Source organism: Exiguobacterium sp. SH0S1 (assembly GCF_004337165.1).
Taxonomy (GTDB): domain Bacteria; phylum Bacillota; class Bacilli; order Exiguobacteriales; family Exiguobacteriaceae; genus Exiguobacterium; species Exiguobacterium aurantiacum_A.
Genome location: NZ_SJVC01000005.1, coordinates 113,605 through 156,332, shown reverse-complemented (window position 1 = coordinate 156,332; position 42,728 = coordinate 113,605). Strand labels below are relative to the sequence as shown.

General features: G+C 52.5%; 49 protein-coding genes, 8 tRNA genes, 1 rRNA gene and 1 riboswitch (1 of these 59 running past the window's edge). Of the genes, 47 read left to right on the top strand and 11 right to left on the bottom strand.

Features of this window, described 5'->3' with window-relative positions:
* The first annotated feature begins 19 nt into the window (after positions 1–19).
* The 26 genes from rrf to EVJ20_RS12410 all read left to right on the top strand — a co-directional run bounded on the left by rrf (position 20) and on the right by EVJ20_RS12410 (position 19,704).
* Positions 20–135 (top strand): 5S ribosomal RNA (gene rrf / locus EVJ20_RS12535).
* A gap of 8 nt (positions 136–143) precedes the next feature.
* Positions 144–218: transfer RNA gene (locus tag EVJ20_RS12530), tRNA-Asn, on the top strand.
* Positions 219–222: 4 nt separating this feature from the next.
* Positions 223–297, top strand: a tRNA-Glu gene (locus EVJ20_RS12525).
* A gap of 4 nt (positions 298–301) precedes the next feature.
* Positions 302–377: transfer RNA gene (locus EVJ20_RS12520), tRNA-Val, on the top strand.
* A 27-nt stretch (positions 378–404) separates the two neighbouring features.
* A tRNA-Thr gene (locus EVJ20_RS12515) sits at positions 405–477 on the top strand.
* Positions 478–483: 6 nt separating this feature from the next.
* A tRNA-Tyr gene (locus EVJ20_RS12510) sits at positions 484–567 on the top strand.
* A gap of 5 nt (positions 568–572) precedes the next feature.
* Positions 573–648 (top strand) — tRNA-Lys (locus tag EVJ20_RS12505).
* Positions 649–656: 8 nt separating this feature from the next.
* A tRNA-Gly gene (locus EVJ20_RS12500) sits at positions 657–731 on the top strand.
* Positions 732–748: 17 nt separating this feature from the next.
* Positions 749–824, top strand: a tRNA-Ala gene (locus EVJ20_RS12495).
* Positions 825–1,026: 202 nt separating this feature from the next.
* Entirely contained in the window at positions 1,027–1,929 is a 903-nt protein-coding gene (rocF, locus tag EVJ20_RS12490) for an arginase (RefSeq protein WP_131508358.1), read from the top strand.
* A gap of 131 nt (positions 1,930–2,060) precedes the next feature.
* Positions 2,061–2,636 (top strand): RNA polymerase sigma factor SigW, encoded by a 576-nt coding sequence (sigW, locus tag EVJ20_RS12485; RefSeq protein WP_070329318.1) that lies wholly within the window; start codon positions 2,061–2,063, stop codon positions 2,634–2,636.
* On the top strand, positions 2,633–3,268 hold the full coding sequence (locus EVJ20_RS12480) for a polymer-forming cytoskeletal protein (RefSeq protein WP_131464882.1): 636 nt from the start codon (positions 2,633–2,635) through the stop codon (positions 3,266–3,268). The genes sigW and EVJ20_RS12480 overlap by 4 nt, the downstream gene beginning before the upstream one ends.
* Before the next feature lie 133 nt (positions 3,269–3,401).
* Positions 3,402–4,262, top strand: coding sequence for a diadenylate cyclase CdaA (cdaA, locus tag EVJ20_RS12475; RefSeq protein WP_016508862.1), 861 nt, complete (start codon positions 3,402–3,404; stop codon positions 4,260–4,262).
* Positions 4,263–5,543 carry a CdaR family protein gene (locus EVJ20_RS12470; RefSeq protein WP_070329316.1) on the top strand — a complete coding sequence of 427 codons (1,281 nt, stop codon included), beginning with the start codon at positions 4,263–4,265 and terminating at the stop codon, positions 5,541–5,543.
* Between the two features lie 35 nt (positions 5,544–5,578).
* Positions 5,579–6,937 (top strand): phosphoglucosamine mutase, encoded by a 1,359-nt coding sequence (gene glmM / locus EVJ20_RS12465; protein WP_131508355.1) that lies wholly within the window; start codon positions 5,579–5,581, stop codon positions 6,935–6,937.
* A gap of 358 nt (positions 6,938–7,295) precedes the next feature.
* Complete coding sequence (gene glmS / locus EVJ20_RS12460) at positions 7,296–9,092, top strand: glutamine--fructose-6-phosphate transaminase (isomerizing) (protein ID WP_131508353.1); 1,797 nt, start codon at positions 7,296–7,298, stop codon at positions 9,090–9,092.
* A gap of 218 nt (positions 9,093–9,310) precedes the next feature.
* On the top strand, positions 9,311–10,492 hold the full coding sequence (locus EVJ20_RS12455; protein ID WP_070329313.1) for an MFS transporter: 1,182 nt from the start codon (positions 9,311–9,313) through the stop codon (positions 10,490–10,492).
* 131 nt (positions 10,493–10,623) lie between these two features.
* Positions 10,624–11,202, top strand: a complete 579-nt coding sequence (locus EVJ20_RS12450) for a YdhK family protein (RefSeq protein WP_070329312.1) — start codon at positions 10,624–10,626, stop codon at positions 11,200–11,202.
* Between the two features lie 106 nt (positions 11,203–11,308).
* Complete coding sequence (locus tag EVJ20_RS12445; RefSeq protein ID WP_131508351.1) at positions 11,309–11,995, top strand: DUF975 family protein; 687 nt, start codon at positions 11,309–11,311, stop codon at positions 11,993–11,995.
* Between the two features lie 66 nt (positions 11,996–12,061).
* Positions 12,062–13,003 (top strand): NAD(P)/FAD-dependent oxidoreductase, encoded by a 942-nt coding sequence (locus EVJ20_RS12440; RefSeq protein WP_236636410.1) that lies wholly within the window; start codon positions 12,062–12,064, stop codon positions 13,001–13,003.
* A 63-nt stretch (positions 13,004–13,066) separates the two neighbouring features.
* A complete protein-coding gene (locus EVJ20_RS12435) occupies positions 13,067–13,570 on the top strand; it encodes a GNAT family N-acetyltransferase (RefSeq protein ID WP_131508347.1) in 504 nt (167 codons plus the stop codon).
* A 112-nt stretch (positions 13,571–13,682) separates the two neighbouring features.
* Entirely contained in the window at positions 13,683–14,126 is a 444-nt protein-coding gene (locus EVJ20_RS12430; RefSeq protein ID WP_070329310.1) for a MarR family winged helix-turn-helix transcriptional regulator, read from the top strand.
* A 3-nt stretch (positions 14,127–14,129) separates the two neighbouring features.
* A complete protein-coding gene (locus tag EVJ20_RS12425) occupies positions 14,130–16,781 on the top strand; it encodes an MMPL family transporter (protein WP_131508345.1) in 2,652 nt (883 codons plus the stop codon).
* Between the two features lie 180 nt (positions 16,782–16,961).
* Positions 16,962–18,419 (top strand): methyl-accepting chemotaxis protein, encoded by a 1,458-nt coding sequence (locus tag EVJ20_RS12420; protein WP_131490325.1) that lies wholly within the window; start codon positions 16,962–16,964, stop codon positions 18,417–18,419.
* Positions 18,420–18,520: 101 nt separating this feature from the next.
* Positions 18,521–18,805: a putative quinol monooxygenase gene (locus tag EVJ20_RS12415; protein ID WP_131508343.1), complete on the top strand. Its 285-nt coding sequence runs from the start codon at positions 18,521–18,523 to the stop codon at positions 18,803–18,805.
* A gap of 14 nt (positions 18,806–18,819) precedes the next feature.
* On the top strand, positions 18,820–19,704 hold the full coding sequence (locus EVJ20_RS12410) for a VOC family protein (RefSeq protein WP_131490324.1): 885 nt from the start codon (positions 18,820–18,822) through the stop codon (positions 19,702–19,704).
* 41 nt (positions 19,705–19,745) lie between these two features.
* On the opposite strand, the gene EVJ20_RS12405 is transcribed toward EVJ20_RS12410, so the two are convergent.
* A complete protein-coding gene (locus EVJ20_RS12405) occupies positions 19,746–21,548 on the bottom strand; it encodes an LTA synthase family protein (RefSeq protein ID WP_131508341.1) in 1,803 nt (600 codons plus the stop codon).
* A gap of 111 nt (positions 21,549–21,659) precedes the next feature.
* On the bottom strand, positions 21,660–22,058 hold the full coding sequence (locus EVJ20_RS12400; RefSeq protein WP_131508339.1) for a VOC family protein: 399 nt from the start codon (positions 22,056–22,058) through the stop codon (positions 21,660–21,662).
* Between the two features lie 93 nt (positions 22,059–22,151).
* On the opposite strand from EVJ20_RS12400, the gene EVJ20_RS12395 reads away from it, so the two are divergent.
* Entirely contained in the window at positions 22,152–22,655 is a 504-nt protein-coding gene (locus tag EVJ20_RS12395) for a YcxB family protein (RefSeq protein ID WP_070329303.1), read from the top strand.
* On the top strand, positions 22,637–23,116 hold the full coding sequence (locus EVJ20_RS12390; protein WP_084812999.1) for a GNAT family N-acetyltransferase: 480 nt from the start codon (positions 22,637–22,639) through the stop codon (positions 23,114–23,116). Before EVJ20_RS12395 ends, EVJ20_RS12390 begins: the two co-directional genes overlap by 19 nt.
* A gap of 34 nt (positions 23,117–23,150) precedes the next feature.
* On the opposite strand, the gene thiW is transcribed toward EVJ20_RS12390, so the two are convergent.
* Both thiW and EVJ20_RS12380 read right to left on the bottom strand, forming a co-directional pair.
* Complete coding sequence (thiW, locus tag EVJ20_RS12385) at positions 23,151–23,639, bottom strand: energy coupling factor transporter S component ThiW (protein ID WP_131457612.1); 489 nt, start codon at positions 23,637–23,639, stop codon at positions 23,151–23,153.
* Positions 23,640–23,702: 63 nt separating this feature from the next.
* Positions 23,703–23,801: riboswitch (TPP riboswitch) on the bottom strand.
* Positions 23,802–23,825: 24 nt separating this feature from the next.
* On the bottom strand, positions 23,826–24,146 hold the full coding sequence (locus tag EVJ20_RS12380; protein WP_131468444.1) for a hypothetical protein: 321 nt from the start codon (positions 24,144–24,146) through the stop codon (positions 23,826–23,828).
* Positions 24,147–24,190: 44 nt separating this feature from the next.
* On the opposite strand from EVJ20_RS12380, the gene EVJ20_RS12375 reads away from it, so the two are divergent.
* Positions 24,191–25,159, top strand: a complete 969-nt coding sequence (locus EVJ20_RS12375; protein WP_131490321.1) for an aminoglycoside phosphotransferase family protein — start codon at positions 24,191–24,193, stop codon at positions 25,157–25,159.
* On the opposite strand, the gene EVJ20_RS12370 is transcribed toward EVJ20_RS12375, so the two are convergent.
* Entirely contained in the window at positions 25,160–25,906 is a 747-nt protein-coding gene (locus EVJ20_RS12370) for a hypothetical protein (RefSeq protein ID WP_071398565.1), read from the bottom strand. It abuts the gene before it with no gap.
* 209 nt (positions 25,907–26,115) lie between these two features.
* Between EVJ20_RS12370 and EVJ20_RS12365 the strand changes: the two genes are divergently transcribed.
* The 7 genes from EVJ20_RS12365 (at position 26,116) to EVJ20_RS12335 (ending at position 32,150) form a co-directional block, all read left to right on the top strand.
* Positions 26,116–26,655: a DUF402 domain-containing protein gene (locus EVJ20_RS12365; RefSeq protein WP_131464850.1), complete on the top strand. Its 540-nt coding sequence runs from the start codon at positions 26,116–26,118 to the stop codon at positions 26,653–26,655.
* Positions 26,656–26,704: 49 nt separating this feature from the next.
* On the top strand, positions 26,705–27,832 hold the full coding sequence (locus EVJ20_RS12360; protein WP_131464848.1) for a tetratricopeptide repeat protein: 1,128 nt from the start codon (positions 26,705–26,707) through the stop codon (positions 27,830–27,832).
* Between the two features lie 146 nt (positions 27,833–27,978).
* A complete protein-coding gene (locus tag EVJ20_RS12355; RefSeq protein ID WP_131464846.1) occupies positions 27,979–28,413 on the top strand; it encodes a MarR family winged helix-turn-helix transcriptional regulator in 435 nt (144 codons plus the stop codon).
* 36 nt (positions 28,414–28,449) lie between these two features.
* Positions 28,450–29,445, top strand: a complete 996-nt coding sequence (locus EVJ20_RS12350) for a ring-cleaving dioxygenase (RefSeq protein WP_070329295.1) — start codon at positions 28,450–28,452, stop codon at positions 29,443–29,445.
* Positions 29,442–30,071 carry an NADPH-dependent FMN reductase gene (locus tag EVJ20_RS12345; RefSeq protein WP_131464844.1) on the top strand — a complete coding sequence of 210 codons (630 nt, stop codon included), beginning with the start codon at positions 29,442–29,444 and terminating at the stop codon, positions 30,069–30,071. Before EVJ20_RS12350 ends, EVJ20_RS12345 begins: the two co-directional genes overlap by 4 nt.
* A 132-nt stretch (positions 30,072–30,203) precedes the next feature.
* Positions 30,204–31,271 (top strand): saccharopine dehydrogenase family protein, encoded by a 1,068-nt coding sequence (locus tag EVJ20_RS12340; protein WP_071398559.1) that lies wholly within the window; start codon positions 30,204–30,206, stop codon positions 31,269–31,271.
* An 81-nt stretch (positions 31,272–31,352) separates the two neighbouring features.
* Positions 31,353–32,150 carry a GNAT family N-acetyltransferase gene (locus EVJ20_RS12335; protein WP_016508856.1) on the top strand — a complete coding sequence of 266 codons (798 nt, stop codon included), beginning with the start codon at positions 31,353–31,355 and terminating at the stop codon, positions 32,148–32,150.
* A gap of 31 nt (positions 32,151–32,181) precedes the next feature.
* Here EVJ20_RS12335 and EVJ20_RS12330 read toward each other — a convergent pair whose 3' ends face one another.
* Positions 32,182–32,967, bottom strand: coding sequence for an SDR family oxidoreductase (locus EVJ20_RS12330; RefSeq protein WP_070329291.1), 786 nt, complete (start codon positions 32,965–32,967; stop codon positions 32,182–32,184).
* Between the two features lie 88 nt (positions 32,968–33,055).
* Positions 33,056–33,370, bottom strand: a complete 315-nt coding sequence (locus tag EVJ20_RS12325) for a hypothetical protein (protein WP_070329290.1) — start codon at positions 33,368–33,370, stop codon at positions 33,056–33,058.
* 147 nt (positions 33,371–33,517) lie between these two features.
* Between EVJ20_RS12325 and EVJ20_RS12320 the strand changes: the two genes are divergently transcribed.
* The 4 genes from EVJ20_RS12320 to EVJ20_RS12305 all read left to right on the top strand — a co-directional run bounded on the left by EVJ20_RS12320 (position 33,518) and on the right by EVJ20_RS12305 (position 36,184).
* Positions 33,518–33,823, top strand: coding sequence for a hypothetical protein (locus EVJ20_RS12320; protein ID WP_071398556.1), 306 nt, complete (start codon positions 33,518–33,520; stop codon positions 33,821–33,823).
* A gap of 75 nt (positions 33,824–33,898) precedes the next feature.
* A complete protein-coding gene (locus tag EVJ20_RS12315) occupies positions 33,899–34,903 on the top strand; it encodes a S66 family peptidase (protein ID WP_131508362.1) in 1,005 nt (334 codons plus the stop codon).
* Positions 34,900–35,502, top strand: coding sequence for an NUDIX hydrolase (locus tag EVJ20_RS12310; protein WP_131508337.1), 603 nt, complete (start codon positions 34,900–34,902; stop codon positions 35,500–35,502). Before EVJ20_RS12315 ends, EVJ20_RS12310 begins: the two co-directional genes overlap by 4 nt.
* Positions 35,503–35,596: 94 nt before the next feature.
* On the top strand, positions 35,597–36,184 hold the full coding sequence (locus EVJ20_RS12305) for a GNAT family N-acetyltransferase (RefSeq protein WP_131508335.1): 588 nt from the start codon (positions 35,597–35,599) through the stop codon (positions 36,182–36,184).
* Here the strand turns inward: EVJ20_RS12305 and EVJ20_RS12300 are convergent.
* Positions 36,165–36,632 carry a GNAT family N-acetyltransferase gene (locus tag EVJ20_RS12300; RefSeq protein ID WP_131508333.1) on the bottom strand — a complete coding sequence of 156 codons (468 nt, stop codon included), beginning with the start codon at positions 36,630–36,632 and terminating at the stop codon, positions 36,165–36,167. The genes EVJ20_RS12305 and EVJ20_RS12300 overlap by 20 nt on opposite strands.
* Before the next feature lie 68 nt (positions 36,633–36,700).
* Here EVJ20_RS12300 and EVJ20_RS12295 point away from each other — a divergent pair, with 68 nt between their 5' ends.
* The 3 genes from EVJ20_RS12295 (at position 36,701) to EVJ20_RS12290 (ending at position 38,839) form a co-directional block, all read left to right on the top strand.
* Complete coding sequence (locus EVJ20_RS12295; protein WP_131508331.1) at positions 36,701–37,498, top strand: GNAT family N-acetyltransferase; 798 nt, start codon at positions 36,701–36,703, stop codon at positions 37,496–37,498.
* Between the two features lie 17 nt (positions 37,499–37,515).
* A complete protein-coding gene (locus EVJ20_RS15125; protein ID WP_161568113.1) occupies positions 37,516–37,686 on the top strand; it encodes a hypothetical protein in 171 nt (56 codons plus the stop codon).
* A gap of 166 nt (positions 37,687–37,852) precedes the next feature.
* A complete protein-coding gene (locus EVJ20_RS12290) occupies positions 37,853–38,839 on the top strand; it encodes a M23 family metallopeptidase (protein ID WP_070329284.1) in 987 nt (328 codons plus the stop codon).
* 62 nt (positions 38,840–38,901) lie between these two features.
* Here the strand turns inward: EVJ20_RS12290 and EVJ20_RS12285 are convergent, their stop codons facing one another.
* Positions 38,902–39,444, bottom strand: a complete 543-nt coding sequence (locus tag EVJ20_RS12285; RefSeq protein WP_070329283.1) for a TraR/DksA C4-type zinc finger protein — start codon at positions 39,442–39,444, stop codon at positions 38,902–38,904.
* A gap of 155 nt (positions 39,445–39,599) precedes the next feature.
* Between EVJ20_RS12285 and EVJ20_RS12280 the strand changes: the two genes are divergently transcribed.
* The 4 genes from EVJ20_RS12280 (at position 39,600) to EVJ20_RS12265 (ending at position 41,713) form a co-directional block, all read left to right on the top strand.
* On the top strand, positions 39,600–40,124 hold the full coding sequence (locus EVJ20_RS12280; RefSeq protein WP_071398548.1) for a GrpB family protein: 525 nt from the start codon (positions 39,600–39,602) through the stop codon (positions 40,122–40,124).
* A 55-nt stretch (positions 40,125–40,179) separates the two neighbouring features.
* Complete coding sequence (locus EVJ20_RS12275; RefSeq protein WP_131508329.1) at positions 40,180–40,494, top strand: hypothetical protein; 315 nt, start codon at positions 40,180–40,182, stop codon at positions 40,492–40,494.
* 120 nt (positions 40,495–40,614) lie between these two features.
* Positions 40,615–41,394 carry a CPBP family intramembrane glutamic endopeptidase gene (locus EVJ20_RS12270; protein ID WP_131508327.1) on the top strand — a complete coding sequence of 260 codons (780 nt, stop codon included), beginning with the start codon at positions 40,615–40,617 and terminating at the stop codon, positions 41,392–41,394.
* A 13-nt stretch (positions 41,395–41,407) separates the two neighbouring features.
* Complete coding sequence (locus EVJ20_RS12265; RefSeq protein ID WP_016508867.1) at positions 41,408–41,713, top strand: hypothetical protein; 306 nt, start codon at positions 41,408–41,410, stop codon at positions 41,711–41,713.
* Positions 41,714–41,738: 25 nt separating this feature from the next.
* Here the strand turns inward: EVJ20_RS12265 and EVJ20_RS12260 are convergent, their stop codons facing one another.
* On the bottom strand, positions 41,739–42,593 hold the full coding sequence (locus EVJ20_RS12260; protein WP_201740024.1) for a pirin family protein: 855 nt from the start codon (positions 42,591–42,593) through the stop codon (positions 41,739–41,741).
* 110 nt (positions 42,594–42,703) lie between these two features.
* Positions 42,704–42,728, bottom strand: the final stretch of a protein-coding gene (locus EVJ20_RS12255) for a hypothetical protein (protein ID WP_131508323.1). 1,199 nt of this gene lie beyond the right edge of the window; the window shows 25 of its 1,224 coding nt (coding positions 1,200–1,224); its start codon lies beyond the right edge, outside the window — the gene reads right to left on this strand; the stop codon is at positions 42,704–42,706.

Below are 42,728 nucleotides of genomic sequence, written 5' to 3'. Positions count from 1 at the left end.
TCAGGGAACAATTCCCTTGTCTGGTGGCGATAGCGAAGCGGCCACACCCGTTCCCATGCCGAACACGGAAGTTAAGCGCTTCAGCGCCGAAAGTAGTTGGGGGTCTCCCCCTGTGAGGATAGGACGTTGCCAGGCAAGATCGTTCCGCAATAGCTCAGTGGTAGAGCAACCGGCTGTTAACCGGTAGGTCGTAGGTTCAAATCCTACTTGCGGAGCCAATAAGGCCCGTTGGTCAAGCGGTTAAGACACCGCCCTTTCACGGCGGTAACACGGGTTCGATTCCCGTACGGGTCACCATTTTGGAGGATTAGCTCAGCTGGGAGAGCACCTGCCTTACAAGCAGGGGGTCGGCGGTTCGATCCCGTCATCCTCCACCATTTTAATTAACCAATCAAACCATATATGCCGGTGTAGCTCAGTTGGTAGAGCATCTGACTTGTAATCAGAGGGTCGAGGGTTCAAATCCTTTCGCCGGCACTCCTTGGGGGGGTAGCGAAGTGGCTAAACGCGGCGGACTGTAAATCCGCTCCCTCGGGTTCGGCGGTTCGAATCCGCCCCCCCCCACCAGGTTTGAGCCATTAGCTCAGTTGGTAGAGCATCTGACTTTTAATCAGAGGGTCGCAGGTTCGAGCCCTGCATGGCTCACCATTTTTTTCGCGGAAGTAGTTCAGTGGTAGAATACGACCTTGCCAAGGTCGGGGTCGCGGGTTCGAATCCCGTCTTCCGCTCCATATTTATTCCCTGTAACGGGGCCTTAGCTCAGCTGGGAGAGCGCCTGCCTTGCACGCAGGAGGTCAGCGGTTCGATCCCGCTAGGCTCCACCACTTGTTTTTTTTCTTAAGTTACTTACGACTTAAGTTTTTTTTTGCCTAAATCCATGAAACCATTCACTTAAGAGTACAGAGAAAGGCAGCCTGCCACCATTCAGGCTGCCTTTTTGCATGTTTATTCACCGGCGTGTTAAGTTGAACCACACATTTGGTAGCGTTTACAATGTAGGTATCAATCGCTCAAGGGGGAATGGCTATGCAATGGTCATATATTGAAGTACCACTCCGTTACGGACAGGGGAAACACGGAGTCGATCAAGGTCCAACTAAATTGCGAACACTCGGAATCGAGGCGTTACTGCCAACGGGGACGCTACAACAAACGATTCGCGTCTTGCCAGAGTCAGAAATTCAAGTGAATGAAGAACATTTAAAGCGCGTAGACGGCGTCTTGTATACGGTCAATGAGCTGGCAGACGTCGTTGCTGCCGATATTGAAGCAAATCGATTCCCGTTGATCGTTGGGGGCGATCACAGCATGGCAATCGGGACACTCGCTGGGCTCGCCAAAACCGGACCGTACGGAGTAATTTGGGTCGATGCCCATGCTGATTTGAATACGGGGGAAACATCACCGTCAGGCAATATCCACGGGATGCCGCTTGCCGCTGCGATGGGTCTAGGTGACATCCGATTGACGGAAGTCGGTGGGCGTGAACCAAAGCTTGCGCCAGAACATCTAGTGTACATCGCTTTACGTGATATTGATGAGGGAGAGATGCGAGCGATTAAGCAGCTTGGAATCAAGGTCGTGACGATCGAAGAAGTTCGGACACGTGGCGTCGAGACAATCATGGCTGAAACGATCGAGTATTTACGTGACCGTGTCGATCGCTTCTATCTAAGCTTTGATATGGACAGTTTGGACGCTCAACTCGTCCCCGGAACAGGGACCCCGGTCGAGGGCGGTTTGACGGCTGAAGAAGGGAAAGCAATTTTGGCGGAAGCGATGAAAGCCGACGAGTTGATTGCGATCGAGCTCGTCGAATTGAACCCTGCACTTGACCAAGAGGATACAACCGCTCAACTCGCCTTCAGTTTATGCGAAACGATTTTGAAATCCAAAGAAAACCTGTTACTGGAAAGCAAAATAGTCTAACCGCCTTACAGTTTCCAAATCCGTTTGCTACAATGGGTTTGGAAACTTTTTTTGTGTGATGTGAAACCTGATCAGACAACTGAACGTATACTGTATTGACCGCATAGGTTGCGGAGAGGGGAAGTGGATTGATGGAACGGCTGACCACCCGTTTAGTAGACGAATTAAGGTCGGGGAATCACGATTCGTTTGCTGAGCTGGTAGAACTGTACAAGGATGGTGTCTTTGCCGTCGCCTTTAAGATTTTATACGATCGTGGCGAAGCCGAGGATGCTGCCCAAGAGACGTTCATTCGTGCATATACCCGGATTGATACGTATGATCCGCAGTATAAGTTCAAGACATGGTTGTATCGAATCGCCACGAACGTCGCCATCGACCGTCTCCGAAAGCGAAAGCCGGAGTACTCGATGGATGCCGAAATCGCTGGCACGGATGGTCTCACCTATCAAGACCATTTGGCCGATGATGCCCCCCAACCCGACGCCCAAGTCGTTCACCGCGAGATTCGAGGCGAAATGCATGAGGCAATCCAGCAACTGCCGGACAAATATCGTATCCCGTTACTGCTCAAGTACGTGGACGATTTGTCGCTCAAAGAAATTAGCGTCATGATCGATATGCCGGTCGCAACGGTTAAAACAAGGATCTTCCGGGGAAGAGAAATGTTAAAAACAATCTTTCAAAACAGGGAGGGGTTCAATTGACTCCTGAAGAGAAACTGCAACAATACTTGGAAGATGGCATCCTGCCCGAAGAATCTGACGAATTACGTCAATTACTAGAGGACGAAGCCTTATACGAGGCGTACCTTCAGTACGAACGAATAGATGCCGAACTTAAAGCACTTCCACGTCCTAAGCTATCAGACGATTTTACGGCGCGCGTGATGGCGGCCATTCCTGAAGCGAAAACGTCTCCGCCGGCGACACCGGTCGTGCGTCTTGAAGACCGTCCACGGCCACGGAGAAAACCGCATTCGAAACAGATGACTTGGTTCCGGAAGCATCCGGGACTCGTCGCGGCCTTACTATTCTTTAGTTTAATGTCGAGCGCGACACTCGGTTTATGGAACGGGTCTACCGAAACCATGACGTACACGAAAGTACCTGGAATCGTTGTCACAGCGAACGAGGTCGTCGTGCCGAAAGACGTCATCGTCGATCGTGACATTACGGTCCAAGGTGGGGACCTGCGGATCGAAGGTACCGTCAACGGCAATGCGACAGCCGTGCACGGCCGAGCCTATTTGGCCAGTGCGGGTGAAGTGACCGGAGAGCTCGAACAAATCGAGCAGATTTTTGAGTGGGTTTGGTACTCCATCAAACAAATACTTTAAGAGAGGCGCCTCAGGGCGTCTTTTTTCATTCGTTTCAATCTGGTTTCGTTTTGTCATCTAACGATGCGTCGTTTGGGAAATATGATATAATGAAACTTGCACGAATTGGCTAGGTAGTTGAGGAGGGGAGCATTTGCCGCTACTTGAAAAGGTTTCAATCTTATCATTTTTTAGTCTTTCAGAGAACGTACATTGGTACGATTATTTGAATGACGTTTTAGATATTGTCGTCGTCACGTACGTCATCTATAAACTGATGATGATCGTCCGTGGGACAAAAGCGGTCCAACTGATAAAAGGGATTTCAATCATCCTCGTCAGCTGGTTCCTCAGCGGATTTTTTGGTTTAAAGACGTTACAGTTCTTGCTGAACCAAGTGATCACGTATGGTTTGCTTGGGATCATCATCATCTTCCAACCAGAACTTCGACGCGGGCTCGAGCACTTAGGGCGAACGAGCAATTTGTTCGGTCGTACGAGCACGAGCGATGAGGACAAGCAACGACAAATGATCGAAGCGATTGTCAGTTCGGCACAGTACATGTCGAAACGTCGAATTGGGGCGTTGATCGCGATTGAACGAGATACCGGGTTGAACGAATACGTTGAAACCGGTATCCGGATGGACTCGCACATCACGTCACAACTGATTATCAATTTATTTATTCCGAATACACCGCTTCACGATGGGGCGATGATTATCCAAGACGGGAAAATTGCAGCGGCGGCTTGTTATTTACCGCTCTCGGAAAGCCCGCACATCGATAAGGCGCTCGGGACGAGACACCGGGCCGCGATCGGGGTCAGTGAAGTGACCGATAGCGTGACGCTCACCGTTTCAGAAGAGACGGGTGCGGTATCTCTAGCGATTGCTGGACGTTTATACCGCGAGCTAGACGAGGAGGCACTTCGCAACAAGTTGATCCAAGAACTTGTTATTGAAGAAAAAGAGACGACACTCTCGTTCTTTAATAAAAAAGGGGGGGACAAGTAAGTGATTGATCAGTGGTTACAACATAAATGGTTTCTCCGCATCATCGCACTTGCTTTAGCCATCCTTCTTTATTTTATGGTCGCCGAGACGAGCTCGTCGACCAATTCAACAAATGCATTGCCGATTGTCGGGCAAAGCTCGATGTCGCTTGACGTTCCTGTCGAAGTATTCTTCGATGAAGTACAATACGTCGCGTACAACGTTCCGGAAGAGATGAACGTTGAGCTGCAAGGTCCATCGAGTAGTTTGACGATGACAAAATTGGTGAAAGATTATCAAGTGTTCGTCGATTTAACGAACCTCGGTACTGGGTTCCATCGTGTCCCGGTGGAAGCACGAGGTTTCGGCGGTGACGTCAACGTAAAGCTTGAGCGGGACACTGTTGAAATTTACATCGATCGCAAACAGACAGTTGAAGTGCCCGTTTCGGTCAACTTGTTAAATAAAGACCAGTTGCCGGAAGGGTATGTGGTCGGAGAAGCGGAAATCGAGCCGGCGACTGTAAAAGTGTCTGGTGGCGAAAGCCGGATTCAAAACGTAAAAGAAATCACATTGAACGTCGATGTGGCGAATCAAAATCAGACGTTCACGCGTGAGGTGCCGCCGACGATTTTAGATGCGAACGGAAACCCGCTTAACGTGACGGTCGAACCGAACATCATCAACGTCACGGTTCCTGTCTATGAACAAAGTGCCGTGTTCCCGATTGAAGCTGTCACGACCGGTGAAGTTGCCGATAAATTCAGGCTCGTTGACACGTTGTTAGAGGAAACAGAAGTCCGTGTTTTCGCACCGCGCGAAGTGCTCGATGCACTAGACCGTGTTGAGACCGAGCCGATTGACCTTGATGGCGTCGATCAGACGGGGAAAGTGACAGCGAAGCTTGTCCTGCCGGAAGGCGCATCATCGCTCGCTGCCGAACAAGTGGAAGTCCAGCTACTCGTCCGAGCGGATGATCAAACGCGAGATGATACCGGGGAATTGACGGAACGCATCCGTTTAACCGTGCCTGTCACGGTCAGAGGCTATGATCGGACGAACTATACGCTTCAAGCACCGGAAGTCGTCAGCGTCACATTGTCAGGTAAACGATCACTCCTTGAGAGCGTGACGTCGAACAGCATCAGTGTGACACTAGATTTGACGGGTCTGCCGAGTGGTTTGCATGGTGTCGATGTAGACTATGAAGTACCGAAAGGCGCGACGGTCGTCTCGCCGAAAACAATCGACGTCGAGTTAACGAGCGTCGAAGACCAAACCGAAACGTCTTCGCTTCAATGAGACGTTCAATCATACAAAAGTGAGGAAACGAATATATGGGTAAATATTTTGGAACAGATGGGGTCCGCGGTGTCGCGAACTCAGAATTGACAGCAGAACTAGCTTATCGTTTAGGACGCATTGGTGGTTACGTGTTATCGAAGCACTTGCCAGCCGGTGAACAGCCGAAAGTATTGATCGGGCGTGACACACGCATTTCAGGTCATATGCTCGAAGGCGCACTGATCGCAGGTCTTTTGTCAATCGGAGCGGAAGTGATGCGTCTCGGTGTCATCTCGACACCAGGTGTGGCTTACTTGACGAAGTCGCTTGACGCGACAGCAGGTGTCATGATCTCAGCTTCACATAACCCGGTTGCCGACAACGGCATCAAATTCTTCGGTAGCGACGGTTTCAAGCTCGATGATGCGACCGAAGCAGAGATCGAAACGATTCTCGACGCGGCGGAAGATACACTCCCGCGTCCGACAGGGAAAGATCTCGGATTCGTCTCGGACTACTATGAAGGGGCACAAAAGTACCTTCAACTCTTGAAACAGACGGTTGATGAGGACCTCGATGGTCTCCATATCGCCCTCGACTGTGCCCACGGCGCGACGAGCGGCCTTGCGGCTCGCTTGTTCGCTGACCTTGAAGCGAACGTCTCGACAATCGGGAACTCGCCGAACGGGTTGAACATTAACGAAGGCGTCGGCTCGACACATCCGGAACACTTGGCACAATTCGTTCGCGAAAAGGGAGCGGACATGGGCCTTGCGTTTGACGGAGACGGAGACCGCTTGATCGCGATCGATGAAAACGGCGACATCGTCGACGGCGATAAAATCATGTACATTTGCGGAAAATACTTGAGCGAAAAAGGTCGTTTGAAAGACAATACGATTGTCGCGACAGTCATGAGTAACCTTGGCTTCCACAAAGCAGTCGAAGACGCAGGTATGACGGCTCTTCAAACAGCTGTCGGTGACCGTTACGTCGTCGAAGAGATGAAGAAGCATAACTACACGCTCGGTGGCGAACAGTCGGGTCATCTCATCTTCCTCGATTACTCGACGACGGGCGACGGGATGCTCTCGGGTGTCCAACTCGCACAAATCGTGAAGACGACAGGACGCAAGCTGTCTGAACTAGCAGCTGAAATGCCGGTCTATCCACAAACGCTCGTCAACATTCGCGTCACGAATAAACAGGATGCGATGACAGGGGAGCGCGTGCTCACAACGATTCAAGAAGCGGAAGCTGAAATGAACGGAAACGGGCGTATTCTCGTCCGTGCATCAGGTACAGAGCCACTCGTTCGAGTGATGGCTGAAGCGCCGACGAAGGAAGACTGCGACCGTTACGTCGAACGAATCGCTCAAGTCGTCCGTGAAGATTACGGTGTTGAAGGATAATTTTGTCGAAACAGGGAATAACACAAGGGAATCCAATTTTGGGTTCCCTTTTTGTTTCCGTTTTGTCACTGTGAAATCATCTGATTTTCTTGACGGATGGGGGTGTGATTTGTACTATTAAGAGCGTGACCTTAGAAACGGAGGGGCACAAAGTACGAGAAAGCGCCAGAACTCTTTATGAGTTGACGAGGTTGGAGGTTATCGAGATTTCGGCGGATGCCTCCTAGTCGCCTGTCATGACTAAAAGCAATCCCTCAAAACGTCCGGGTGACCGGACGGCCAAAGGGGAACGCATTGACAGCTCTTTGAAAAAGCCCGTTTCCTTTTTCGAGAAATCGAATATAGAGGAGATTTTTGTATGTGTGGAATTGTAGGAATGATTGGGAATACCGGAGCGAAGGAAATCCTTCTCAAAGGTTTAGAGAAACTCGAGTACCGCGGTTATGACTCGGCAGGTCTTGCGTTGATGCACGATAACGTCAACGTTCATAAGGAAGTCGGTCGCATCGCTGCGCTACGCGAAGTCGTCCCAGCAGAAGTAGACGGATTGATCGGAATCGGCCACACACGTTGGGCGACACACGGGGTACCGAGCGTACCGAACGCCCACCCGCACCAGAGCACGACGGGCCGCTTCACGCTCGTCCACAACGGCGTCATCGAGAACGACGAGCAGATCAAGGCGACGCTTGACGTGCCGTTCCTCTCAGAGACGGACACGGAAGTCATCGTTCAATTGATGGAGAAGAACTTCGTCGAGCTTGGTGACGTCGAATCGGCGTTCCGCAAGACGCTCTCAGAGCTCCACGGCTCGTACGCGATCGCGATGATCGACTCAGAGGACCGCGAACGCCTCTATATCGGTAAGAACAAGTCGCCGCTCCTCGTCGGACTTGGTGATGGCACGTTCAACGTCGTCGCGTCGGACGCGATGGCGATGCTCCAAGTGACGGACCAGTACCTCGAGCTCCACGACGGCGAGATCGTCATCTTGACACGTGAGTCGGCGACGATCAAGACGCTCGACGGCGACGTGCTCGAGCGCGCGCCGTACACGGCCGAGATCGATGCGTCAGACATCGAGAAGGGCACGTACGCGCACTACATGTTGAAGGAGATGGACGAGCAGCCGGCCGTCATCCGCAACATCATCCAACACTACCAGAACGACAATGGCGACATCGAGCTCACAGAAGGCGTCCGTTCGCTCGTCTCAGAAGCCGACCGCATCTACATCGTCGCTTGTGGAACGAGTTACCATGCTGGTCTCGTCGGCAAGCAATTGATCGAGCGTGTCGCTGGTGTGCCGACAGAAGTGCACGTCGCGTCAGAGTTCGGTTACAACATGCCGCTCCTCACGGAGAAACCATTGTTCCTCTTCATCTCACAATCAGGTGAGACGGCCGACAGCCGTGCCGTCCTCGTCGAAGTGAAGAAGCGCGGCTACAAAGCGCTCACACTCACGAACGTTGCCGGTTCAACGCTGTCGCGTGAAGCGAACGAGACGATGCTCCTCCATGCTGGCCCTGAGATCGCGGTCGCATCGACGAAAGCGTACACGGCGCAAATCGCCGTGCTCGCGATCCTCGCTTACGACATCGCTCGTGCGAACGGGAAGAAGCTTCCGTTCGACCTCATGACGGAACTCGCTCGCATCGCGACGATCATGGATTCGGTCATGGCTCAAAAAGAGATTTTCGAACAGCTTGCTGACAAGTTCTTGAAAGAATCACGTAACGCGTTCTTCCTCGGTCGTGGGATGGACTCATACGTTGGTCTTGAAGGCGCGCTCAAGCTGAAAGAGATCTCGTATATCCAAGCGGAAGGCTACCCAGGCGGTGAGCTCAAGCACGGACCGATCGCGTTGATCGAAGACGGCACACCGGTCATCACGCTCGTCTCGCAACCGAACACGCACCTCAACATCCGTGGAAACATCAAGGAAGTTGTCGCTCGTGGCGCAGTTGCCTGCACGATCTCGATGGAAGGCATGGAACACGAGAGTGATTCATTCGTCTTGCCGCGTGTCGAGCCGTTGCTCACACCACTCGTAACAGTACTCCCGCTTCAACTCATCTCATATTACGCTGCACTCGCGCGTGACTGTGATGTCGACAAGCCACGTAACTTGGCGAAGTCAGTAACTGTAGAATAAAGAGTAGGCCAAGATCTTTCGAGATCTTGGCCTTTTTTTGTGATTTACGTTGCGTCAACCGGCTTGATATACTGAGTTTATAAACGACTAAGGAGAGAACGCCATGCGAATCCAAACATTTAAAACATTCATCCTGCCGGAGGAAGTGCGTTCATAAGTTGGCCCACCTCCTCCGATGATTCACCGTATTGGAACAATCATATCGGAGGACTACCCAATTGAAGATTCAACAACTGTATTACATGGTCACGAGTTCGCGCTCACTTGTCATCCAGATGGTATTCACGCTGAACGCCATCTATTACGTGACGACCGCCGAGCTTAACGCGTTGCAGCTCGTCTTGATTGGCACGATTTTAGAAGTATCGATTTTCCTGTTCGAACTGCCGACGGGACTCGTCGCGGATTTGTACGGCCGCAAACGGTCGATTGTCATCGGCACCGGTTTGATCGGGGCCGCCCACTTGTTAGAAGGCGGCATCCCAGAGTTTTGGGCCATCGCAATCGCCTCTTCACTGTGGGGAATCGGTTGGACGTTCATCAGCGGGGCCGAGCAGGCGTGGATTGCCGATGAGATGGGGAACCAGGAGTTAGAACAGGTGTTTTTACGAGGCGCTCAGTACAGTTCACTCGGTCGCTTTATCGGGATTGGGATAGCGGTGCTATTCGCAGAAATGACGTCCGTGCAAACGACGATTGTCGTCGCTGGAGGTTTGTTAATAGGACTCGCGCTCCTCATCTGGAAAGTAATCCCGGAAACGAGGTTTGAGCCGATCACCCGAGCTGGCACCTCAAATCTGCTTCAGGCGAAGCGGACGGTAGCAGAAGGCTACGCCCATATCCGCGGCAATACGATCCTCGTTGGGTTGGCCGCCATCACGCTCGTCTGGGGACTCGCGAGCGAAGGGTTCGACCGGTTGTGGGGCGCTCATTTGATCGATACGTTTCGGTTGTCAGAACAAGCGGCCATCTATTGGTTCGGCCTGTTTTATGCCGTTGCGTTTTTACTGAACATGCTCGTCCTCAAAGGTGTCGAGACGTACATCAAAGGACGCTACGCGACGACATTGTTTTGGTTCAACGTTTTGCTCATCCTCACGATGCTTGCGTTCGCATGGGTCGGACAATTCTTTGTGGCCGTCTTGTTGTATTGGACGATTGCCGCGCTTCGGAACGTGCATTATCCGCTCATGAGCGTCATGACGAACGAGCGGCTCCCGTCCAAGGGCCGGGCGACGATTTTGTCGATGTTCGGTCAAGTCGATGCGTTCGGCCAAGTCGCCGGCGGTCCACTCATCGGCCTCGTCGCCCTATATACGTCGATTCAAGGGGGGCTCGGGGTGTCAGCACTGTTGCTATTACCGATGCTCTATTTTTTAAGAAGGATTAAGCACCACTAATTCGAAGACCGTGCCTCGATTCGTTCGAGGACGGTTTTTTCAGTTAGATAACGAATCCGCTACAAATGTCTTGTCCGAGCGCAATCAGGGTACAGTAAATATGAGACGGCACAAATGAGGGGAGCGATTCGATGAAACAAAAGAAATGGGCGACGACACTTGGTGCCATGTTGCTCGCGACGTCACTCGCCGCCTGCGGTGATACGACAGAAGAAGACCAAGCGATTGACGTGACAGAAGAACAAATCGCAGAGGAAGAAGAGGAGCATGGCGCGATGGACCATTCGGGATCGGGTGAGGTGCCTGCCGAGTTAGAAGAAGCGGCAGACCCGACGTATCCGATTGATTCGATGGCCGTGTTGACTGCGGACCATATGCTTGAGATGGAAGGCGCGGAAGCGAAAATCGTCGGTGCTTATGAGACTACAGCTTACGCGGTCACGTATACACCGACAGATGGCGGGGAACCGGTCGAGAATCACAAATGGGTGATTCATGAAGAACTCGATACATCCGAACCGGCCCCGCTTGCTGATGGGACCGAGGTGACGCTTCAGGCCGATCATATGGAAGGCATGGACGGCGCGACCGCGACGATCGACTCCAGTGAACAAACGACCGTGTATATGGTCAACTTCATGTTGCAAGACGGAGAAGAAGTGACGAATCATAAATGGGTGACTGAAAATGAATTAGAACCGAAAGAGTGACGAGAAGACTAAAAACAGGGCGATGCCCTGTTTTTCTATGGAGTTTGAAACATTTCATGTCGCGTTACGTATATGACAGGAAACACGAATGAAAAGAGGAAACAATATGGTTCACACATGGAATGAGCGAGCGCATACTGCGTTAAAAGGGAAGACGGGGATGTTGCTCATCTGGTCGTTCGCGTGCTCGGTTCTATTAGAGATAGGATTGATGGTAGACACGACCTATTACGGCTTGGCGATAGAATCTGTTGCGCTGACCGTTCTTAGCCTTGGTGGTATCTTATTTTACATAGCCCTCTACCCAGTTATCGTCGGATACAACTGGCTCATATTAGAGACGGTACGAGGCCAGACAGTTCGATTGAGTGACGTCTTCGCTCCGTTTCGTCATCGTTACGGGAAGCACCTGCTTGCGACGCTTCTCGTCATGTTGTTCCAAGTCTTATGGACACTATTGTTGGTCGTACCTGGCATCGTGAAGTACTTCTCGTATGCGTTCACGTATTTCATCTTGCGCGACGAGCCGGAACTATCGGCATTGGAGGCGATCACGAAGTCACGGAATTTAATGGACGGTCGAAAATGGGACGCATTCAAACTGATTTTGCCGATGATTCCGATGTTTTTGATTGGTCTCACGTTATACATTCAGCTTGATTTGCCAATCTTGGCTTCTTGGTCGTTGCTTCTTGCAACGGCGCTGATCCGTCCTCTCGTCGTCAGTCGATTTGCCGTCCTCTACGAAGAGGCTCGGCAAGAATATGACGAGCAGTGGAACCGCTCGGCATGAAGCGCATCGAGTCTGATGTGACACGCTGACTCGTGATACAATCTTCCTGAAAGAGGGGGAATGCACATGAATATTGGAATCATTGGGGCTGGACTTAGTGGGATTGTCGCAGCACGGGAACTCGTCCAGCAAGGACATACGGTTGAATTGATTGAGAAGAGCCAGAGCGTCGGTGGACGCTTGGCGACCCGACGGATCGGGGCCGGGAAAGCCGATCACGGGGCCGTCTATTTCACCGTACGCGGGGAAGCGCTTAAACAGGCGGTCGCCGATTGGGTCGAGCGGGACTGGGTAAGCGTCTGGTACGCCGACCCGTATCCGCGGTACATCGCCCGTGACGGCATGAACGCGCTCGCCAAACAGTTGGCCGACGGCTTGACCGTCCAATTGAACGAGCGGGTCGAGACGGTCAGTATGGAGAGTGGGACGGTCGTCGTCACGACAGACGTGGCGACGCGCCACTATGACCGTCTCCTCATCACGTCACCGCTCCCACAGACGTTCGAGCTGCTCGCTGACTTATCGAGTCAGGTGGCTGAGTCGTTGCGTGAGCTGACTTACGCCCCGACGTTCGTCGGATTGTTCGAGTTCGCGGGCGACACCCAAATCGGTGCGGACGGGATTATCGATACGGACTTGGCACCTGGTCTGTTGAAAATTATCAACAACCGGCAAAAAGGCATCTCGGCGACAGAACTCGTCAGCGTCTACATGGATGAGGCGTGGAGTGAAGCTTGGTATGAGCGGCCAAGTGAAGACACGCTTCTAGAAATCGAGCGGTTGCTAACAACCGTGACCGGAGACGTAGCGATTCAGTCGAGACAGTTGAAGCGGTGGCGCTACGCCCAGGCGACAGACGTTTGGCACGAGCCGTACTATAAATTGAACGACGCACCGATTTACTTGGCGGGCGACGTCTTCCTCGAGCCGGACGACGCTTCAGGGCGGACCCGGTTCGAAAGTGCGTACGTCTCGGGTCTCCGCGTTGCGGCAGCGATGCGGTCCTAAACCTTCTGCGGAAGGTTTTTTTGATCACGACGATACGATTTTGAGAAAGGAGGCGTTAATTACGTGAATCGGGTGAGTCTGAAACCGTTGCGCATACAGGACGAAATCGCATTGTACACGTTTGAATGTGAGAACCGACCCTATTTCGAACGTTACGTCCCGAGCCGTGGAGACGCGTACTATGAACCTGAAGCATTTCGTCAGGCGTTGGAACATTTGTTGGCCGAACAAGTGAACGGGGATGGATATTATTATTTGATTTGGCATGGTGAGTCCATCGTGGGGCGTCTCAACGTCCATCATGTCAATTTCGAGACCGGGGAAATCGGCTATCGAATCGGTGGGGACTATGTAGGTTGTGGATATGCCACCGCAGCCCTTCAGCAATTACTTACGCTTAACCTTCCTCGATTCACACGATTGATTGCCAAGACGACGACAGATAATAAGGCGTCCCAACACGTCTTGATGCGTTCTGGCTTTTCTCGTGAAGATGAAATACATCAGATTGAATGGGAAGGACGATTCTTATCTTTTTACACATACGTTTACGAAATGGACCGATGAAGCGCCTACTTCATCGGTCTTTTTATTTGACCTCATCTAGTTTAGGGCATAAACTATCTCTAACTAGTTTAGGGCATAAACTATCTCTAACTAGTTTAGGGGGTAAACCAAAATGAAAGAATTGATGCGGGAGGCCGTCCAACTATTTGAAGAAGTCATGTTCCACGGAGCGGAACATGTCATTGAGGCGATGGAAGGCGACGTCTGGCGCGAGTATTCGCGTGAACAGCTCCAACTATTAAAACTGCTCGAACAGTTCGGCCCGATTCAAGCGGGTCAGTTGGCGATGAAACAAGGTGTGCATAAGAGCGCCGTTTCAAACCGCTTAAAAAAACTCGTTGAGAAACAGCTCGTCGTCAGTCGACGCGGGCAAGACCAACGCGAACGGTTGATCGAACTGACAGCGGCGGGACACCACGTCGTCGAACAGGCAGATACGGCCGTCTACCATTATGTCGAGTCACTACTCGACGGGAAAATAGATGAGGCAGAGATCGAACAGTTCGTCCGGACGTTCCGGAAAATCAAAGAGCTGCTTCGAATTGGGGAGGAATAACACGTGCGCAAAATTATTCAATGGCGCTTCGGCATCTTGATCGGTCTCGTCTTGTTGACGGCGGCCTTGTTCGTCGCGGCACCAAACTTGACCGAACAGGCAGAACAGGCGGGAAGTTTCCAACTGTCTGAAGACATGGACTCGCAACGCGCGCAAGACATCTTGAACGCTGCGGGCAAGAGCGATAAGACGATTTCGCTCGTCTATGAATTTGAAGCGCTCGGAGATGCCGAACGGGCCGATATTGCCCGGGTAATCGACGAGCTGGAACAAAATGATACGGTCGTCAAAGATGTGCTCGACCCGTTCGAGAACGCCGAGACGGAGGCACAACTCGTCTCGGAAGATGAACGTATCGTCCTCGTCCCGATCACGGTCGAAGGATCGATGGAGGACATCAACGCTTTCGCGGACGATGTCCGCGAGAACATCCTCCCGACAGACGAGACCGTCTACATCACAGGTGAAGAAATCATCAACAACGATGTGAACTTGAGTGCGCAGGAAGGGTTGAAGAAGACCGAGATCATCACGGTCGTGTTGATCTTCGGACTGCTCTTGCTCGTGTTCCATTCAATCGTGACCCCGTTCATTCCGTTGATCGCGGTCGGGTTCACCTATCTCCTCAGCCAATCGTTCGTCGCGTTCTTCGTCGACTGGTTCGGTTTCCCGGTCTCGAACTACACACAAATTTTCCTCGTGGCGATTTTGTTCGGGATTGGGACCGACTACTGCATCCTGCTGCTTAGCCGGTATAAAGAAGAACTCAGTGCCGGGCACGCGATCGAGGACGCCATCGTCAACACGTATAAGACGGCTGGACGGACGGTGCTCATTAGTGGTCTCGCCGTATTCGTCGGCTTCGCCGCGATCGGATTTGCCGATTTCCCGATCTTCAAGTCGGCCGTCGCGGTCGCGGTCGGGATTGCCGTCTTGTTGCTTATCTTGTTCACGGTTGTGCCGTTCTTTATGGCGACGCTCAAGAATCGCTTGTTCTGGCCGTCGAAAAAAGCAGGCGAGCATCACGACAGCAAGCTGTGGGCCGGATTCAGCCGCATCTCGGTCAATCGTCCGTTCGTCTCGATCCTTGTCGTCGCACTGATCACCGTGCCGGTGTTGTTCACGTACGACGATGCCCGGTCGTTCAATACGGTCGATGAGATCGGTGACGATTACGACTCGGTGCGCGGTCTCAATTTGATCTCGGAAGGGTTCGGGCAAGGCGAATCGCTCCCGGTTCAAATTATCTTGAAACAAGAGTCGGAACTGACCGAGTCGGATATTTCGTACATCGAGAAGTTCGCGAGCGAATTAGAAAAAGTCGATGGTGTGAGCGGTGTCCGTTCGATCACACGTCCGACCGGTGACGTCATCGATGATTTTTATGTCGATACGCAACTCGAACAAGTGAGTTCAGGGCTTGCCGAGGCAGAGACCGGGCTCGGTGATGTGCAAGACGGGCTCGCTCAAGTCGAGACCGGTCTAGACGCGGTCGTCAGTCAACTGCCGGCTGGTACGACGAACGCCGGGGCGCCGCTCGCAGAAGCGGCGACGGGACTCGGCCAACTGAACGCCCAACTCGGTTTGATCGGACAAGGTCTCACGGCAACGCAAAACATCCCGGCGACCGTGGCGCAACTGCAACAAGTGTCTGGTGGTCTCAGTCAGATCGAGGCGGGTATCAATGAAGCAGCGTCTGTGTTGACGGCGCAAGGTGCGCAAGTCAGTGAGCTCGGATCGGGACTCGGCCAACTCGCGACTGGTGTCGGTGAAGCGAACGCTGGGCTCGCGCAAATCGAAACCGGTCTTAGCGACGCGGTGGCGTTCCTCTCGGCACTCAGTGAAGCGGACAGCCTGCGTGATACGGGCGTCTATTTACCGGAAGGAACGCTCACGTCAGATGAGTTCGCCCCGGCCGTCGAACGTTACGTGTTCGACGAGGGGACGGCGACACAACTCGAGGTCATCCTTGATATGGACCCGTACTCGCCGGAAGCGATCGATACGGTCGAAACGTTGAAACAGACGATGGAACGTGTCGTCACGGACACTCCATTTGATGACGCGACCATCGGTTACGCCGGGATTTCAAGCATTAACAGCGATTTAAACGAGACATCGACAAACGACTTCAATCGGACCGTCGCCATCATGCTCGTGACGCTGTTCGTCGTTTTGACGGTACTATTCCGTTCGATGATCATGCCGCTCTATATGATCGGGTCACTGTTGCTCACGTACTACACGTCAGCGGCGATCACGGAGCTCATCTTCGTTGAAGGGCTCGGTTATGACGGCATCAGCTGGGCCGTACCGTTCTTCGGGTTCGTCATGTTGATCGCGCTCGGCATTGACTACTCGATCTTCCTACTCGATCGGTTCCGTGAAGAATCGATTAACGGGATGACGGTACGTGACGCGCTCGTCCACGCCATGACGAAGATGGGGACGGTCATCATGACGGCGGCCGTCATCCTCGCCGGGACGTTCGGGGCGATGATTCCGTCTGGTGTACTCAGCCTCGTCCAGATCGCGACGATCGTCATCACCGGTCTGTTGTTGTACGGGTTGATCGTGCTGCCACTTCTCATCCCGGCGATCACCGTATCGTTCGGAGACGGTGTCTGGTGGCCGTTCAAACGAAAGAATAAATGACTAAACAAGACGTCATTCAATTAAACTGTCCCTCAATTGTTAAGTACAAATGACAATTTGAGGGACAGTTTTTATTTGTTTAGTCAATGTAAGAAAAATAGCGAAAAACAAACTTCATATTGGAAAAAATGCACCGAAGTATAGTGTAGATCTCTATTCTACTGAAAGAAGGCAACAATCATGGTGAATCATTTTGAGAAAATAAGTTCGTTGTTAGTATCGCGTATGTTGATCGTTTTATTTTTCCTCTCTTATCCGATTATGGGTGTTTTGTACTGGATCGGGGAGCTCGCCGGACAAGACGCAGTCAGTTTTATTGTGGTGGGGAGTGCCATTCAGATTGGATCATGGCTCGGCCATCGCTTCTATGTAGAGCATGCTTGGTTGAAGTATGGGCTCGTCACATTGATGTACATTTCGGCTTCAGCGATTATCTTGACGCTACCAGGTGTGGCGATTCAAAATGTCGTCTTTCTTTACATCGTATTGACGTTGATCTACTTGAATCGGCATCTTGTACTGTACGGTAGCATGCTCGCGCTGATCGTCTCGGTCGTAGCTGTGTTAACCGGGCGCTTTTCATTTGCAACGCCGCTCGACCTCGTCATTTGGTTCACGGTGCTCACAATGGCTTTGTCTGGCGCGTACTTTGTGTCATTCTTTGGCGCAAAGTTGTTGCATGAGACGTTCGCGCAGCAAGAGAAAGCAGAACAACATGCAGGGGAAATCGAGCTGACAATGGCGAAAACGACAGCGAGTGCGACTACGCTTCACGGAGCTGTCTTCACGATGAATGATTCAGTCGAGTCAGTCACAAATGCTTCAGAACAGGTGACGGAACAAATCAGTTCGATGACGAAACGGACATCTGAACAGGCAGGTCTTATTCAAACTGTCGCTTCACAAATCCATTCAACTGTACAGGCGTTTGAACGAATGCAGCAGCAGCTCCAGGAGACAACGTCTCAAGTAAGTGGCGTCTTGCAGGACGCTCACGTCTCGCATGAAAACATGGACTCGACAGAACGGTCGCTCGCTGAACTGAACTTAAGTATCGGTGAAGTCAATCATGCGTTTAAAGGGTTGGCGGAGCGCTTCCAAGAAGTACGGACCATCACGGGGACGATTCAGCAGATTTCATCTCAGACGAACCTCCTGTCGCTCAATGCCTCAATTGAAGCGGCGCGAGCGGGTGAGCACGGGAAAGGGTTTGCCGTCGTTGCGTCCGAGATTCGAAATTTGTCGGCTCAAACCGCCCAAGCCTCATCTCAAATCAATGATATTATCCAACTCGTCATGCAAGAGGTACAAGTGACGGAACGGGCAATCGATGGCAGTACAGAACGTTTGTCGACGCAGGAAGAACAAGTCCGTAAGAGCGGGACGTCGATTCTCTCCATGATTCAAACGACAGGGACGGTAGCGAGCACGGTAGATGAGACATCGACCCAGCTCCAAGTCGTCGCATCAGAACTGAACAAAGTCCATCAAGTAACGGGCCAAATGTCAGCACTGATGACAGCTCTCGAAGAGAACGGTCAAGACGTGCATGTGTTGACGACGTCGCAGCAACAGGCGTTGGCTTCGTTAAAGGATCAAATTGCAGAATTGAACGAGATTGCGAACGAACTCGTCTAAACGATGGACACGCCTTGAAAATAGGCGTGTCCATTTGCGTATACATCTCTTCTAAAACGGGAAAAGTTTTGCGTCAGTCCTAAGATGAGGAGGAACGATCAATGGAAATTACAATCACAGCTATCTTAAAGGCTCACCCGGGTAAAGAGAGTGAGTTGCGTCAAGCACTCGATCAGGTCATCCCGCCGTCGCGGCAGGAAGAAGGGTGTCTCGCCTACGTGTTACACGAGTCGATCGATGCGCCGGGTACGTTCGTGTTCTACGAGAAGTATCGGGACGAGACGGCGCTCGACCATCATATCAACTCAAGCCACTATCAAGCGTATCGGCAAGCTGCCGATACGTTACTCGCTGTCCGTGACGTGTACCGTTTGCAAGAGGTCTGAAAGGAGACAGTCCGATGATCACGCAACCGATTATTCCGTGTATTTGGTTCGAACAAGACGTCGAAGCGATTGCCGATTGGTACGCCTCGATATTTCCGGATTCATTCGTCGACTATACGACGAAACTTATCGACACTCCGCCTGGCGAGACGACGGTCGTCACGGTCTCACTCTTTGGTCAGTTCTTTCAACTGCTCGGTGCCGGTAACTTGAAGGAGCGGAATCCGTCCTTCTCCTATATGATCTCGCTCCCGACGTCAGAAGAAGTCGATACGTTGTGGGACAAGTTATCAGACGGTGCTGACGTCCTCACGCCGCTCGACACGTACGACTTTAGTGAACGTTACGGCTGGTTGAAAGACAAGCACGGCGTCTCTTGGCAAATCATGCACAACGGTGGCATGGACATCCAGACGGTGACGCCGTGTCTGTTATTCGTCGGTGAGGCGTTCGGCCGGGCCGAGGCGGCGATGGACGATTGGGTCACAGTGTTCCCGGACTCGTACGTGCTCGACGATCAGCTGATCCGTTACGATAAAGACGATGGCCCAGAATTAGAAGGGAAGTTGAACTACGCCCGTTTCGTCTTATCTGGACGTGAGTTCATCGTCATGGACAGTGCCGAGCATCACCAGTTCGCTTTCAACGAGATGCAGTCGTTGATTGCGTTTTGTGAGACACAAGAACAGATTGATGCGTATTGGGATGAACTATCGTCTATACCTGAAGCCGAACAATGCGGGTGGCTACAGGACCGCTACGGCGTCTCCTGGCAAATCGTGCCGTGGGAAATGGAAGAGATGCTGACGACCGGCACGCCGGAACAGTTGGCACGGGTGACGGCAGCGTTCTTGCCGATGAAGAAGATCGATCTGACCGAGTTGCGGAAAGTATATTGAAACGAACCATGCCGCCCTTAGCGAATCAGGGCGGCATGGTTTTATTCGCGTTTCTTTTTAGAGAGTGCGTCTTTCTCGATGATCGTATCGGACAGACGCAGTTGTTCGGCCGCTTCGTCGATGAAAGGCTCACATTGACTGAGCGGTAGCTCATCTCCTGTCTCGACCGCGTAACACGTCCCGTTTCCGATGGGATCGGTCAAGTTTGGAACATAGTAGAGCGTGTCGTACCGGAACGACCCGTTACGGAACACGGTCAAGTTCGGTTCGTCGTCGAGCAGCGGGCTGCCGAGCATGTAGGCGGGCTCCATCCCGAGCAATTCTAGGATGGTCGGGGCGATGTCCGTTTGACCGCCGCTCGCTTCGATCGTTCGACCTTCGTTCAAGTTGGCTGGTTTGATGTAGAGCGGAACAGAACGGTCGAGCTGAAACAGTTCGACGGCCGAATCGGCGTTCGCTTGCTCGGCCATCTCGTCACCTGCTGAGGTCAGGCCGCTGTCATGATCGCCATAAAAGACGACTAACGAATTATTCCACGTCCCGTTCGCCTTCAATTGATCGACCATCAACCCGACGGCCGCGTCGACGTAATGGACGGTATGGTAATAGTTTTGAAGCAGCGGATCGTCATATCCGGTCAAGTCCAAACGCTTCTCTTCTTCCGGAATGTCGTACGGCGTATGGCTCGTCAAAGCGACCATGAACGCATAAAACGGTTCCGCTAACGTGTCCATCGCTTCGACGGAAGCGGTCAAGAAGTCTTTGTCGTTAAGTGCCATGCCGATCACGTCCTGAGCGGGATAATCGTCTTTGCTGAAAAAATGATTGAAGCCGATATTGTCGTAGACGTTGTCGCGGTTCCAAAACGTTTTATCGAACGCATGCATCGCGGCCGTATCATAGCCGGCTTGGCGCAAACGTTCAGGTAAGGCGTCAAACGTATGGTCACCGTACTGGGTGTACACTGAACCGGATTTGACGGGATAGAGCGAGGTGTTGACCGTGAATTCTGCGTCCGACGTCCGGCCTTCGTGCGTCTGATGATAGAAGTTCGGGAAGTACAACATCTCGTCACGAAGCGCGTTCAAGTTCGGTGTCAGTTCCTGTCCGTTGATCGTCTGTCCGATCACCGACGTCTGGAACGACTCGAGCTGCAGCATGATGACGTTCGTATCAGCCGTTGTCTCGACGTCGGTTGGAGCCGAGGTACCGAGCCGCGTCTCTTCTTGTGCGGTTAAGCCGTCTCCGAAGCCGAGTTGGTCGCCGATGCCACGGAACAAGTCGAGGCCGTGATACCCCCAAAAGCCGTACTCGTAATATTCACGCATGTTCGAAATCGGTGCTTGCTCGTCACCATTCGGCTGACTGACGGTTAACGGAACGACGAAGGCGGTCAAGCCGACGACAAAACCGGAAGCGGCGATCCGGCGATTTTTTCCTGTGCCTTGCGCAGGTCTTTTTCTCATATAGACGAGGACAGCGGTATAAAGCACCAGGTCCACGAACAATAGAAAATCGGTCGGTTGAATCAACGTCAGGAAGCCGCCGCCGACGTCGCCCATCTGACCAACGTCTGACAAAAGCGCGACCGACAACAGATTGCCGAAATAGCGATAATACCAGACGTCGGAGATGAGGAGTGTACTGTGTAGAAACAGCGAGGCGAATAAAATCCAGCGCCGTGTTTTCGTCTTCACGAGCAACGCCCAGCTCGTCATCATGAGAATCATCCCGACGTTGACGAGTAAAAAATGAACGTTGAACGCACTCGCGGTCAAGACGCTGAATAAAAATAGTTTGGCAAGTGATAGTGACAGATAACTCCAATAATCAAGATATTTCATAAATAGCCTCCAAACGGTACGTACACGTTGTATTCTTTTTCATGTACCTGTTCGCAAGTGGCGGGAAACATGGGGGTGTGCGATACGGACGAAAAAAGCGAGGCGAGCGCCTCACTTGATCAAAAACGTGTCCCGAAGCTCGATGATCGTGCCTTCCGGGGCTTTTAGTTTGCTCAAATGTCCGTCGACGACGAAGTAGATGTTGCCGCCATGTTTCGGCAAGAACGTGACACCGAGCGCCTCGAGCCGACGGACTTCCGCTTGAAGGTCATCGACGTACAAGGCGAAGTGAACGGGTCCGGCCGCATGTTTCGAATACGGCGATAACGTCTCGTCGGTCTTCGCCGTCTGGAGTTCGATATAGAAGTCGCCGAGCTTGAGCCAACTGTTGAACGCCCGGGTATGGAAGTTGGGTGACTCTTGGACGAGCTCAAAACCGAGCGTTTCATAAAATTGCTTTGACGCCGCATAGTCGGGCGTTTGGATACAGAGATGGTGGATTTGTTTCATCGTGTCACTCCTTTGCTTTCATTTTAGCGAATAGGAGCCTGAAGCGGAACTTTTCTTGAACGAAGACGTATACGACACCGAGGAGGGATACATATGGAAATCCAATACGAATTGACGGAAGAAGACTACATTCACTTCAACTTGAGTCATATTAGACGTTCAAAGATAGGAAAGAGGATGCTATTCCTGCAGCGCATCATCGGGCCCGTCATCATTTTAAGTGGTGGCGCTTTGACGTTCGCGACATTGTTTCAAGATACGAGCTGGTGGTTGTTTGGGGTGTATGGCGTCATCAGCCTCATCTGGTTTCTGTATTATCCGAAGTATTTTGAACGGCATATCCGAAAACAGACGAAGCGGATGATTCAAGAACGAAGCAATGAAGGCATGATCGGCCCGCATACGATGGATCTGGATGAAGACGGTCTTCGTGACAAAAATGCGTTCGGGGAGACGAAAGTCTCATGGAGCGGCATCAAGGAAGTCGTCGAGGAAGCCGATTATGTGTATTTGTATAACTCGTCGGTCAGCGCCTACATCTTGCCGAAACGCGGGCAGGACATGGAGGAGGTACAACGATGGCTACCGATGCGTTGACGATTCAACCGATTGATGAGACGAACTTGGATGCGGTCGTCGCCTTGACCGTCGCACCTGGTCAGGCCCGCTTTATCGAAACGAACGCGGAATCGCTCCGCGAGATGGACGTCGACGTCAAGTACGCGTGGACGTGCTACGCGCTCTGTCGAGACAATCAACCGGTCGGCTTCATGATGGTCGGGGCCGAGAACAAGGTGGAGCGTTACGTCTGGCTCGACCGCTTTATGATTGATATGGATGAGCAAGGGAAAGGCATCGGGTCAACATTTTTGCAACTTGCGATTGAGTGGATGCAAGAGCGATTTGATGTCGATGACATCATCCTCAGTCTCCATCCGACGAACGAACCAGCGAAACGGTTTTATGCGAAGGGCGGATTTGAGGACAGTGGCTTGATTGATGAAGCGAACGGGGAAGAGATTTGGGTGTATCACGTGAAGCAGGGACAGCCTTCCTAAGTCGGCCGTCCCTGTTTTGGTGGTTGTTGTTCAATTATCGCTTCACCGTGAGTGGACGCAACTGTTTGACCCGCGCCAAGACGATCCAGCCGAGGATGGCTCCGGTCACGCTCGAGGCGAGGAAGGCCGGGAAGAAGAACAGCGCCCCAAACTCAGAACCCATTAAGATTTTCGCGTACGGGACGGCGATGAGCGAGGCAATGACGCCCGTCCCGATGACTTCACCGAGCGCAGCGAAAGCGACCCGGTTCGTCCGCACGTAAAATAGTCCGGCAAGCAAGGCGCCGATCATACCACCTGGGAAGGCGAGCAACGACCCGGTCCCGGTCATGACACGGACGAGTCCGGTCACGAACGCGACGAGGACGGCACCAATCGGACCGACGGTGACGGCGGCGATGACGTTCACCATATGTTGCACCGGATAGGCCCGGGCGACACCGGTCGGGATGGAGATGAACAGGGAGCCGATGATGGCGATGGCGATGAGCATCGCCATCCAAGTGAGTTGTTGAATACGCATGTAGTGTCTCCTTTCAAAATGAAAACGCCACTTCTCCAAGTGGAAAAGTGGCGTGGACAGACAGACGTATCCAAGCCACTTCCCTACGCTGGTATGAGCCAGATCAGGTTCGAAGGGTCCGGCAGTTGCCGTCTCAGCCCGAAGGCTCCCCTAGTGGTCGTTTATTGGTTTGAGTATAGCATAACGTTATTTTGTTGCCTCAATTTTTCGCGGTCGGAAGATGAAATAAATGATACCGCTATACAGGGCGTATAAAAACAGGGAAAACACGAGATTGATGACCCACGGGAGTGTACCCATAAATACGGTGACCGAGGCGTTACGGAACCAGCCGAGTGAAAGACATAGTCCGACAAAGCTGAGCACGATCGTCGTCCAAAAGCTGATATCTGGACGCCTCGACACGCGGCGAACGACTAGACCAATTATGAAGCTGAAGACAGCCGTCGCACCTAAATACATATAGAGTAGCGCATCGACCGGGTATGAATAATAGACAACGTCCATATTATTTCCTCCTAAACGAAGTGTGGTGAAAGGAAGTGAGGTCAGTGAGGGATGCGATCCCATGGCGTGACGAGTCTTACCGTGAACAGTTCGAGCACTGGCTCGATGGCCATGTGCCAGGCGTGACGTGGCGGGTTGTGAAAGATACCGACTTGACATACTTGATGTATGGAGAGTACGGAGCAGACCGTTACTACGCCAAGGCGGTGACAGCAATCAGTGGTGGCGAGGCTGAACTGTCGATGCATCTAGCCGAACGGCATCCGGGACTCGTCCCGGAGGTCATCGCCATTGCCGCGACACGCAACTGGCTACTTATGCGAGACATCGGCGGGGATGCACTTCGTGAATACCCCAAGCACAGTCGGTACAAAGCGGCTGTGCGTCAATATGCGAAACTACAGAGAAAAGAAGCGAATTACACGGATACGCTTTTGGCCTACGGTATCCCGGACCGGCGTCCGGCTCGTCTAAAAGAAGAGATACGGACGTATTTACCCGAGTTATGTACGGGGTTAGATCGAGATAAGGCAGAGGCGGTGCTGGCGCTCCAAGACAAACTCCTCACCATGTGCGACGAGCTCGCGACTGGGGTGCCGATGAGTCTCGAGCACGGCGACTTACATGGCGGCAACATCTTTTGGCGCAAACAGACGGATGACTTATGTATTCTCGATTGGGGCGATGCGACCGTCACCCATCCGTTCTTCAGCGTCCGTGTGTTTTGGAACGCGCTCTACGACTTGTTGCCAGAAGACGATGAAGTCGCATGGTATGAACAGATTCAGAAGATGCGTACCGTCTACTTGGCTGAGTGGGAAGGTGTAGCGCCTCGGGACGTGCTATGGCGCCATTTGTTGATCGCTGAAGAGCTCGGTTGCGTGTATCGGGCGCTGTCGTGGCATGTATATGTGACCAACTATCGGTATGATCCGTCCGAGTCAGCCGATAAACCGGCCCAATGGCTCAACTTGTTCCTCGAGTATCGGGACTTGAAACGTCGCGGTACGTGATCACTCGTTCTTCTCGAGCAGGTTTTCATAATCCGTCTCGTTCCAAAACAGCTGGGCGATCGACTCCGGTGCTTTCAAAATCTCACCGTCTTGGTCGTAGACGATAGCGTAGCCGTTTTCGATCTCAAAGACGATCAAGTCGGCCGTCACTTCCTTGACGCCGTTCCCGGCAATGATGACGTTCTCGATTGGGTCGCGTGCGACTTGAACTCCCCATTCGTCGAGCTCGACGATGAGCGCTGACGTGTAGGCATGGCGGTCGTAAATCGATTGAAACTCGTCTTGCGTCAATGTGACGTCGGTCGGGGGGGCACTCGTCCCGTATTTGCGCTTCTCAATCTCCTCAACGAATTGCGTGAACGACTCTTCTTGCCAAAAGAGTGGTGCGACCGACTCGGGACCGTTGGCGATCTCACCGTCTTCATTCTCATAGACGGTCGCGTACGTGCCGTCGTCGAGCTTGAACGGATAAATATCGGCGTATGTATGATGGATCCCGTCCCCGGCGATGACGACGCGTTCGAACGTCTCACGGAACGGTGTTAGCCCTTGGGTTTCGAGCGCTGCTAACAAGTCTTGGGCAGTCTCGTGTTGGTCAAAGACGTCTTTGAAATCTTCTCGTGTCCATTCGATCGTCGCTTCTTCATCTTGTTCGTTCATATCAGGAGAGACGATTGGTTGCTCGGCTTGATCGGTACAACCTGTCAGCAAGAACGCGCTTAAGCCAAGTAGTCCTAATCGTTTCATAAAACAACCCCCTAGTAAGTTACATTATTTCCCTATTTTACATTAGCGTAGCATGTATGAAATAGGATGAGAACCTGGATACTTTCTCATCTAGGGCAAATGGAATCGCTACCTCGTCTGGTTCAATCCACACAATCTGTACGATTGAACAGGGGAATGTCGACTTTTGGCGAACACATTTAGGAAACTGATTTAAAGGAGAGAGAGAGATGCCAAAACGAAAATTTGCCAATCGTCGTGATTGGGAACGCATATTAAAAAATCGATACGCACAAATGGAGGTGCGGGACGATCGCTTCTCGGGCACCGTCGCCCTCTTTCAAATTGACGCCGTCCGAGCCCCACAATATAAGATGCATCAAGGAAAGGAGTTCATCGTCGCCGACGCAGGTTACGCGTGGCTCCAGTACTTCTCAGAACATGAACCGTTCGGGGTGACCGTCATGTTCGATGACCGGGGCAACATCGTCCAATGGTACATCGATATCGTCGAGGGGATCGGGTATGAGGATGGGATTCCGTACATGGATGACCTCCTGCTCGACATCCTCATCTTCCCGAACGGTGACGTCGTCCGTAAAGACGAGGATGAGTTCGAAGCGGCAGCCAAGTCAGGTGAGCTCACGCCGGAGATGGTCGACCGTGGCTGGCGTGATTTCAAGGCGACGCTCGATCGGATCGAACGCCGCGACTTCGTCTATTTTGATTTAGCGAACGAGCATTACGAGCAGTTGAAGCAAAAGCTTTGAGTCTTCCCGTACTGCTTTTGGTACAGTGAAAGAACAGGGGGGAAGATAGATGAAACAAATTGATCTCGAGAAGTGGCCGCGTAAAAAGCATTATGAGTTTTTCAAGGCGTTTGACGCCCCGCATTTCAACGTGACGGCGAACGTCGACGTGACGAAGCTACATACGTTCGCGAAGACGCGCGGACAGTCATTTTTCAAGCTGTTCTTATACGGCGTGGTGAAGACGGCGAACGCCATCCCTGAACTTAGGTACCGGATGCGCGGTGACGTGGTCGTCGAGCATGATGTCGTCCATCCATCGTTCACCGTCATGATGGATGATGACGTCTTCAATTTCTGTACGGCGACGTATAAAGACGCGTTTCCCGACTTCATGGAGGAAGTGGCCGTGCGGATGAGCGGGGCGAAACGAGAAGTCGTCGTCGGAGATGACGAGCCGGACAGCCTGCTCTATATTACGAGCGTGCCTTGGCTCACGTTCACGAGCATCAGTCACCCGACGAATGACCAACAGCACGATAGCGTTCCGCGGATCGCCTGGGGCAAATTCACGAAAGTTGGCGACCGGATGATGATGCCGCTCTCAGTCCAAGCGCACCACGCGCTCGTCGACGGCGTCCATATCGGGAAATATTATGAGAAACTGCAAGCGTGGCTCGATGATTTGAGCGACCTTCACGTTAAACAGCCAGAAGAAGTCGGACTCGACGAGGCGATCCGCCTGCGCGAGAACGGAGAGCTCGAGCGGGCGAAGCAGCTGTTGCTCATGCTGTTGCGTCAAGATGAGAAAAATCCACGACTCCACGCGCAATGTGCCTGGTGTTATGACTCGCTCGGCGAAGAGCGTCAAGCCGTCCCGCACTATGAGCGGGCCATCCGACTCGGTCTGAGCGGTCACGAGCTCAGTGAGACGTATATCGGGCTCGGCAGCACGTACCGTGCGCTCGGTCGTTACGAGGATGCCGAACAACTATTTGCTAAGGCGATCGAACAGTTCCCTGACATCGCTGCCTTGAAAGTGTTCCAAGCGATGACGCGTTACAACCTCGGACAGCATCAGGAAGCGACCGGTGCGTTGCTCGAGCTGCTCGCGAGTCCGCAGCCGGATGACAGCATTCAGCGTTATCGTCGCGCCATCGCGTTTTATGCGCGCAATCTCGACGAGACGTACGATTGATCCGGAAGACAAGGCTTGTGGAAGCGGCCTTGTCTTTTTATTGAATCAAATTGATTGACCGATCCAAATTACCGTGTTATATTTATCTCGAATTAAAGATAATTAAATTTAAAGTATTGTTTTCTCTCAACAAAGGAGGGGAACAGATGAAACAATCAGACGCCTTAAAAGCAATCACCGTCTTATTTCGGGCTTCACAATCGATCCAGGACATGGTCAAACACGAAGTCGCCGCATATGGACTGAACGCGACCGAATTCTCGGTACTCGAACTGCTCTATCATAAAGGTGACCAACCGATTCAAATCATCGGCAAAAAAGTCTTGCTCTCAAGCGGCAGCATGACGTATATCGTCGACCGACTCGAGGCAAAAGGCTATTTGGTCCGGAAAGCTTGTCCGAGCGACCGCCGTGTGACGTATGCCGCATTAACCGAAGCGGGAACCGACTTGATGGATCAAATTTTTCCGACACACACGAAACGGATGAACGAGTTGTTCGACGGAATCGATTTAGATGACACAATCACACAATTGAAGACGGTCGGCAAACGTGCCGAGGCGTCAAAATTTTTTAACTAATTATCTCGAAATCAAGATTTTGAAGGAGCGATTTAAATGAACCATGTAAAAGGGATTCACCACGTGACGGCGATCACGAGCAGCGCCGAAAAGAACTACGACTTCTTTACGAACGTCTTAGGGATGCGTCTCGTCAAAAAGACGGTCAACCAAGACGACATTCAGACGTATCACTTGTTCTTTGCGGACGATAAAGGTAGCGCCGGGACGGACATGACGTTTTTCGACTTCCCAGGCATCCCAAAAGGCGTGCACGGGACGAATGAGATTTCAAAGACGTCGTTCCGTGTCCCGACGGATCAGGCACTCGACTACTGGGTCCGCCGTTTTGATCGGTTAAAGGTAAAACATGAAGGCATCACCGAGCAGTTCGGCAAGAAGACGCTGTCGTTCGTCGACTTCGACGACCAAGCGTATCAGCTCATCTCGGACGAGTTCAATCAAGGTGTCGCTTCTGGTGAGCCGTGGCCAAACGGTCCGATTCCACTCGAGTATGCCATTACTGGACTCGGGCCAATCTTTATCCGTATTTCTGACTTCACGTACTTCAAGCAAGTGATGGAGGAAGTCATGTTGTTCGAAGAAATCGGGCAAGAAGGTGACAATCATCTCTTTGAAGGAGGTGAGGGTGGAAACGGAGCGCAAGTCGTCGTCATCCATGACGAGACGTCTCAGCAAGCACGTCAAGGGTTTGGAACGGTGCATCACGTCGCGTTCCGCGTCGATGACCGCAGCGTCCTCGACGAATGGACAGCACGGCTGCAACAGTTCGGGTTACCGACGTCAGGTTACGTTGATCGTTTCTTCTTTGAATCGTCGTATGCACGCGTCGCACCGCAAATCTTGTTCGAATGGGCGACCGACGGACCAGGATTTATGGGTGACGAACCATATGAGACGGTAGGTGAGAAATTGTCGCTCCCACCGTTCTTAGAGTCGAAGCGTGAGCAGATCGAAGCGATGGTCCGGCCGATTGATACAGTCAGGAGCACAAAAACGTTCGAGAAAGAGTATGAGGGTATGCCATCATGAGTTTTTTCAATCGTTTGTTCGGTAAACAAGAAGCATCAACCAACTCACAAGGAGGAACTACTATGTTGAAAATTGGAATCGTACTCGGATCGACTCGTGAAGGACGCGTTAGCCCGCAAGTCGGAGAATGGGTAAAAGAACTCGCCGACAAGCGCGGTGACGCGAACTATGAAATCATCGATATTGCGGACTACAGCTTACCGCTTCTCGGCGAGGCTGGCGGTGACGCGACAGGTGCTGCGGCATGGTCAGAGAAAATTGCAGAGATGGACGGTTTCGTCTTCATCGTACAAGAGTACAACCACTCGATGACAGGCGCGCTCAAAAACGCCCTCGACTACTTACGTAACGAATGGCATAACAAGGCGGCAGGGATCGTCTCGTACGGTTCGGTCGGCGGCGCTCGGGCAACTGAGCATGTGCGCGGTGTCTTGAGCGAACTCTTGATTGCCCACGTCCGGGTCCACCCGGCGCTCTCGCTCTTCACAGATTTCGAGAACGGCACGCACTTCGCACCGAAAGACGTACAAGTCCAATCGGTGAATGATATGCTCGACCAGCTCGTCCCATGGACAGAAGCGATGCAGACGGTTCGTACGAAAGCAGCGGAAGCGACGAACAACTAATTAAGCAACTGATTGTCCTTTCAGGGACGATCAGTTTTTTTGTGTTACTGTTCATTCGATATTGCATCGTGTATCGTCAGTAAAAGAAGGGAACAAAAGAAGCATACATATAGCCTGAAGGAGGAAACAACGATGAAATGGATGATCTATGGCGCGAACGGCTATACAGGTGAACTGATTGCCCGGCAAGCAGTAAACGAAGGGATGACACCGGTGCTCGCAGGGAGGCGTGCGGACGCGATCGAGCGTCTTGGTGACGAGCTCGGATGCGAGACGCGTGTCTTTAGTCTGTCGCTCGACAAAGCGAAGCAGGAACTCGCTGACATCGACCTCGTCTTGCACTGTGCTGGACCGTTCGCCGATACGAGTCAGCCGATGGTCGAGGCGTGCCTTGCGTCACAGACGCATTACCTCGATATTACCGGGGAAATCGAAGTGTTCGAATACATCCATTCGAAGAAACGGGCCAAGCTCGCGCAAGAAGCCGGGGTATTGCTGTGTTCGGGTGTCGGCTTTGACGTCATCCCGACCGACTGTGTGGCCCGCAAGTTGAAGGAACTCATGCCGGACGCGACGAATCTCGCCCTCGGCTTCTCAGCCGCTGCCGGTATTTCGCGCGGAACGATGAAAACAGCAATCCGTGGGCTCGGCTCGAGCAGTGCCGAGCGGAAAGACGGAAAACTGTCGCCGTTCCCGCTTGGGGCCAAGCGTCGACAAATCGACTTTGGGCGCGGCAAGAAAACAGCGCTCGCAATTCCGTGGGGTGACGTCTCGACCGCGTATTATACGACGGGCATCCCGAACATCACGACATGGATCCCAGTTCCCCCAGTGGCCGGATATGCGTCTCGTCTCATGTCGTTCTTTAGTCCGATTCTTGGTAGTGACGCTGTCCAAGGACGTCTCTTACGCTATGTCGATGAACATATTAGCGGACCGGATGAGGCGGAGCGGGACGGGTCGTCGACGTATGTTTGGGGCGAAGCAACGAATGCAGACGGACACAAATATATCGTCCGCATTAAGACGGCGAGCACGTACGCCTTCACCGTCTATGGGGCGCTCGAGGTCGTGAAACGTCTCGTCGGTTCAAGCCGGGTCATTCCTGGAAGCTTCACACCAGCGATGTTGTTCGGCTCGCATTTTATCGAAGAAATCGAAGGGTCGTCCTCGTTCGTGATTGATGAAGTCCGCCTTTAAAGCGTTGCCTTGTAACGGAATCACAACATGTTCGTAATTGAAGTGTGGTAAACTCAGGGAAGATTAGAGGGAGGGAACGAGATGAAACGCTTAGAACTAGCCAGGCGCATCGAACGCATCAAAGCGGAAGGGACGTCTGCCTACATCAGGCATCGAAAACAGACCCCTCCCTATGAAGGCTCGGAGTTAATCGTTGAAAATAAAGGTCATGTGTTCCGGATGGGGAATACGAGTTTTGCGGTCGGGTTCGGCTTGAACCGTCCGACGAGCTTTTACGATCTGCACCAAATGGAGAAGTGGGTTCGTGGTAAGAACGTGTCCCGCCTACATATTGAGGTGTGTCCACTCGCGGACATGTCGCTCATTCGCCTGCTGCAGGAACGAAACTATACGCTCGATCACTTTCTCGACGTCTGGTTGCTCGATGTGAATACGTTTGAGTTGCCAGAGAGTGAAGCGACACGTGTCGAACGTGTGCACGCCGATAACGTGAACGAATGGGCTCGGGCGATTGCGACAGGATTCGCCGAGACGGGGACCGTCCTGCAAGAGACGATCGATACGGCGAAAGGGTTTTATGCGTTACCGGAAAACCAGGCGTTTCTCGTCCGTGAAGACGAGACAGCAGTCGCCGGCGGTATTCTCGCCGTTCAGGACGGGATGGGGGAACTGTTTTTGACGAGCACGATTCCCGATTATCGGGGAAAAGGGTATCAGACCCAACTCATTTTAGAGCGAGTTGCCGCGGCAAAAGCGATAGGTTGCGAGTACGTGACGGTGACGACGAAAGTCGATACCGCCTCGGGACGCAACATGGAACGCCTTGGTTTTACACCGTTTTACCAAAAAGCAGTTATGAAAAGTCCGATCCTCAAATAAACAGGTCGCCCCGCGGGGCGACCTGTTGTCGTTAGAGTAGTGATTCGGCACCGTCGACGTACACTTCTGATCCGGTGACATGGCTCGACATATTGCTCGCAAAGAACAAGACGACGTCGGCCACTTGCTTCGCCGTACCTGATTTTCCGGCGAGCGGTTGGTTGCCTTCTGGATATTCAATCGGGATGACGATTTCTTCAAGTAACGCGTCGTCCCGGTTCGTCGAATCATCGATGTTCGTATCGATTGCACCCGGACAAATCGTGTTGACCCGAATACCGAACTGGGCGAGCTCGGCCGCAGCCATTTTCGCAAAACCGGTCTGGCCGGCTTTCGTCGTCGCATAGCCGCTGAAGCCAAAGTTTTTAAAGAAACGGTTCCCGTTGATCGACGACGTGATGATGATGCTGCCGCCTTTCTCTTTCAAGTGGGGAATCGCATGTTTCACGGTTAAGAACGTGCCCGTCAAGTTCGTCTCGACGACCCCGTTCCAATCTTCGAGCGACAAGTGCTCGATTGGTGTGATCGTCCCGTTCCGTCCCGCGTTCGCAAACACGATATCGACATGTCCGAACCGTTCGACCGTCTGTTCATAAGCCCGCTTCATCTCGTCTTCGTTTGAGACGTCGGCGCTAATACCGATGGCGCGGTCCTCGCCGATTAAGCTCGCGAGCTTCTCGGAGTCCTCTTGGTTCAAGTCGACGATGGCGACTTTTGCCCCTGCTTGGACGAACCGGATGACAGCGGCGCGTCCGATTCCTGACGCCGCTCCTGTGATAAACGCGACTTTACCCGACAACAATGTATTTGAAATCATGTATTTATCTCCTTTCAGCTACCTGTTGTCATATTCCACTGTTCTATAAAAATTAAGCCCGTTTTCTTGAAAAAAGACGATTCTTCGTTTAATCGGACGTTACATGAATCGATAGCGCGATGTTGAGCGTCGCATCTGGGTCAAGCTCGATAGTCACATGTTGACCGGCGCGAAGTTCTTGCACGTCGCTAGCAAGACCCGTCACTTCCGTCTGGTCATTAACTAGAATCGTATGCAATTTGATTTCATCCATATCCGTCTCGGCTGGACCAATCATCAGTTGAGGGATTTCAATCCGTTCGATGCGTCCGTCGAGCGTGTGATCGTTCCACGTGCTCACCCAATAGACTGCTAACAAAAAAAGACCGATGAACGCGAAGGCAAAGATGAGTCTAGCTCTCATGGTGATCCTCCTCTGCGGTACCCCGGTGCGATGGTTTCCATTAGTTATTTACCCGGAATCAGGAATTTATATAGGCTGATTTTTACAGGGATTTGAATGACAGATGCGGAATATAGTAAAACAATTTGCGGAGTGGAGGCGCTGACGATGGTTCTAGTCGGGATGGTTGGGTTAATCATTTTAGGATTGATTGCTTTCGGGTGGTGGACGATTGGGTTTCCCAGACGGAGGGTGTGGGGTGGGCTGATCATGCTAGTGGTTTCCTTCCTCTTTTCGCCGCTACTGCTCGTCGCGAGCGGCGAGCGCTACGGATTTGATGGCATCGTGGCCGGATTGGTCGCGCTGTTCTGTATGGTCGGGGGCGGTTTTTTCTTCACGACACTTGGCTGGACCGGTCGTCACCGAAAAGTCAGGAAAGTCCGGACATTGTCGGAAGACCCTGATCTGTTTTAGTTTAGGTTGTCGTTGCCCCTTCGAAACCCGTACAGTAAACGTATGGAACAAAATGGAGGGATACATGTGTCGACACTGATTAAACCGACCGCGTTACGGCCGGGCGATACGATTGGGATCATCACGCCGTCGTTTCCGGCGCCAAACCGCTTTCCCGAGCGTTACGAGCGGGGGATTGCTCAACTGAGACGAATGGGCTTTACCGTTCGTGAAGGCAGCTGCACATATCGCGCAGAAGGCTATCGCTCTGCTTCAATCAAGGACCGGGCCACGGAATTCAATGACTTGTTGCGTGATCCTGATGTCAAAGCGATCATCAGCACGATTGGGGGAACGAACTCGAACTCGCTTCTGTTATATATTGATTACGAAGCGCTGCGTCGACATCCGAAAATTATTATGGGTTACAGCGACGTCACGGCGCTCTTGCTCGCCTGCTACGCGAAGACGGGCGTGACGACGTTTTACGGCCCGGCGATTGTTCCGTCGTTTGGAGAGTATGAGACGATGTTAGCGGATGGGGAGCGCTACATCCGAAACGTGCTCTGTCTAGAGCGCGAGGCACCTTATTCACTCGACGTGCCACGGGAGTGGACTGAAGAGATGCTTGACTGGATGACGCAAGATCGGCCAAAGATGCTTCGTCCGAATGACGGATGGCTGTCGCTACGAGATGGCCGGGCACAGGGTAAATTGGTAGGTGGTAATTTGAACACGATGTCGGGCTTTTTGAAGTCAGAGTTCTTCCCGGACATGGAGGGCGCCATTTTGTTTCTCGAAGATTCGTTCAAGACGATGGCGGACGAGGAACGGTCACTCAGTATGCTCAAGCTGGCCGGTGTCTTTGATCAAATCAATGGCCTGATCATCGGAAAACATGAGCATTTTGATACGCTAGGGGCACCGTTTTCGTTCGAAGCGCTCTTGCTTGAAGTGCTCGGTGACGTCGACTTCCCGATTTTGACGAATGTCGATATCGGGCATACGTTTCCGTCACACGTCTTCCCGATTGGCATCGACGTCGAGCTCGATGCGACCGCCGGGACGATCACCTTTTTAGAGAATGGAGTGACGATATGATTGAATTCATTACCGTGGTCGACCGGACACGTAAAAGAATCGGGTTGAAGTCCCGGGCCGACGTCCATCGTGACGGCGATTGGCATGAGACGTTTCACTGCTGGATGATTGACCCGACGCATCTTTACTTACAGCTCCGCAGCGAGACGAAACAAGATTTTCCTGGACTGTTCGACATCACGGCAGCAGGGCATCTGGCTGCCGGAGAAACGGTCCGGGACGGAGTCCGTGAGATACAAGAAGAGCTCGGGATTGAACTGTCACTTGAGCAACTCCACCCGCTCGGCGTCTTTGAGGACGTGATTGAGACGGGAGCGTTTCTAGACCGGGAGTTCGCCCATACATATGTCTATCCGTACGCTGGGGAGGCGTTCAAGTTAGACGTTGACGAAGTGGCAGACGTCGGCAAAGTTGGCTTCGAGGCGTTCGTCGCCTTGCTCGACGGTTCGCGCGAACAGATTGAGGCAACTTCGGTCGTAACCGGAAAGACGTTACGCGTGACGAAAGAGACGCTCGTTCCACATCCAGACACATACTGGAACCAAGTTGTTGAAGGGGTTCGGACATTTTGGGAGAAAGCAGAAGGCCATGATGATTGATATCATCTGGCGACTGTTGAACGGATTGCTCGTGCTAGGTTTAGGAGGAGTTCTAGTTTGGTGTTTTCGCAAGTGAAGAGGGGGAATTGACGAGATGGAAGTTGTACATCCAGTAACACCGCTCGAGATCGAGTCGGCGCGCTTACGATTGCGGGCACCACGGCTGAGTGGAGACGAGCATGTCGTGAATGCGGCGATTCGGGATTCACATGAGGAGTTCCGGCAGTGGTTGCCGTTCGCTCAAACGGTCCCGACGTTAGAAGAGACCGAGATCAATTTACGACGTGCCCACGAACTCTATGTAACAGGGGAGAGTTTTCGCTATCTCATCTTTTTACGAGACACGGGAACGTTCGTCGGCACGGTCAGTCTGCAAGGCATCGACTGGGACGTTCCGAAGGCAGAAATCGGGTACTGGCTGCATTCAATGCGTACCGGACACGGATACATGAGCGAAGCGGTCGAGGCAGTCACGCGGTTCGGGTTTACACATTTCGGATTCAAACGGATCGAGATCCGTTGTGAGTCGACGAACCGGGGCAGCCGGATGATACCAGAACGTCTAGGGTTTCAACTTGAAGGCATACTGCGGAACGACGACTTGTCCGCTGATGGAGCTCGTCTGACCGATACAGCCGTCTACGCGATGCTGCCCGATGAACTCAAACCGTCAGCGACATGATTCGTTGTTCGCCGACGGGTCCGGTCATACGACGTCCCGTATCCTTAAATCCGACAGTTTGATAGAGTGCGAACGCCGCTTCATTTTTCAAATTGACGGACAGCACGACTTGTCGCTTGTCAGAAAAATGGTGGTGGACGTATTCAGGTAGTTGCTGAAGCGCCGACTTGGCGTACCCGTTGTTTTGCGTCGGATGATTGATGGAAAAAATCGATAAGAGCAAGGCGTTCGGATTGTCCGTGTACGATTGGACGCGCTCGGTGTCGTGCAACAAAAAGAAGCCGACGGGTATGTCGTTCACAATGACGACGGGGTGCACACCGTCCGGGATTATCGAGTCGATATCTTTTGGCAACGTCGTATATTTCTCTTGATCGAGCGGCAGCGTGAACGTCTCGAGGACGGGCCAGTGTTTGTCTTGAAGCGGTTCGAGTGTGACGGATGACATCGTTATTCCTCCCTCATTAGAAGTAGCGCACTTTCAGTATACAAAAAATGAATGGGAAAGGACCAACTATGGACCAACAGATCTCGTATCAACAAAATGCACCACTATCCGACATGTATCAAGCTTTCATGGACGGGTTTTCTGATTACATAATTCGCTTTGACATGGATGCGGCAGGATTCGAATCGACCTTCCTCGTCCGGGATCAAAATCAACCGTCACGCTCCATCGTCGCGTATGCGGACGGACGTCCGGTCGGTGTCGTCTTGAGTGGGGTGGCCCATTTAGAGACAGGTTGGGTCACGCGTTGTGGTGGTCTGGCCGTCTCCCCTGCGTTTCGAAAAATAGGGATTGCCCGCGAGTTGATGCGCCGTTTTGACGAGCAGGCAACAGGGGCACGTCTACTTGAAGTCATCCAAGGCAACGACTCGGCACTCGCTTTGTACGAGCGGCTCGGGTACGAGACGGTGCGCGAAATCTTTTATTTCGACTCCGTTCCGACCGAAACGGAAGCGACACGCGCGATCGAACCGATCGTGACGCTGTTCGATCGCTATTACCCGTCGGCATCGCACCGACCGATCTGGCAAACGGACGCCCGGACGACCCAGCAACGAGCGGAGCTCGTCCGGATCACAGAAGGCGACAAAACAGGGGCGCTCTTGTTCCGGTCAGGCGTCCTCCTCGACATTTTCGGCCGGGATGAGGATGCGGAATGGCTCCTGCGGGCGGCCGCAGCGAATGGACCGATCAAGTTGACGCTCACGTCGGATCGTCCTGCATTGATCGAGGCGGCGCGAACGCTCGGGTTCAAACAAGATGCCATCGCCCAGTTTGAGATGGTGAAGCGCGAGACAGGTGTCTGATGAGACGTCTTCTTCCTATGTTGATGGTCGGTCTCATCGTCGGAAACTTGTTCACGATTCTCGGATTGACGACGAACTTGTCTCCTTCAATCGACCGTGTCTTTCTGTTCGGGGGCCCGGCGGTGACGTTTATAACTGCCGTGAGTATCGTCTTTGTCGTCCTAAAAATGAAGCGAGACAAACGGTGATGAACTATTCGTGAAGTTTGTGAGAGTGCTTGCTCACCGTTTTGAAATGTTAGACATATAAATGAAATGCTTCATATATTGAACTTTTTAGGTAGGGATGCTATATTCGCACTTGTAGCTTTTTATATAGCTAGCGAATCATCCTATTTGGAGGTTTTATCAATATATGTGGAAACAACTTTTACTAACTGTCGGTGTTGGCGTACTCGTTTTGAATGGTCCGGCGTCGGCCTCAGCAGATCAACTTACCCCGCAAGAGCTCGTCAAGACGACGAAGTCTCTTCAGAAGATAGAGCGTGATGTTCGCGCGTCAAAGCAAGCGGTTGAAAAGGCGGAACGTCACGTGCAGGCGGTCGATGAACGGGCGGATGCGCTTCAAGCTAAACTAGATCAAGTAAGCACTCAGCTCGAAGCGTATGAAACGGCTTCGACCCCTGAAGAGACGTCTTTGTTTAAACAAGTACTGTCGTCTGTCCTTCCTAGCGCGAAGGCGGAAGCGGCGGAATCCGAAAAAGCCGAGACAGATTTAAAAGCGAGAGAAGCCGAAGCTGCTCGAGCGTTAGACGAATTGAGTGATCAACAGGCCGAAGTGAAGGCCGAGCGGGAACAGGCGAAGGCTTCACATGCGGCAGCGTATAAGCAGTTGAAGGCACAAGCTGCGCAATTAACAGATTTGAAGAAGCAAAAAGCAGCCATCGCACCAGATCAGTTTATGATTCCGGCGACGGGACGTCTGTCACAAGGGTTCGGCCCTGCTAGTGGACAATTCGGTTATACGTTCCACAACGGGATCGATATCGCCGCCAAAGTCGGGACACCGATTCACGCAGCGGCTGACGGTAAGGTCATCGACGTCAAGACGAGCGGTCCTTACGGCAAGCACGTCTTCATCGAGCATGACTTGAACGGACAGAAGTGGACGACCGTCTACGCTCATATGCATAAAATCGAAGTGAAGAAAGGCCAAGCGTTGCTTCAAGGTGAAGGCATCGGCCAAATCGGCAACACGGGCAACTCTTCGGGTCCTCACTTACATTTCGAGGTGCATCAAGGAAAATACGGTTACTCGTCAAGTTCGGCCGGCAATACGGTCAATCCGATGGACGTAGCGGAAGTACTCGGCGGCACATCACCAATCAAAGCGGTTTATTGACACGACGCGGCGTAGCGTCGTGTTTTTTTGCGCAAAAAAAGCCGCATTGCAGCGGCTCTCGTTCATTCGCGGGTTGGATCGTGATTGCCTTTGGTGTCGGCGATTGTATCCGAGCTTCCGAAGTCTTCGACTTGGCTGAAGGCGTCAGTACTTTGCCCGGCGTCATCTGTTCCGTCGAGCTGTTTATGGGCAGCCGTCTCAGACGCATTGAGGACATCTTCTTCGACCGGACGATCGAGGTCTGTTTGATGCTCTTGTTCTTCCTGCTCACGTGCATGTTCGATGCAAAGCGTCGCTTCTGGGATGATCTCGAGCCGATCGAGTTCAATTTCTTTCCCGCACACTTCACATTTTCCGTACGTCCCGTTTTTGATGGCGAGAAGCGCCTTATCGACGTCCGTTAAAAATTCTTCGTCGAGTTCAGTGAGTGCGTGGTCACGTTCGCGTAAAAACAGCTCTTCTCCCGAATCGGCGGGATGGTTGTCATAGTGCGACAACTCTCCTTCGTCGTAAACTTCTTCACGATTTTCCAGATACCCTTCGGTCTTGGCTTTCTCTTTTAGTAGACGTTCTTTGAACGTATCGATTTGTTTTTGTGTCAACATACGGTCCACTCTCCAGTTCTGATTTCATTAGTATAAGCATTTCCCATTTTGCGACGCGACAAACCTTTCTGTCGGCAAAGCGGATTTCTAAAGACTTGAGAAAACGGGTATGATGACAATGAGTGTCAATTGTCGTGGAATAAGGAGGAAGCAACATGAGAAAAGTTGAGGTTGTGGAATACGATACAGCATGGACGGAAAAGTTTGAGGACGAGTCGAGCAGGCTCGAACGATTGCTCGACGGTGAACTGATTGTGATTCATCATATCGGCAGCACGTCTGTCCCGGGTCTTGACGCTAAACCGATCATCGATATCATGCCGGTCGTTCGCCAAATCGAACGCGTCGATGGATTGATCGGCCACATGGAGGCCCTCGGTTATCGCAGTTTCGGCGAGCACGGTATTCCGAGACGGCGCTTCTTCGCCAAAGGTGAGGACGTGCGGACGGTCCATGTCCACGTCTTCGAGGAAGGGGACGAAGGGGTCGTCCGGCATTTGGCCTTTCGGGACTACTTGATGGCGTTTCCGGACGTACGTGCCGAATATGCCGCTCTCAAACAACAGCTCGCGAGCCAACATCCGGAAGATATCGAAAGCTACATCCAAGGAAAACAAGAATGGGTGTCCGAAACGGAGCGAGTGGCGACGCTTTGGTATTTGTCCCAGCAACAGAAATGAAACTTTTTCTCGCTTCATCTCGTAACGATAGATAACAAGTTGAGGGGGAAACAGGATGAAGCAATTTCTTGGGAAATGTATCGAGTACGCGTTTGTCGCGCTCGTATTCATCGGATTATTCGTCGGTCTGCGCTATGGGGTCCATCAGTTCGTCCCGGCAACGGAAGAGATTCAACGTTATACTTATCTCGTCTTAGGGACAGCCGTTCTCGTGTTTCCGGCTTCGTTGTTCGGCGGCTATTTTCTCGCCCGTCCGATTCAGCGCCGGTTGAACGGAACAGAGACGGTCAGTTCGAACCACGTGTTGCGTGGTGATGAAAAGCCACACGGAATCACGGAAGATCGCGACACGCACACTGGGGGCGGTTAATGATGCGCTTGCGCCCCACTAGGTCGGTTAACGAAGAAGCCGACACGTTTTACGAACGTGTCGGCTTTCGAGCGAAACGTCAAATCTTTGTGAAGCACCTTTAGAAAGGGGAGACGGGTCATGACGCGGCGCCTCGTGCTATTTATCGTGTTGACGTTCGCGTGGTCATGGTCATGGTGGGGTCTGAACATCTGGCTCGTCCGCTCGACCGGTGCTTCGTCTTCGCTGCTGCATTTCGCTGGGGCGTTCGGACCGCTCGTCGCGGCATGGCTGACGACGGCTTGGACGGATGGGTGGTCAGGGTGTCGTCGATTGTTTGAGCGCGCCTATGGCCGCTTGACGATTCGCTGGACGTTACTCGCCATGTCTCTACCCGTTTTGTTTTTCGCAATCGGTGTCCTCGTCGTCAGTATGATGCCGGAAGTCTCAAATAGTTCGAATTGGTTTGCCAACGACAAGCTTCTGGACTGGTCGCCGTTTGTGTTATGGCTCGTTTGGGTGGCGACATACGGGTTTGGTGAGGAGAGCGGGTGGCGCGGGTATTTGCTGCCGACACTATCAGAACGGATGGCGGTCCGACCGGCGACGCTCGTGGTCGCGCTCGTTTGGGCGCTTTGGCATGTGCCCGTCTTTTTATACGACCCAGATTTTCAAGACATGTCGGTGTTCATGATTGCCGGTTGGACGATTGGACTTATCTTCGGCTCCTTCTTTTTAGGCTGGTTGACCGTTCAGGCTGACTTCAGCATCTGGCCGGCTATCCTGTTTCACGGAACGTTCGATTTTTTGAGCGCCGGGGATGCGTTGCCGGACTTCATTCCGGCGATCTCATCGGTACTTTTGATTGGACTCGTGCTCGTATTGGCCCGTCGTTACGACGAGCAATTTCATAAACGTTGAAAGTAGGGATTGGATGGAAACGGTTATTTTAGTGATTGGGATCATCGGAGTGATTTCTTTAATGTTTTTCATGTCGAACCAGTGGATGGGATACAGCAAAGGCAATATCGTCATGACGCTCGATGATCATCACACGGACTTGAATCAATACGTGCCGGCGATTTTGACGAAACTCTATGAGGACGGCAAGTCGGCCCATTATCTCGGCGACCGGAAGTTTGAGGTGGACGGGAAACGATACGTCCTCGTCGAACGGACCGTACCGATCGGTCGGGTTCCGACCCAGCAGACGGTACTCATGCCGGATAAAACGAAGTAAAGCCACGCTGCCGCGTGGCTTTTTGTTATTGTGCAGGGGGTCCAAAACTACCGGCATGATAATCGCGGAACGCTTGGCGAATCTCGTCCTCGGTATTCATGACGAACGGACCATGGGCGATGTAGTCCTCACGGATCGGCTGTCCTGAGTAGACGAGCAGGCGGGCCCGTGACGTCGCTTTGACGCGGAGTGCGCTCATGCTGTCTGCTGTTTCGTCGTACGTGAGCGTCGCCACGTGCGTTTTCGCGAGCGGGGTCGCCGACGTGCCGAGCTCGACTGAACCGGCGAGCACGTAGACGAATCCGTTATGGTTTGTCGGCAAGACGTGCTCGTAGACGGCACCGGCTTTCAAACTGATTTCGCTCATCGTGATCGGCACGAGGCTGTTCATCGGCCCCGTTACCCCGGCGACGTCGCCGGAGTAGACGCGCACCTGCCCGCCGTCGATTGGTACGACCGGGGCGTCTTCGACATATACGTTCTGATAGGAAGTTGTCGTCGATTTGAGCGATTTTGGCAAGTTGAGCCATAGTTGCAGCGTATGGATCAAGTCGTCATCGACGGCTTCCTCGGCATGCCGGGCTCCCCAACCGGCGTTCATATATTGAACGTCACCGGCGTCTAAAACCGAATGGCCGCCATGGTTGTCAATATGCTCGAGCCGACCGTCGATGACGTACGTGATCGTCTGAAACCCGCGGTGCGGATGGTCAGAGAACGTGCCACGCTTGAACCAATCCTCGGCCATTAAAATAAACGGGTCGAACTCGTCTTTTCGTTCCGGGGGTAACACCCACCCTTGTTGGACGTGCGGATAGCCGTTCTGTTTATACGCGACTTGCCAGTGTGCGGCGACATCGCGGTCAAATCGTTTCGTCATCAGACCATCTCCTTCGAAAGCGTTTGGCTCCATTGTCGCACATGGTCGATCTAGAAACGGGTGATTTTGCTCTCTGAACGTGCAAAGACAGACGGCCAGGAGACCGTCTGTCAATAAGGGGCGAGCGACAGCCAG

Bases quoted from the DNA above. Each gene is read 5' to 3' on its own strand.
- EVJ20_RS12280 (WP_071398548.1), top strand. From the start codon at position 39,600: ATGAGAAAAGTTGAGGTTGTGGAATACGATACAGCATGGACGGAAAAG.
- EVJ20_RS15125 (WP_161568113.1), top strand. From the start codon at position 37,516: ATGTTGATGGTCGGTCTCATCGTCGGAAACTTGTTCACGATTCTCGGA.
- EVJ20_RS12415 (WP_131508343.1), top strand. From the start codon at position 18,521: ATGGAAATTACAATCACAGCTATCTTAAAGGCTCACCCGGGTAAAGAG.
- EVJ20_RS12260 (WP_201740024.1), bottom strand. From the start codon at position 42,593: ATGACGAAACGATTTGACCGCGATGTCGCCGCACACTGGCAAGTCGCG.
- EVJ20_RS12270 (WP_131508327.1), top strand. From the start codon at position 40,615: ATGACGCGGCGCCTCGTGCTATTTATCGTGTTGACGTTCGCGTGGTCA.
- glmM (WP_131508355.1), top strand. From the start codon at position 5,579: ATGGGTAAATATTTTGGAACAGATGGGGTCCGCGGTGTCGCGAACTCA.
- EVJ20_RS12330 (WP_070329291.1), bottom strand. From the start codon at position 32,967: ATGATTTCAAATACATTGTTGTCGGGTAAAGTCGCGTTTATCACAGGA.
- sigW (WP_070329318.1), top strand. From the start codon at position 2,061: ATGGAACGGCTGACCACCCGTTTAGTAGACGAATTAAGGTCGGGGAAT.
- EVJ20_RS12310 (WP_131508337.1), top strand. From the start codon at position 34,900: ATGATTGAATTCATTACCGTGGTCGACCGGACACGTAAAAGAATCGGG.
- EVJ20_RS12300 (WP_131508333.1), bottom strand. From the start codon at position 36,632: ATGTCATCCGTCACACTCGAACCGCTTCAAGACAAACACTGGCCCGTC.
- rocF (WP_131508358.1), top strand. From the start codon at position 1,027: ATGCAATGGTCATATATTGAAGTACCACTCCGTTACGGACAGGGGAAA.
- EVJ20_RS12295 (WP_131508331.1), top strand. From the start codon at position 36,701: ATGGACCAACAGATCTCGTATCAACAAAATGCACCACTATCCGACATG.
- EVJ20_RS12370 (WP_071398565.1), bottom strand. From the start codon at position 25,906: ATGAAACGATTAGGACTACTTGGCTTAAGCGCGTTCTTGCTGACAGGT.
- EVJ20_RS12335 (WP_016508856.1), top strand. From the start codon at position 31,353: ATGAAACGCTTAGAACTAGCCAGGCGCATCGAACGCATCAAAGCGGAA.
- EVJ20_RS12445 (WP_131508351.1), top strand. From the start codon at position 11,309: ATGGTTCACACATGGAATGAGCGAGCGCATACTGCGTTAAAAGGGAAG.
- EVJ20_RS12420 (WP_131490325.1), top strand. From the start codon at position 16,962: ATGGTGAATCATTTTGAGAAAATAAGTTCGTTGTTAGTATCGCGTATG.
- EVJ20_RS12405 (WP_131508341.1), bottom strand. From the start codon at position 21,548: ATGAAATATCTTGATTATTGGAGTTATCTGTCACTATCACTTGCCAAA.
- EVJ20_RS12350 (WP_070329295.1), top strand. From the start codon at position 28,450: ATGAACCATGTAAAAGGGATTCACCACGTGACGGCGATCACGAGCAGC.
- EVJ20_RS12340 (WP_071398559.1), top strand. From the start codon at position 30,204: ATGAAATGGATGATCTATGGCGCGAACGGCTATACAGGTGAACTGATT.
- EVJ20_RS12400 (WP_131508339.1), bottom strand. From the start codon at position 22,058: ATGAAACAAATCCACCATCTCTGTATCCAAACGCCCGACTATGCGGCG.
- EVJ20_RS12325 (WP_070329290.1), bottom strand. From the start codon at position 33,370: ATGAGAGCTAGACTCATCTTTGCCTTCGCGTTCATCGGTCTTTTTTTG.
- EVJ20_RS12360 (WP_131464848.1), top strand. From the start codon at position 26,705: ATGAAACAAATTGATCTCGAGAAGTGGCCGCGTAAAAAGCATTATGAG.
- EVJ20_RS12290 (WP_070329284.1), top strand. From the start codon at position 37,853: ATGTGGAAACAACTTTTACTAACTGTCGGTGTTGGCGTACTCGTTTTG.
- EVJ20_RS12410 (WP_131490324.1), top strand. From the start codon at position 18,820: ATGATCACGCAACCGATTATTCCGTGTATTTGGTTCGAACAAGACGTC.
- glmS (WP_131508353.1), top strand. From the start codon at position 7,296: ATGTGTGGAATTGTAGGAATGATTGGGAATACCGGAGCGAAGGAAATC.
- EVJ20_RS12390 (WP_084812999.1), top strand. From the start codon at position 22,637: ATGGCTACCGATGCGTTGACGATTCAACCGATTGATGAGACGAACTTG.
- EVJ20_RS12450 (WP_070329312.1), top strand. From the start codon at position 10,624: ATGAAACAAAAGAAATGGGCGACGACACTTGGTGCCATGTTGCTCGCG.
- thiW (WP_131457612.1), bottom strand. From the start codon at position 23,639: ATGCGTATTCAACAACTCACTTGGATGGCGATGCTCATCGCCATCGCC.
- EVJ20_RS12395 (WP_070329303.1), top strand. From the start codon at position 22,152: ATGGAAATCCAATACGAATTGACGGAAGAAGACTACATTCACTTCAAC.
- EVJ20_RS12305 (WP_131508335.1), top strand. From the start codon at position 35,597: ATGGAAGTTGTACATCCAGTAACACCGCTCGAGATCGAGTCGGCGCGC.
- EVJ20_RS12320 (WP_071398556.1), top strand. From the start codon at position 33,518: ATGGTTCTAGTCGGGATGGTTGGGTTAATCATTTTAGGATTGATTGCT.
- EVJ20_RS12265 (WP_016508867.1), top strand. From the start codon at position 41,408: ATGGAAACGGTTATTTTAGTGATTGGGATCATCGGAGTGATTTCTTTA.
- EVJ20_RS12275 (WP_131508329.1), top strand. From the start codon at position 40,180: ATGAAGCAATTTCTTGGGAAATGTATCGAGTACGCGTTTGTCGCGCTC.
- EVJ20_RS12345 (WP_131464844.1), top strand. From the start codon at position 29,442: ATGAGTTTTTTCAATCGTTTGTTCGGTAAACAAGAAGCATCAACCAAC.
- EVJ20_RS12440 (WP_236636410.1), top strand. From the start codon at position 12,062: ATGAATATTGGAATCATTGGGGCTGGACTTAGTGGGATTGTCGCAGCA.
- EVJ20_RS12365 (WP_131464850.1), top strand. From the start codon at position 26,116: ATGCCAAAACGAAAATTTGCCAATCGTCGTGATTGGGAACGCATATTA.
- EVJ20_RS12380 (WP_131468444.1), bottom strand. From the start codon at position 24,146: ATGGACGTTGTCTATTATTCATACCCGGTCGATGCGCTACTCTATATG.
- EVJ20_RS12355 (WP_131464846.1), top strand. From the start codon at position 27,979: ATGAAACAATCAGACGCCTTAAAAGCAATCACCGTCTTATTTCGGGCT.
- EVJ20_RS12430 (WP_070329310.1), top strand. From the start codon at position 13,683: ATGAAAGAATTGATGCGGGAGGCCGTCCAACTATTTGAAGAAGTCATG.
- EVJ20_RS12285 (WP_070329283.1), bottom strand. From the start codon at position 39,444: ATGTTGACACAAAAACAAATCGATACGTTCAAAGAACGTCTACTAAAA.